The following is a 57,671-nucleotide window of genomic DNA, read 5'->3' on the forward strand; positions in this document are numbered from 1 at the left end:
GTTGAACTTTGATAATCTGCACTTGATACTTGCTTAAGTGCTGATGCTTGTTTGTCAATATCTAAAGCATTGTATCTATCAACTAAACTTTGCAAGTCATTTATCAATGTTGATATCTCTATTCCTGAATGCTTTGTGTAATTCTTTACAGAGCTTAAATTATTTATTAGCATTGTAATAAATGTTACATCTTTAAGTGGATTTTCTCCTGTTGCTTCATTTACCATGTTTACTGAGTTCTGGAATACTACTCTTGTTGCTACTATCTCGTCAAATACTAACTTCAATTGGTCTAAAGTGTATCCTTCAGTTGGTCTATTACCTACAAGGTCTACACTTACTGATCTGTCTCTTCCTGGTACCAATTTGCCGTAGTCAGTATTTTCTTCAATTGATAATCCTAATACTCTTGCGTTCTTTTCTATTGCTGTCTTCATTTCATCTGCTGTTTTAGCTTCGTTCACTGCTTTAAGAGCTGCTTCCACTTCTTCTTTTGAGGCATTAGCTTTTACTGTCACTTTACAAGTCGCAATTTTGTTCCCGTCTACTGTTGTTACTGTAATTATTACTGTACCTGATGCCTTTGCTGTTACTTTGCCATTAGCATCTATTGTTGCTATATCAGTATTACTTGTTGACCAAGTTACATTTTTATTGGTTGCATTAGATGGCTCAACTTTAGCATAAAGTTGTATAGAATCATATTTGTCCAATACCAATATGATAGTTGTACTTTTATCTACAACACCAGCTGGATCACATATACTTACTCCTGTTACATTCACTGTTGGTGTTGGCTTTGGTTCTTCTGGTGTTGGGTCTGGACTTGGTATATATCCTCCACCGCCAGTGGAAGTTCCTCCTGTTGAGATACTACCTGATGAACTACTGTCTGTTGAAGGTTTAGTTTCAACTTTTGTTTCTGTACCTTTTTTCACTACCTCGTTATTTACTTTTACTTCTTCTGTGGCTACTAACTTTTCAATTTTCCCTTCTGATTTTATTTCTACATCTTTAGAATTTACTTCTATTTTTCCTATTTCTGCTCCCTTTTCAACTTCAATGTCTGCTTTTCCTACTGCTTGTATATTTTCAACTTTTGCTCCTTCTTTTACGACTAGCTTTGTATCTTTATTCAATACCAAATTTGGAATGCTTACATTGCCTTCCAATACTACTCTGATTCCACCTGAAGTCTTATCAACTACAACTTGACCAAGTTTGGAATTCTTTATTTTGATACTATTTTCTCCTCCGCCCTTGATAACTGTTTCTCCATTCACTGCTACATTATCTAAAGTAACATCTCCATCTCCAATTCCTTCTGTTAAATAAAGATTTCCTTTAATATTAAGTGTTTTTAGTACTACATCAGGAGTATTTATCAATACATTCCCTGAATAATTTTTGTTGTATTCACCTGAAACATTTATGATTTCTCCACTTGTATTAACTATTATCTTAGATGCTTCTCCTTTAGTTATTGGACTTTGAGGTCTAAAAGTATTGTCTGAATATCCACATAAAATTTCTCTGTCCTTCAGTATACTTACATAACCTTTTACATCATTACTTATGGACTCTGCATCTGCAAAATCATTGGCAGATGATGATTGTTTGTCATCTAGTCCAAAAGCAATTCCTATGATTTTAGCTACTTCTTCACGGGTAATTTTTTCATTTGGTCCTAATTTACTACCTTCAGTAGCAGTTATATATCCTGCACTTATTCCCTTTGCTACTTCATCATAATACCACGATTTTTCTTTCACATCAGAAAAATTAACTGCAGACTTTTCTGTGTATTTCATCAATTTGTTGATTATTGTGAAAAACTCTGCTCGTGTAATATTGTTGTTTGCCCTAAATGTGCCATCTGAATATCCCTCTAGTATACCCTTTTCTGCTAAATATACTACATACTCTTTCGACCAATGGTTCTCTACATCTAGACCACCAGCAAATGAAACAATGCTACCTGTAAAAATCATAGAAAATACAATTAGCATTGAGAGTATTTTTTTTACTGATTTCTTAACCATAAAAAAACCTCCTTTATTTTTATACTATCTGTAGCTCATATTAAAACTACAAATAAAAAAGCCACAATTATATAAGGAATTATTATTTCCTTAAATAATTGTGGCTTGTTTCCAGCTGCAAAAACTGCTTCCTTCCACCTGCCAACTATTCATTTTTTGACGCCTCCTAGCATACTTCAGTAGCCTCATTCAGCATAAAAACACAACATAAACTATTATTAGCTACATTACAATCCAAATAAAACGTTTTCACATCCCGCCCCACACTAGTTTCGATCATGTCTACAAGAAAATCTCCATACTCATCGGATATCTTTTTTCTTATGATTTGAACATAGCATTGCCCAATTTCATCTTTAGCCAAATTTTTTTCTAGAGTTGTAAGAAAATCTTCACAGTACACTAAAACTACATCTTCCATTATATAACCTTTCACAACACCAGGTCCCCTGCTAAAATACTTTGACATAAAAGACTTAAAAGAATCTTCAATATGCCGTTTAGCATTGATATTATCAACACAAACAGGCCTTTTCATAAGTTTTTCATTCCCCCCTTCCCTATACTCTTTCATTATAACTCAATATGTTGTTTATGGCTATACCATTAATAGTATGAATATGAATATTGCAATAAGTTAAATTGACTATTTTCTCTAGGGCTAAAAGCCTATCAGCTACTTTGAAACATTCTATATATTTTTTTAAATCCTTCTTTATTACAAACATGTTTAAATATTTTTAACACTTGTAACAAATACAAAAGATAACTTTCTTGTGTTTCGTTGCTTTTGATGTATTATAAAACGAGCAGATAGCTATACTCTATCTGTTCGTTTTTGACTTTTGCGACAGCGAGACTACTGTCCCTTTTGTCGCATAGTTATTTCCCTTCAATTATAGTCTTTTCAACATTGTATTCTGTATCCATTATGACTATATCTGCATCTTTCCCAATTGCAAGACTTCCTTTGGATTTTTCCAATTCCAATAGCTTAGCTGGATTTAAGGATAACATCTTTACTGCTTGAGGAAAATCCTGATTAGTGTTTTCAACTATGTTTTTCAAGGCTATGTTTAAAGTAAGCACACTTCCAGCCAATGACCCACCGTCTTTCAACCTCGCTGCCCCATCTTTAACTATTACTTCTTGCCCACCTAATTCATAGAGTCCTTCCATCATACATCCAGCTCTCATAGAATCAGTGATAAGTACCACTTTGTCATTGCCTTTAACTTTTAGGAGTACATTGAAAGCACCTGGATGAACGTGAATACAATCTGCAATCAACTCACATGTAATGTCGCTATTCATAACAGCACCTACTACTCCTGGCGATCTATGGTTTAGTGAAGTCATAGCATTGAAAGTATGAGTAGCATGGGTTATTCCTTTATTTATAGCCTCTATTGCTTGCTCATAACTAGCACTAGTATGCCCCATGGACAATACTACATCTGAATTTGACTTTATTTTTTCTATAAATTTATAGTTTTCATCTTCTTCTGGTGCTAAAGTAATAATCTTTATAATGTCTAAATAATTTTTAACTAATTCATAATCTGGTTTCATGATATATTTTGGATTTTGTGCTCCCATTTTTTCTTTGCTGATGAAAGGTCCTTCCATGTGAATACCCAATATTTTTGCTCCAGACATCCCTTTTTTCATTCCCTCTTTTACATTATCAAAGGCCTTTAAAATGTCCTCTTTCCCCATAGTCATAGTAGTCGCTAAGAATCCTGTAACTCCTTTTGCAGCTATTGTCTTACTTATGGTTTCTAATGCTTCAATACTTCCATCCATTACATCTTTTCCACCTGCTCCATGTATATGAATATCTATAAATCCTGGCAGTACATAATTTCCCTTTGCATCTATTTTTTCTTCATATTCATACTTACCTAGTTCTTTTTCATCTATTATATCTACTATTTTTTCATCAAATACAATAGCTTTGTTCTCAAGTATTTCATTTTCTGTCATAATCTTGCCATTAAAAATTACCTTCATTTTCTCCACCTACCTTAAATATATTTATCCTCTTTTGGAAATAAATAATCATTTATGTCATAAAAATCTTCCCATTTTAGATATTCTATATCATTTTCTATACAATACTCTTCTAAATAATCTTTTGCAAATAGGCAATCTGCTTCTTTAGCCACATGTACATCTGTGTGTCCATCTCCTATAAATATGACTTTGTCATATTCTTTTTTAAATTTTCTATATAATTGTACTTTTGAATCTGTGTTTTCTTTTATATTTTCTTCTTCGTAAAACTTTACTTTTATTTCATCACCATTGAAAATAAGTCTATTTGCATAAATGGGTATCCCTTCTATTCCATTTTCATTAAAAAATGCTTCTATTCCATTTATAAAACCACCACTTACTACGGCTATAGGTATATTAGCTTTTTTTAAATTTTCATAAAAAGTTTTAAATCCTCTTTGGAGTACCACATCATTTTTTATATAATTCAAATATGTTTCTTCTGTGATTTTTAGATGATTGAATTCATGAATAGCTAAAGTTTTTAAGTCAATTTGTCCACTATAGTACTGCCTTCTCAATTTATTTATATAGTTTTTGTCTCCAAATGTATCAAACAGCACTGTATTTGTGTCAAAAGTAGTTATTGTTCCATCAAAATCGCATAATATTTTTGTACTCAATTTTTTGCCTCCTAAAATGACTAATTATATATCAAAATATACAAATTCCTAATCACTTTATTTTAACATAATTTTTAAAAAACATCACCAATATACCATTTTTAATAACTTTGACATATTGGTGATGTTTGTTATATTTTCATCTTTTCTACCCTTATTTCATCCATGAGTTTTTTTACATTATTCATACTAATTTTCCCAGTCTCTGCCTCCATTGCATTAGCAGTACCGCAAGCAGCTGCAATTCTTAATACAGTTTCAAAATCATATTCTCTAAGTATTGACACAGCAAATCCAGCTACCATTGAATCCCCTGAACCAACTGGGTTTACAGTCTTTATATTTGGAACCTTCACCTTATAAGCATAGTTCTCAAAAAAAGCCATTGCTCCTTCACTTCCAAGTGAAATCACTATTATCTCTACATTCTTATTTAGCAAATTTTTAGCTGCTTGAATTGCATCATTCTCATTAGTAATAGTAAATCCCATAATATTTTCAAGTTCTTCTTTATTTGGCTTTATCAAAAAAGGAGCTGCTTCAATTCCTAGCTTTAAAGCTTCTCCACTTGTATCAAGAATAAATTTTTTACCCTGCTTTTTAGCAATTTTTATTAATTCTCTATAAGTATTAGCTGCTAATCCTTTAGGTAAACTTCCAGAAGCACTTATTACTTCACAGTTTTTTATTTTATTTTTATATAGTTCATAAAAAGCTAAATTTTCACTTTCAGATACATATGGTCCATTTTCTAAAATTTCTGTTTGACTTCCATCATCCGATAATATAGAAAGGCAGCTCCTCGTTTCCCCATCAATAGCGATAAAGTCGTGTTTTATATTTCTACTGTCTAACTCATCTTCAATATATTCCCCACCTTTACCTCCCAGAAATCCTATAGCCATTACTGGTTCATCAAAAGATTTAATAACTTTAGTCACATTTAATCCTTTTCCCCCAGGAGTGTATTGCACTTCTTTAGCCCTAAATATTTTACCTTTTTCAAAACCATCAACTAAATATCTCCTGTCAATAGAAGGGTTTAAGGTTATAGTTAAAATCAATTCTAATCCCCTCCTTTCATATTAGAGTATTTATGCTTTATTCTTACTTCCGCAGATTTCAATTTTATTCATAACCACTTGTTTTATCGCGTTCTTACCAGGAGTTAAATATTTTCGTGGATCATTAGCCATTGGATTCTCTAAAAAGTATTCCTTTATACTATCAGCAAATGGTATTTTTAACTCAGTAGCTATATTAACTTTACAAATACCTAATTCTATAGCCTTTCTTGTGTCTTCTGGAGACACTCCCGAAGCTCCATGGAGTACCAATGGTATATCAATTATCTTTCTAATATTTGCAAGCCTTTCAAAGTCCAATTTAGGCTTTAGTTTATATAAGCCATGAGCAGTACCAATAGCTATTGCAAGAGAATCTATATTAGTTTTCTTTACAAAATCTAATGCCATGTCAGGAACAGTCAATAGTGCCTTCGCGGCATCAACATTTCTTTCATCTTCTTGTCCGCCCACTGTGCCTAATTCTGCTTCTACAGTTACACCCTGCTTATGAGCAAACTCTACTACATCTCTTGTTACTTTTATATTATCCTCATATTGTTTCAGTGAAGCATCTATCATAACAGATTTAAACCCAGCTCCTATACATTCTTCTAAAAAATTTATATCGGAGCAATGGTCTAAATGCAAAGCAACTGGAATATTATGCTTTTTTGCACCTACCCTTGCCATTGCAACCAAATAATCCATTCCCGCATAATCTACAGTGCCTGGAGTTGCTGCAATTATTACAGGAGATTTCATTTCACATGCACCTTCCAACACAGCTTGCATGGTTTCTAAATTGTGTATATTAAAAGCTGGAACTGCATATCTGTTCTTTTTTGCATCTAATAATATTTCTTTTGTTGAAATAATATCCATATCATCTAACTCTCCTTATCAAACATCAATTTATTCTTTATTATTTCTACAATTTCATCTACTTTGTCAGAAGAAATTATTCTATCTATTACATCATTATCTTGTAAAAGAATCATAGCTTCAGATAGTACTTTCAAATGAGACTCATTATCTGAGGCGCCTAATACAAATACTAATTTAACAGGATCCTTGTCATCAACATTGAAAATTACACCTTCCTTAAAAACAGCAAGACTCATGCACATAGATTTGACACCATCTTCTGGTCTACCATGAAACAATGCAATTCCAGGTGCTATAACAATATATGGGCCATATTTTTCTACAGACTCTATCATAGCATCAACATATTTGCCCTCAATCTTATCTGTATCTATTAATGGCTGTCCTGCAATTTTCCCAGCTTCTTTCCAATCTTTAGCTTCAGAACAAATTTTAATAGTTTCTTCATTTAACAAATCCAATAACAATAATATCACTCCTTGGTTAATTTCATAATTTCATAAATATAATCTGGTTTTATAGTCCAATTGATATAATATTACAATTATCATTTAGGCCCTTGTTCAATCTTAAATCAAACAAGGGTCTAAAGTTAAATATTAATTCTAAAATACTATAAAGTTGCAGCTTTTTCTTTGTTTTTTTGATAACGTAACTCTAAATAACTAACTAATATATATACTGAAATAATAACTAGTATTCCAATGGTCGGATTCTTCAACAACAACATCAATACCATTATATCTATACAATCATGACCTACTCCAACAACACCTATTGCAGAAAAATCAAATATTGTATAGAGAAAACCTGACAAAAAGATTAATAAAAAGCCATATGTTAAACCAGAAATCACTGAACCTCTTCGGCCCCCAGTAGAATTACCCATTATACCTGCAACTCCACCTGTAAAAAATGCACCAATTATTGACACTAAAGGAGTAACTTTAAATACAGCTGAACTTACAAACATACCAATTATCATTCCTACAATTGCTGTAACAAATCCTATCATCAATGAATTAGGAGCAAATCCAAATAATGCCGGAACATCTAATGCAGGTATAGCACCAGGAACAAGCCTATCAGCAATACCTTTAAAAGCAGGAACCAATTCCCCTAAAAACATACGTACACCTTGTAAAAGTATAAGTACACCAGCTGCAAACCCCATTGCTTTTAATAATCCGAAAACAATAAAATTTTGATTGCCAGCATACTCTGAAACTACCTTTGGACCAGCTGCAATTACAACTATTAGGTAAAAAATTGTCATAACTAGTGAAACTGACACAGATGTATCTTTGAAAAAGTCTAATGATTCAGGTAATTTTATATCTTCAGCAGATTTTGATTTATCACCCAACAATTTACCCACTTGTGCAGATGCAGTTGTACCTAATGTAGTTAAATGTCCCATTGCTATACTATTAGTTCCAGTTATATTCCTAACCATAGGTTGAGCAATAGCAGGCAATAAAGTAAGAATTATTCCTTGCAAAAGAGAACCAAGTATTATAATCATAGGTTCGCTAAATTTTGCAACGTATAAGCTATAAGAAAGTGCTACCGACGAAATCCACATCATATGTCCAGTTAAAAAGATATATTTTAGAGGTGTAATCCTTGCTAATAATACATTTACTAAAAATCCAATAGCCATAATTAATGCACTAGTAGAAGCTATTATAGGGACAGATGTTTGCATAGCACCTACCACTGCTTCAGATGAGGTTGCAAATCCAGATAAATTGAAAACCTTAGTAAACAAATCAACAAATGGTAAAATTTCCGAAACAATCAAACCTGCTCCAGCTGATAATACCAACATTCCTAATGCTGTTTTTAAAGATCCAGCAAATACTTGTCCAGCTGATTTTTTTTGAAGCATCAGTCCAATCATTGCTATAATTCCAAGTATCATAGCTGGTGTACCTAGAATATCTAGTATTAAACTCAACATTTTATTTTCCCCTCCATATTATTTATTTTTTTCAAAATAAGCTGATAGCTTATCCTTAACTTCTTTTTCATCAACAATATTATCAATAAATATAACATTGTCCTGTCCTTCAAAATTCTTTTTAAATCCACTTGTAGTTACAATTAAATCTGCATTTCTTCCTTTTACTGTTCCCATGTCCCAATGTTCAATATTGCATTTAATCCCCAATTCCTTCATTACATTATCGACTGTTATTTTTAATATTAAACTAGAACCTACACCTAAACCACATACTGTTACTATGTGTAGCATTTTACTTCCCCCTCTACATTTATTATTCTATTTAAATCAAGTTAATAGATTATCTTGGACCTCCTTTCCCCAAATAATATCAAGTATCTTTTAAATATATTGAATTTTTATAAGCAACTTATTTTATCTTTATATTTATTTATATACTCGTTATTTATTGCATCTCCTTTGTCAAGGTTGGAACTCACATATACTGGTGGAATATAACCTTCTTTTACACAGTTCTCAACAGTTTGAGCAACAATGGCTTCCATGACAGTCATACCGAGAACTGTAGAAGTTCCGCAAAACATGTGATCCATCCCATCAATTGATAGACAGGCATCTCCACTAACACATTTAATATCGATTACAACATCAGATACATCTTTTAACAGCTTTCCAGAACTATGTCGAGATGTTACACTATTGGTAAATTGCAACGAAGTTAATGCTATTACTTTCATTCCTTTTTCTTTTGCTGCCAATGCCATATCAACAACGCCTGCATTTCTCCCAGATATTGACACTATAATCATAGTATCTTTTTCATCTACATTTTCCAAATTTAAATAAGTAGGTGTAAAACCCTCAACCCTTTCTTGTATTGTACTTAATTTTGCTTTCGGATATAAAGCCATATGGGGAATAAGCAATGGATTCACTTGCACCAACCCTCCAGCTCTATAAAAAACTTCCATTGAAAACATTTGAGAATGACCACAACCAAAAACATGTATTAATCGATCGTTCATGATAGATTTGGAGCAGTACTCAGCTGCTTTCTCAATATTCTCCTTTTCCTCTTCAAATTGTGTCTCTAATTGTTCTTTAACAGTTGAATAATATTCTAGATATTTCATAACCATCCTCCTCATATAATAGTTTAAAATCAAGTTGCAACTTTCCTAAATAAATTATTTAAATCATATGTTTATTTATATTTATATATATTTACTCCTTTAACCACCCTATTGACTAATCCACTTGGATTTGGATTATCAGGTTCCACATTATTCTTTACTGAAGATAGCAAAGCAAAGATTTGAGCATATAACACATAAAGTAAAGATAAAAATACTTCACAATGAATATTATTAGCATTTTCACTCAAAAACATCTGATAATCTGATACTTCTTCAACACTGCTGCAAAATTCCTTTGAAATTGCTACAACTTTATGTTTTCCTGTATCTCTATAGATTTCGTTTAATAAATCTAAATCATACTTTTTAGAATATTCATCTTCAGAAACATATATAAATATTAATGTATTGTCATTAACTATAGATTTAGGGCCATGTCTAAAACCTAATACCGTTTCTTTATGAGAAATAATTTTACCTCGAGTCAGTTCTAAAATTTTTAATGCACTTTCCTTTGAAAGTCCATAGAAACTTCCCGAGCCTAAATATACAACTCTCTCAAAATCACAATCCAATAATTTTTTAAGTTCTTCATGACCATGTTCTAAGATATTTCTACCAATATCAATCATTTCAATTGCTTCTTTTTTATTATTTTCAAAGTTTGATATATCAAAAACAAGTGATGCTGCAAGAGCCATACACGAAAAACTGCTAGTCATAGCAAACCCTTTATCGTTTGACTTATCTGGCATTAAAAGCAACAATACGTTTTCCTTGTTTTTGGATATTTTCGCCAATTCCCCTTCAGCATTACATGTTATGAATATATGGCTAATATCATCTATTAAATCATTTGCTAAATTATAAGTTGCAACACTTTCAGGACTATTCCCAGATCGAGCAAAGGATACCATTATAGTTGGAATATCTTTTTTCAAGTATAGTTGAGGATTAACAACTATATCCGTTGTAGAAATAGCCTCATAAATAAATTTCTCTCCTCTATTTAAATAAGGAACTATTATATCTCCTATATAAGCTGAAGTGCCAGCTCCAGTAAAAATAACTCTGATTTTTTCTTTCTTTATTCTGTCTTTCATAAAACTATCTATTATGTTCTTGTTAGACTCAATTATCTTCAAAGTTTCTAACCACAACTCTGGTTGTTGATATATTTCTGTAGCAGTATTGAGCCCATTTAATTTTTCCCACATTTCCTTATCAAATCCAAACATTAATATCACACTCCATTTCATTATATCTCATAATGTCGTCATCCTGTCATTACCAGTTTGCCGAAAAATTACTTTTTTAATACTACATGATACTTGAATCTATCTCCCCTTGCAATTCCCTTAGTATACTCAATTATAGTTCCATTTTCATAAGTTATTCTTTCTATCAACATACTAGGCAATTTTTTAGAATAATTCAGTAATTTGGCCTCATCTTCTCTAGTTAATACAGGTTGAAAATTTTCTTCGGCACAAGTAAACTTAACATCATACTTTTTTGTAAACACATCATACATGGCATGTTTTTCCAGTTCGCTTCTCGATAAATTAGGGAATCTATGGCAAGGTACATGACTGGTTTCTACCATCATAGGTTGATTGTCAGCAAGTCTCAATCTTGTAAATATATATATTTTATCTCCAACATTTAAGTCCATTTTTCGTGCTAATTCCTCATTGCACTCTCCTATTTTAAAATCTAAAACTTTTGAACTAGGAGTTTTGCCACTTTTTTTCATTTCCTCTGTGAAACTATAAAATTTTAACAAATCTTGCTTGAACCTTTCCCGAGAAACAAAAGTACCCTTTCCATGTACTCTATATATATATCCTTCTTTTTCTAGTTCTTGTATGGCTTGCCTTACAGTAGATCTACTTATATCATACCTTTCACATAGTTCTCTTTCTGATGGCAACTGATCATCTTCATGTAAATTTCCTTCCTCTATCATAGCTATAACTATGTCCATTAGTTGACAATATAATGGGATTCTACTCGTTTTATCTATTCCTCTCATTTTCTCACCTTTATATTATATTGTTTAATTGGTCCGTACCACATATTATAATATACTATCTCATAAGAATTGTCAATAATTTAAGAATAAAAAATATGGGACATTTTGTTTGCCACCTTTTTGCAAAAAAATGAACAGATAGCTATGCTCTATCTGTTCGTTTTTGATTTTTGCGACAGTGAGACTGCTGTCCCTGCTGTAGCAAAAAGGATTCGACTTCTTTTTGGGATGGGATGGAGTTTTGAGCTCCAATTTTTGTGGTTGCTAAGGCTGCTGCTCCGCTAGCAAATTCAATCATTTTTTCTAAGCTATGATCTATTTTTACAGCTATGGCTCCATTGAAGGTATCTCCTGCTGCTGTAGGATCTGAACTATCTACTGTGAAACTTTCGAAGTACCTTTTCTCATTTTTATCTACATATAGACAACCTTTTGAACCCAAAGTGATAATGACCTTGTCAACACCTTTTCTTAAAAGTATTTCTGAACCTTTTTCTATATCCTTGGTCCCTGTGAGAGTTTCAAGTTCTGTCTCATTGGGAGTGATTATATGGATATATTTAAATATTTCCTCTGGTATTTGTCTTGCTGGTGCTGGATTTAATATTACTCTTTTGTTATATTTTTTTGCAAGGACTATAGTTTCTACAACTGTATCCATAGGTATTTCCAACTGAATCAATACCACTTCTGATTCTTTAATTTTTTCTTCGAATTTCTTTATATGCTCTTTAGAAAGTTTTTGATTTGCTCCAGGATATACTATGATAGAATTTTCTTTGGAATCGCTTATATTGATAGAGGCCATTCCTGTGTTTCCTTCTACTTCAACTATTCCATCCGAACTAATTTCATTTTCTAAAAGATTTTCTTTCATTTCTTTTCCTATGGAATCATTCCCAACAGCGCCAATGAAAAACACATCTCCTCCCAATTTTCGGGCAGCTACTGCTTGATTGGCACCTTTTCCTCCAGGAACTAGGAGCAAATCCTTTGCCATGATAGTTTCTCCCTCTTTGGGAAGTTCTTTAACCAAAAAATTATAATCTACATTGATGCTTCCTACAACTACTATCTTCATCAAAACACCCCATCAATTCAAAATTCTATTACATTTAACAGTCCATTCTACAATTTCATCAATACTCAGTTCTTCGAGTCCTCTGACATAGGTTTTAATATCTTTGCCTATAGGGTTTATCCACTTTCCCCCAATTCCATTTTTGCCATTGAGTACTCCTACTATATTTCCTATTTGAGCAGTATTGCAATCTACATCCAATCCTGCCCTTGCCCCAATGAGCATGGTTTTGTCAAAATTTCCTTCTCCAAACCACAAAGCAACTACTTCAATAGCCGCATTGGGATAAGCATGAGTTAAATTATACTCTTTGAATTCTTCCAAACAAATTTCCAAAACTTTTTCCCAATCGTCATACTTCTTGCACTGAGATAGGGCAAAATTAACTACATAATAATATTGACTATCCTCTGGAAGAATAGCTATGGCTTTTTCCAATATGTTCTTTATATCATCCTCTACAAAAGCTAAAGATGTAAGTATGCTATTGAATACCTCTCCTATAATTCCATTGTTGTGATGAGATACTTCTCCATCTATCCAAGCAAGTTTTGCAGCAGTATATACATCTCCTGGAGCTACCATTCCACATACAGCTCCCCTCATTTGGGCACCTATCCATTCCCTATAGGGATTGTTTGAAAATCCACTTTCGGGAGGGTAAATTCCAAGCATCAAATTCTTCATGGCAATATCTTCAGCAGACCAGCCAAAAGGTATCATAGCTACCCAATTTTCTGCTATAGCTTTAGAATTTATTCCTTTTCCTTCATCAAGAAGCGTCTTTAAAAAGACCAATTCATAAGTAATATCATCATTGTAAGTACAAGGTGGCTTTAAGTAAAAATCCACATATCCAAAGGCTTCTTTGATGGCCTTTCCAGAATAACCTTCCAAGGCAGTCCCAAAAGCTCCACCACAAATTTGACCTAGCCATCCATATAAAACTTTTTCCCTAAAATCCAAACTATCTATATCTACCATCTTTTTTTCAGGGAAATTTGCACTTTTTTCAAATTCATCCCAACTATTATATATTTTATATGACCAATAATCCGATTTCGCATCTTTTTCTCCATGGGACAATTCATAAAAAATCTTTGAGCTTATCTTGAAAAGTTCCATTATATCATCTCTGTCATAGGCCTTATATCCTTCTTGAAGCAATTTTTCAGCCTTTTCTACATTCATACCCATATTTTCTACTGATTGTACTGCTCCAGCTATAAGGCTTGAAGGGGCACCAGAACCAGGAGCCACACTTCTCCAGATAATTTTCAATTTGTTGAAATCATGATTTTGCATATCATCCATAGTCCAAGTGCTTTCACTGTCATCTACAAGTTTTGCATTGGCACTTTCATACACATCTTTTGCAATTTCCCAAGCTTTCATGAAATGTCTCCTTTCCCCACTCTTTTATCAAGAACCTTTAAACTTTCAAATATCATATTTGAAAAAACTTCTCTATTTGCATCAAACATTACATAAGCATTTTTTTCTTCTTCTTTAGCTTTTATATCTACTACTGTCATTCCTCTTGTCAATTCTCCTTTGGTTTCTACATCTACCTTGCAATGTTTTAAAGTGAATATTTCTGGATTTAGCAAATAAGCTACAGAAGAAACATCATACAAAGGACTTCCTTCAAATCCAAATCTCTTGCTAGCTATAGAATAAAACTCCAATAGCTCTCTAACTAAATTTGATACCTTTCCTTCATCTTTAAGTTTCTCTATTTCATAATCAAATATTTGAATTTCCCTTGCAATATCTAGTCCACTCATAACTATAGGCACGCCAGAATTAAAGACCATCTTTGCTGCTTCTGGATCTACATATATATTAAATTCCGCACAAGAAGTCACATTTCCGCCTTCATAGGCTCCACCCATCAAAGAAATCATCTCTATTTTTTCCTTTAGTTCAGGATAAGTTAGAAGAAATAACCCAATATTTGTGAGAGGCCCCAAGGCAACTAATGTCACAGGTTCATCTGAACTTGATACCACTTCTCTCATAAACTCTATGGCATTTTTATCTATAGGCTTAATTTTAGGCTCCATCAATTCTGGACCATCCATTCCTGATGAGCCATGAGATTCTGCCCCTGTAAAAAGTGAATTAAAAACAGGTTTAGTAGCCCCCACAGCTACAGGAATATCTTCTCCTATAAATTCCAATATCTTTAAAGCATTGTTAGTCACTTTATCTACTGTTTGATTTCCTGCTACAGTAGTGATTCCCTTTATATTTAGCTTTTCCTTGTTTCCCAATGCTAGCAATATAGCTATTGCATCGTCATGTCCTGGATCGCAGTCAATTAAAATATTTCTCATAGCTAATCCCTCACTTTTTTATTCTTTCTATTTTCTTCTGATGCATATACTATAAGTCCCACAACTGTTGCTACATAAGGTATTATTTGAACAAATTCAGCTGGTATGCTATAAGAACTCAAAATATTTGAAAGGGCATCTGCCACTCCAAACAACAAAGATGTGAAAAATGTTCCCATAGTAGTTCCTCTGCCCATAGCTTCTGCTGCCAAGGCAATCCATCCTCTACCTGCTGTCATGTTTCTAGAAAACCATGAAACATATCCCATAGACATATATGCTCCACCAAGACTTGCAAACACTCCACTCAAAAGAAGTGCTATAGTTCTAGTTTTGTTGACACTTATACCTACTGAATCTGCTGCATCAGGATTTTCTCCAACAGCTTTGATTCTAAGTCCAAGAGAAGTCTTTTTAAACATTATATAAACCAATATTACACAAAGAATTGATATATATGTCAAAACATTGTGTCCAGACAAAATCTCTCCCACTACAGGTATATCTTTGATGATTGGTATATTTATTGATGGCAAAACTTTGCTTGGAAGAGAAGCACTAGTACCTTTGTCATGAGTAAGTAGGTACAATATAAATATTGAGCCTCCATCTGCAAACAAGTTTACAGCTATACCTCCAAGTATAATATGGGTTTTAAAATACAATGTGAAATATGCAAGTATCCCAGTGATGATAAGCCCTGTAATTATGGCAAAAAGAAGTCCTAACCATGCACTGCCTGTAAATGCACTCCCTATAACTCCCGTCAATGCTGCCATGAGCATTATACCTTCCAATCCAATATTGGCAATACCAGCTCTATCTGAAACCAATGCTCCCAATGCAGCAAATAGTATTGGAGTAGTTACACGCAAAATTGCGTATCCAAACTCTGGTGAAAAAATAGCTTTTAGCAAATTAAACATATTTTTTGGCCTCCTTTAAAATCATCTTTTGTTTTAAAGGCTTCAAAAATCTTTCTGCAGAAATAAGCAATATTATAATTGCTTGTATTATAGCAACCATTTCTGAAGGCACATCTGTCATTCTGGCCATCATATCTGCTCCTGTACGAATATAGGCAAGGAAAAGAGCTGCTCCTACTACTCCTATGGGATTGTTCCTCGCAAGCATAGCCACAAGAGTCCCATCAAATCCATATCCAGGCAAAGACTGCCACTGAAATCTATTGTACATCCCCAATATTTCAGTACCTCCACCGATACCTGCCAACACTCCTGCTATGACATGAGAATAGATAATTACCTTAAAGCTGTCTATTCCTGAATAATCTGCAAAATTTCTATTAAGTCCTGTCATTCTCAAGGCATATCCCCATTTGGTCTTATACAAAAAGTAATAAGTAAATATTACTGCAAATATGACTAATATAATTCCTGAATGTATTCTTGTTCCTGGTATTAGAACACTAAGTTTAGCTGTTGGTTTGAATTTATATGAAACTGTTGCAAGGGCAAAAGGATCCCTCAAAAAATAATTCACTATATAAAGTCCAATACCAAAAAGTATATTGTTGAACATCAAAGAAGTCACCAATTCACTTGCATTCCATTTAGCCTTTAAATATCCAGGAACAAAGTTGATTAGCCCTCCAACTACTCCAGCTATGAGTATGGCTACAAAAGGATGAATACCCTTAGGCAAAGTAAAAAACACTCCCACAATAGCAGCCATTACTCCACTGAAATAAAATATTCCTTCAGCTCCCAAATTAAATAGATTGGCCTGAAACACTACAGAAGCAGCTAATCCTGCAAAAATTAGAGGAATAGCCATTTCAATTACATTTCCAATATGTCTGAAAGATTGGAGTGGTCCAAATATAAAGCTATATATAGTATCAATAGGCTCATCACTTATAAAAAGGATGATGACAAAGCCCAAGATCAATGCTATAAAAACTGCAACAATACTTCTCAATATTTCAAATGCCGTTTCCTTATTCATGAGTAGCCCTCCTTATCCTTTCTTCTTCATGGCGTTTTACTCCCAACATATAAAGTCCCAGTTCTTCTTCTGTAATTGAAGATACATCTTCAAAGTAAGCAACTATCTCCCCTTCATACATTACGAGTAAACTATCGCTCAATTCCATTACTTCATTTAAATCTGCAGAAACTAGAAGGACACCAGTACCTTGGTTTCTAAGTTCAACCAATTTCTCCTTTATAAACTTAGCAGCTCCTATATCCACACCTCTAGTAGGCTGGTCTGCTATTAAAAAGACAGGATTTGTAAAGCATTCCCTTGCTACTACTACCTTCTGCATATTACCCCCAGAAAGCATCCTTATCTTTTGCAAATTTCCTGAACACTTTATATCAAATTCTTCTATCAATTTATCAGATAGAGAATCAATTTTTTTGTTATCCATAAACAATTTGTTGTTAAAACTTTTGTTGTCATATTGACTGGATATTATATTGTCCTTGATAGAGCCATCCACTGCTGTACCAGTAGTCATTCTATCTTCTGGAATATAGCAAAGACCCAGATCTCTGATTTCCTTTATTGACATATTTTCTATATCTTTTCCATTTAATTTTACAGAATTTTGACTTTCTCTCTTGCCTGCAATTATTTCAACGAGTTCACGTTGCCCATTTCCTTCTACACCTGCAATTCCCAATATTTCGCCAGCTCGTACTGAAAAACTTACATTCTTTAAGACTTTCTTTCCAATTTCATTAGTATAGTTTAAATCTTGAACTTTAAGTACCGAGGAATCAAAAGAATGATCTTTTTTGTCATAGCTAGAGGATACCTGATACCCTACCATGAGCTTTGATATTTCTTCTTCTGTCACATCACTTGTCTTATAAGTTCCAACGGTTTTCCCTTTTTTCATAATAGTTATACGCTCACTTATTTCTTTAACTTCTTTAAGCTTATGGGAAATAAATACTATAGTATGTCCTTGATCTTTTAAATATTTCAATTGCTCAAACAATTCTTTCGTCTCTTGAGGAGTCAAAACAGCTGTTGGCTCGTCCAATATAAGTATTTCTGCCCCTCTATATAACGCCTTAAGTATTTCTACCTTTTGCTTCATACCTACAGATAAATTGTCAACCTTTTCATAAGGTTCAACCATCAAATTATATTTTTCAGAAAGGGCTTTGGTGATATTCACTGCTTCATCAAAATCTATAAACACACGCTTCTTTGGCTCCATCCCTAATACTATGTTTTCAGCAATAGAAAAAGAAGATACAAGCATAAAATGCTGATGGACCATTCCAATTCCATACTTGATTGCATCATTTGAAGATGACATCTGAATTTCACTTCCATTTAGCAAAATCTGCCCCTTTGTTGGCTTTTCCATGCCAAATAGTATCTTCATAAGAGTGGATTTTCCTGCTCCATTTTCTCCTACAAGAGCATGTATTTCTCCTTTTCTCAATGAAAAATTTATATCTTCATTGGCAATTACACCATTGTCATATACCTTTGTGATACCTTTCATCTCTAACAAATCAGTCATAGATACCATCCTCACATCTATTATTATTTGAAAAAAATGGATTACCTCTGCATATAGAGAGGAAATCCATTTTTATTTAATTCTTTTGGATTTTATTATTGGGGTTTTACAGATTCCCTTATTTCATTTATTTCCTCTGTACTCAATCCAAAGGCTGTATTGACTTCAATTTCTCCTTTTGAAAGTTTCTCTTCTATTTCTTCAATTTGTTTTTTCATATCGTCTGTCATTAATTTTTCATAGAATTCATTTTTAGCTAGTCCAATACCATCTTCTTTTAGACCAAGTACTTCATAAGTTCCAAAAGGCAAAGTATCTTCTTGATATTTCTTAACTGCTCTCAAAATAGCTGAATCTATGTTTTTAACAGCTGATGTTATAATATGTTCTGCTTTTTCTGTATCTGTATCCTTGAAAAGCATAGCTTGATCTGAATCTACTCCTATAGCATATTTGCCTTTTTCCTTTGCAGCATCCAATTGTCCCAATCCACTTTGACCTGCTACGTTAAATCCAACATCTACACCAGAATTGTATTGAGCCATAGCCATTTCTTTTCCTTTAGCTGGGTTAACAAAATCTCCCACATAAGATACAGCAACCTTTACATCTGGATTCACATATTGTGCTCCTTGAATATAACCTACAAGGAAGTCATTGATACCAGGGTTGTCCATACCTCCCAAAAATCCAATTACATTATCTTCATTTGCAAGTTCCATATCAGATTTTGTCACTAAACCAGCAACTGCACCTGCCAAGAAAGATACTTCATTTGTTTTATAAAACATAGAATATACATTTTCAGGTGTTTCATCTACTGAAGTATCAAAGTTGATATATTTTTTATCTGGATATTCCTTTGCTATATCATTCAATGATTCTGATATTTCCCAAGTTCCACTGATTATCAAATCCCAATCTTGTTCTGATACATCAATTAGAGTTGGTTCCCATTTTGTCTTGTCAGTTCCCATTTCAATTACTTTTGTTTCTGCTCCCAATTCTTCTTTTACCAATTCCATTCCATGATTTGCAGCATCAAAAAATGATTTATCTCCAAGGTTCCCGGGGATAAGTAAAACTACCTTTAAATCACTACTCTTTTCTTCTTGTTTTTCTACATCTTTGCCAGAATCATTTTTTTCATTATTTGAACAACCTGTTACAAATACTGCAAATACTAAAACAAATGCTAAAAGTAAACTCATAAATCTTTTCATTTTATTTATTCCTCCTATTAAGTATTATTTAGACTCTCATTTTACCTGTTGAGCCTCTTTCAACTAACTTTATGTCGAGCTCATAAGTATCTTTTGAATTGAGTTTTCCCATTGTGGCATCTATAATAGTTTGAGATGCAAGAGAACCCAATTCATAAATTGGTTGGGCAATAGTAGTAAGTCCAGGTTCAACTATATCCCCAATTTGAACTCCATCAAATCCACAAACAGAAACGTCTCTTGGGACCTCCTTTCCCATAGCCTTTAGTTCCTTCATAGCACCAATAGCCATTAAATCATTGGCAGCAAATACTCCATCTATATTGGGATGTGTGTTCAAAAGAGATCTCATGGCTTGTCTACCTCCATCAATGGTGAAATCTCCATGTGAAATTAAGCTTGGATTATATAAGCCGTGACTCTTTAGTGTATCTTCAAACCCCTTCAATCTTTCCATAGATGTAACAAACTCACCAGGGCCAGATATATGTGCTATTTCTCTACAACCCAATTGAATCAAATGATTTGTAGCAATACAAGCCCCATCATAATTCTTACACTTTATGACAGTACATCCTCCAATAGTTGCAGCTCTATCCATAACTACCATTGGTATTTCCTTTTTTATTAAAGTATCTATATCTTCTTCGGTTAAAGTACTTGAAGCAAAAATAAATCCATCTATATACTTGTTGCTCATCGACTTTATGTAATCTTTTTCTCTCGTATTTTTGTTGTAAAAATTCCCAATAAATAAACTAAATCCATTTTTTTGTGCTACATCCTCTACTGCTCTAGCCAATTCTGAAAAAAAGGGATTTGATATATCTGGAACAACTAGTGCTATAGACATCATTTTCTTTCCTGCCAATACCCTGGCTGCGCTACTTGGCTTATACTTTAATTCTTCTATTGCATTTAAAACTTTTGCTCTAGTCTCTTCACTCACATAGTCACTACTATTCATGACCCTAGAAACTGTTGCAACAGAAACATTAGCCAAATTAGCCACATCTTTTATAGTAGACACATGAACACCCCCGTTTTATGTAAGCGGTTACACATTTGCTTATGTAAACGGTTACATAACTATGCTAATATTCTACTTCTTCATCTCTCCATTGTCAAGTCCAAAAGGTGGCAAGGAGACATTTTGTTTGCCACCTTTGGGGATGTAGATAAAGAAGAAAAAAGTCCACCTCATGGATATTTCTACCTGTAAGGCGGACTTTGCGACAGCGAGAACCGTCCCTGCTGTATCAGAATACTGGGCCTAATGTGTTCCAAGGATCTAATATTATTGGTTCTTGTTCGTAAGCTCTCAATATTTCTTCAGATACATATTTTTTATTGATAGCCACTCTTAAAACATATTCATCAAACCACTCATCACTCATTATATAGAAGCCTTTGTTTCCTGCTGCTTCTCCCCAGCTATTTTGAACTTTCCATCTATTTGGCTTGCCATTTACAAGATTGACTCCAGTAAAAGTCATTACATGGGATGAGCCGCTAGCTCTGTACATAAGTCTTTCTTCTTTATTCATATCAAATTTAGTATTTAAAACAGTTTCATAATTAAACAAATTCATGTCCATTATTCCAAATTCTCTATGAGACATCTTTCCTACATCACAGCCGAAGGAAACCTGCTCTCCGCCCTTGATTTGAGCTATAGCCAATTCTTTTAAAGTATTTATATCAACATTTAGATACTTAATTGGCTCATCATCTACTACATTGCCATGATATTTTATAGAATAGGTTTTCCCAAAAGGTTTATCTTCTGCTGGATAATTCACAAGTACTATATAGTCCTTTGGTTTTACTGTGGAATATTTATTGTAAAAGTCCAATGGAGTTATATCTTTTTCTCTGTGAAAATCTCCATTTACATCCCTATATTCAAAATCAAAAGTCTTTGGTGGTTCTCCAAGAAAATGACATAAAATATTGTAAATGTCTATTAGCATTTCTTCTTTTTTATCTCTTATAATTTCAATAGATTTGTTTTCTCTGTACATTTTTCTCAATACTTTGGCATATTCTCTCATCTTTTCATTCAATATTTGATTTAATACTTTTGAATCTTCTGAAGTTTTTGAATCTGGCATTGCATATTTAGGAACTACTCCATACTTTTCTATAAGTTTCGCAAATAATCCCCATCTTCCTCCTTCTTCTACGGGAGAATTTAAAAGTCCAATTACTTCATGATCATCTATATCCTTGTCAATAGTAGATATTATGTTTTCTAAAAATAAATTTGACTTTTCTAGCTTGTCCCAGAAAAATGTATAATTTTGAGAAAGCTCAAAGTTTTTATCTTTCATCTGTAAGCTTTCAGAAATACCATGTCTCACACAGTTCAAAGCAGCAAACATCCAGCATCTTCCTGTTTTCTTTTGATTTGTCACATCTCCTACATCTATTTCTTCTGAAAAATGATAATGCATATCTGCAACAGCTTCATGATTTAGTGCCACATCAACAAGACCATTTCTTATGACAGCATCTGAATATACCTTGTTATTTAAATCTGAATTATAATACCTTGAACATCTTTCAATAAGTTCATTTGTTACTGCTTTTTCATTCATAAAATATGCCTCCTATGTTTATTGATATTATTCATATGTTCCTGTCTTTAACAATTTTCCATCAACCATCATCAACTGACCTTTGGCAATCACAGTTTTTATTTCAAGATTGTCATCTACAATTAGAAAATCTGCATCTGAACCTTCCATTATTGTACCTTTTTGTGGATAAAGATTAAGTGCCCTTGATACATTGCTTGTGAAAAACTTCAAGGATTTTTCCATATCAAGCCCTAGTTCCAACACCATTGTTCCAAATTCTTCATAGAGACTACTTACTTGAGATACTCCTATTTTAGTCATATTGCCCTTATCATCATATCGAGACCAGCTTCCATATCCATCAGAGCTAATAGTTATGTTTTCTAATGGAACTCCTTCTAGTTCTGCTCTTTGAATAACTTTTCCTGGAGACAATTCTTTATTTGATCCACAGGTCAAATCAATTATACCACCGTTTTTAGCATACTCAAAAGATTCCATCAATAGCTCTTCTCTACGGTTCACATGAGTAGGCCTTATGGTTCTAATTGGTATATCTGTCTCCATGAGAACTTCATTTACCATACCAAGCCCTTTTTCTCCATCCCCCATATGAGCTACTACTATACCTGCTTTTCCGCTGAGCATTCCAGCAACCCTCGCATCTGAAGCAAGTCTTGCAAGTTCAGCTTTAGTCAAACTAGATGATCTGTGATCTGATAAAGCTATCTTAACTCCAATTATCTCTTCTACAAACACAATATCTTTTTTCACTGAATTCGTCAAAGTTGGCGAAGGAAGTTCATAGGCCCCAGTAAGTGCATAAGCGGAAATTCCTTCTTCTTTCAAAGCCTTAGCTTTTGCCACAAGGTTTTCTACGCTTCTTGTTGTAGCATCAGTCCCCAAAAGTCCTACTACAGTTGTGATTCCACTTTCTATAAGCTTGGACAAAGTAATTTCAGGTACCCTTGTTCTAAAACTGCCTTCACCTCCACCTCCGACAATATGTACATGATTGTCTATAAATCCAGGAATTAATTTTTTCCCTGCTCCATCTATTGTTTGAATTTTTTCAGAGAAAATTTCTATATTATCTTCTATCAAAACTATTTTTTCGCCGCAAACCAAAACATCTTTTCTCCCCATATATTCTGGATTATAAACTTCTATATTTTTTATAATTATCACAAATATCCCCCCATTCTTTTTGAATTCCTTCTATCTATATTATACACATGGTGGCAAGGGGACGTTTTGTTTGCCACCTAATTTGACCCATAATTCACGCTCGTGCAACGGGACTATTTTCGTCCAGCCAAACGAAACGTCCCCTTGGCGGACTTGCGACAGCGAGAACCGTCCCTACTGTCGCATTATATTGTCATATTTAATCATGGCTAGGGATGACAAGTTTACATTGTGTACATCTGCCTTGGTACATACTGCATTTTGGGGATGGAGTATAGGAACATTGGGAGCATCCTCAGATATTATCCTTTGAATCTCCATATATATCTCATCCCTTTTCTTAGGATTTGCCATCTGAGTTGCCTTTTCAACTAATTCCACCACTTGCTCATTTTCGTAAGCACTTAGATTGGTCTGATTTCCCGGCATAAACAAAGGCTTTATAAAAGATGATGGATCTAAAGTATCAGCATACCAGCCTGAAAAGTACATATCATAGCCTTCTTGTAATTCATGGGCCCTTGAAAGTTCTTCTCTTGAAACCTTTTTATATTTACAAGTAATTCCTACAGCCTTTAAGTCCTCTTCTACTAGTTTCAACATAGGATGGGGATTTTCTCCTGAAAGAAAAACTAAAGGTCGAGTCAAATCTATCCCTTCTTCCCTTATTATCCTTTTTGCCTTTTCTGGACTGTATTCATAACCCTCCACATGGTCATAAGGTATTATACCAGGAGGTACTATGCATTTAGCTGTTGTTGCAAGACCACCAAATATCTCGTCTATTATTCGCTTCTTGTTTATAGCATAGTTTATAGCTTGCCTCATCCTCTTTTGGGTATATGGTGAACTGGTATTTTTTAATTTAAACCCTACATAAAAAGTACCCACCAAATCTACAAAACTCATATTCTTACCTAGTTCATGAGACCTAATGGTTTCGTACTCTTTTTTGTTCTGTATAATATAGAAGTCATACTTTCCATTTATGAAATTGTCCAAAGAATCTTTGTCTCCAACTTTTACCTCCACTTCATCACAATAGGGCTTTCCCCCTAGATAATTGTCATGGGCTACTAAATGATACTCATCATCATTATAACTATCCAATACATAAGGACCACATCCTACAAAATTCCCTTTTTTAAGCTCCTCAGCATCCATCACTGAACAACAACCATGGGACAATAGTAATAAAAAACCAGCAAAAGGGCTCTCCAATTTGATGGATAATCTATACTGATCTAATACTTTAATCCCCTTAACTTCACTCTCCATTCCTTCCATGAATTTTTTTGCTCCTTCTATATAATCAATAAACCAAGTGTTTGGTGAACTTAATTTAGGTGAAAGTAGTCGCTCTAATGAGTATTTCACATCATAAGCTGTAACCTTTTTCCCATTATGAAAGGTGGCATCATTTCGCAGATTAAATATCCAAGTAAGATTATCATCCTCTACATGCCAGTTCTTAGCTATAGAGGGAAGTACATCTCCTGTATCACTTATAGTTAATAGGCCTGTGTGTATATTGTTTAGAAATCTCAAGGTTTCCATTACATTGGTCATAGCTGGGTCTAAGGTCTGTAAAGGTGATGAAAGGGCTAGATTTATAATTGTAGGCTCCTTTTCTCCAACAACTTCTTGTTGTTCTAATAGTTTTTTAGTCATTCCATCTAAAAGTTTGGTCACTTGATTTAACTCTTTCAATGTAGCCATTGTAAATTGTGTATTCATCATGGCACTTTCCACCATAGACATGGCCTTTTCTGAAGATTGCTGCATCTCATCAGTGGAAAGAACTATGGATTCAAGACTACTAGTCTGTGTAGAAATAGCTTCTGTTATCTCATTTATTAAATGAATCATACCCTTGATAGCTTCTTCAATCTCTTGGAAAGCTTTGCGGGATTCTTGGGCTACTGATGAACCTTCTCGAACTTTAATACTGCTGTCATCAACAGCTCTAATAGTGGTATTTACATTCTCTTGAATATTTTTAATAATATCCGATATATGGTCTGCCGATTCAGCACTTCTATCGGCTAGTTTTTTCACTTCAGTGGCTACAACTGCAAAACCTCTGCCCGCATCTCCTGCTCTAGCTGCTTCTATATTGGCATTTAGGGCTAATAAGTTAGTTTGTTTGGCAATACCCCTTATAATATTTAATACGTCCTCTATCTGACCAATACTTGTCTTTAGACTATCTATCTCATTTAACACATTGGACATGGATTGGTTTATTTCATCCATAGATTCAATAGTATTGTTAACAGCTTTACTTCCTTCTTCTACAATATCTAAAGTAGCACTTGCCGTCCTATAAGAATCGCTAGAACTGGCATGAAGCTCCTCTGCCATAGCAGAATAATGCCCTATTTCATCTACTACCGAATATATATGTCTTACCTGTTCTTCTACTCTATTGGCTATAGAGTCTATAGCATTAATCAAGTTTTCAGTCTGATTTGCAGAATCCTCTATTCTTCCCCCTAAATTGTGCAATAAATTTTCTTCATTTTGTTTGATTAAATTGAGTTGAAGTTCTACTGCAGAATCCTCCTCAGATGATGCAGCAACATATGTAGTCTCCTCAAGCTTGTCCCCCTTGGCATTTGATTTTCTCTTAAATATGTCAAACATTTTATCTCCTCCTAAATACCTAATACAAAATCATATTTATCTACAGTATAATTCAAAAATATGGTTTATTCAATAATTTTGTTCAATTATTTTAACCTTTCAGATAACTCTTCATGCGACAGCGGGGACGGTTCTCGCTGTCGCATCTTTACATATATTCGCTCCCCCATTGACACATAGCTTCTAAAATGGGCACAAGGGTTTTCCCTTTTTCAGTTAGCCAATATTCAACTTTAGGTGGTACTTGATTGTATTGCTCCCTATGAATTAAGCCTTGGGACTCTAAATCTTTTAATTGCTGACTTAACATCTTGTGAGTTATTCCATTAATGTTTCTTTTTATTTCTCCGTATCGCTTTACCTCACCTTGGGCTAAACACCATAATATAAGTGATTTCCATTTTCCCCCAATCACCTCTAAAGTATATTCCACTGGGCATCTGTATTTGCTAGTAGTATCATTGTCTATTATCATAATAATCACCTTGCTTTCTTTTTGGTTAGTATATTACTAATAAGTACATACTTGTATTGTTTATTATATGTTGTACAATTATAGTGTAATGTAAAAATATGATATTGTAAAGTTAATTCAAAAATTAGGAGGCTTTTAGTATGAAAAAGAAAAACATAGGTGCTGTATTTGCACTATATCCAACTCCAGATACTATAATAGGGACTGAAGTTGACGGCAAAGTAAATTGGGTAAATATCGCCCATATAGGCATAGTTGGAATGGACAAAGTGATGTTAAGTATGCACAAGTCACATTACTCTAATAAGGGAATAAAACAAAATAAAACTGCATCAGTAAATTTAGTCAATAAAGATATGCTAATTAAAGCTGATTATGTGGGAATCGTTTCTGGGCACAAAGTAGACAAATCTGATGTATTCGAGTATTATTATGGAAATCTAAAAGCTGCACCTTTAATTAAAGATTCCCCTATTTCTATGGAATGTGAACTTGTAGACAACTACGAAACAGAAGATGAAGATAATTTTATATTAAAGGTAGTAAATACTTATGTAAATGAAGATGTACTAGATGAAAATGGCAATATAGCTTATGAAAAGGCAAAGCCTGTACTATTTGAAATGCCAACAAAATCTTATCTAGAAACAGGAAACAAAGTGGGAAATTGCTGGAGTGATGGGAAAAAATTTAAATAATAAAACATTATTTTGCGACAGCGAGAACCTCCGCTGTCGCAATTAATTAGACCAAGCTTTCAATTTTTATATCTGTATCTCTTGACAAATCAATTATTTCTTCACCTATTTTTATGATGGGATTTATCAAATCATAAGGTGGAACATAAACTATTTCTCCAATCCTTCCATCACTCAATTTTACTTTTTCTCCTATGTAACAATTCACAATATTTTTAAAGAAAGTCATTGCAACACTTAAATCATAAGTTTCCATTCCACTTGCCTCAAATATCTTTATAGCCTCAAAAGGAGAAACTTTTTGTCTATATGGTCTATTTGAAGTAAGGGCTTCATAAAAATCAGCTACTGCTACAATTCTAGCATCCTTGCCAATTCTATTTCCCCTCAATCCATATGGATATCCACTCCCATCTTTTCTCTCATGATGAGACAATATTGCATCCTTTATATTTGTTCCTATATTCTCATCATCCTTAACCATTTCATAACCAAATACTGGATGTTTTTCTAATAGCTCTACTTCTTCTTTTGTCAAAACTCCCCTTTTATTTAGTACTTCAACAGGAATTCTATACTTCCCTATATCATGTAATATTCCAGCCATAGCAAATTCTTTCATCTTTTCATCATCACATCCTAGCCATTTACCTATCAATGCTGTATAAATACCTACATTGATACAATGATGATAAGTATAATCATCAAAAACCTTTAATCTGTTTATATATCTGACAGCACTATTTCCATAACTTACTTCATGAAATAAAGATAGCGATATTTTCTCAATAGCATCAAAATCCAACTCTTCTCCTTTAGATAAATCTACAATTACCTTTTTAACTAAATATACATTTGAATCATATTCTTCTTTGAAACTTCTTATATGAGATTCATATCCGCCCAGTTCATTATCCACATTGTCAAATTCATATATAACAATAGTTTCAATATTGAAATAATTTAGCTTGTCCATTATATAATTTGTCAAAAAAGTATTTTTGGAAACTATAAGCACCCCATCATCACTAAAAACATCTTCTGCAATAATTGCATTTTCCCTACACATTTTTACATCAACATGTTTTTTTGCCATACCGATCACCTATTCCCTATATAGTATTTTCCTTACTTAAATACAAGTAAAATATACAATATTGATAAAATTATGTCAACATTTCCCTGCATAAAAGTACTTTAGTCCTATATGTCTATATTCTTTAGCTTAAATTTATAATAATCTCTAATGAGCTCATCTAAATACCTGCTCAATTCAATGACCTCTGGAGCACTTAAATTATATTCATTTTTATTTATCAAATCATAAAGCCTATATTTAACTTCCTCAATTTCTTCTATGAGATTTATCAATTCTCCCTTCCTTCTCAAAATTCCTACCTCTTTTCTATACTTAATTTCCAAGTTTATCTATGATCCCATATCAATCATTTTCCCGTTTCCCCATATATTTCTTATGTAACTATATATCTATTGTATTATAGTGTCAATATTGTAAGTCTTTAACTTTTTGAAACAATTAGAGATAAAATCTTATATAAAAGCTGCCTCATAGATAAAGATACCTTTTTTACCTATGAGGCAGCTTTCTCTCCCCTAAGTTTATAAATTGTTTATTGGTCTATATTTATCCGTCCATTCTCTCTCCAAAGCATCAACAAATTCCTTTGAATTTGTTGCAAACCAACCTACTCTAGTTACCGATTTTGATTTTTCACTTGAAATTGCATTTTGTATTTCGTTCCTTAATTCTCCTATTCCAGCCTTTCCTATATATTTCACATCCATGTCAGAATCAATAAAAACATACACTCCTCCTATATTTGGAGTTTTCTTTTCAGCATTTTCTAAATTGTACCACCTCCCTTTATCTGCTATTCTTCCATCTCTTTCATCAATTGGATTCCACTTCATTTAACCTGCCCCCTTGTTATATTCCAAATATATCAATATCTTCTACCCCTTCTCCCCTATTTTCGCATATTAGAAATAATATATATTATATTTCTACAATTATCTATAATTTCCTTCATAAAATTTTAGACATATTTTTGCATTTTTCTTGTTTTTGTCGAAGTTCATATAATAATGTAGATTCATCTAAATCTATCATGTCATAAGTAATGAATTCGCCTTTCTTTACATTTCTAGTCACCACAGTTCTATCATTTATCAACCCTATAGGGACTAAGTTTTCACTTTTGGCTATTTCATATTTTTCTAAACTTCCATAAACCGTATATCCTCCTATGCCGTCCAATGTATCTCCAGCTTTTAAATCTTTTTTTGCTACTGTGATAGTATCCGCTACCGCACCGCAAATAGGAGCTATTGTAGACTCATTGTTCACACATGCATTATAAATAGTAAAGGGGGTTTCTAAACTAGTGAGATGATATGGTCTATAAAGAAGATAGTTTGGACCTGAACCCATTTTCAAATATTCCAATTGACTATGTATTTCTTCTAAATCTGTTGTAAATAAAAGATACACTCCAGGAGCAATTCCCCTCACATAATCGACTATATAAAAACTTTCAAGAACTCCTCCATCTTTTTTTAGTCTTAAATGATCTTTTAAATCATTTATATTGCTCTCTATACCATGACATCCTCTAATATCAGGAACAAATCCAGTTGCATTGCCCATACAATTAAGTTCTATCATAGTATTGGTTCCATCAATAAATCCAGCTAACATATTAGGTTTTAATTCCTTTTTTATAGCTTCTTTATACACTGTATCAGGATTTGCGGAAAAATCCACAGGATTGTTCTTTCCTTTTCCCATAGCTAAAACCTCAAATCCCAAGCCAACTGCAAAATCATAAAGTTCTATAGCTGCTCCAGGCTCATCCCCTGCAGTTCCTGTATATACTACTCCTTCCTCTTTTGCATATCTATATAATATAGGTCCCACAACTGAATCAGCCTCTACATTTAGCATTATGATATGCTTATGATTTTTTATTGCTGCCATTGCAATCTCTGCCCCAGCCTCTGGAACTCCTGTAGCATCTACCACTGCTTGTATTTCATTAGCCTTTACTGCAACATCTATGTATTCAGATACAACATACTTTCCTTTCTCAATAAAAGCATTCGTTTCACTTACAGAATTTGATACGGCTATATCTTCTTTTCTTATTCCTGCCAATTCAAGAGCATATATTGCCTTTTCTACATTTCTATTCACTACTATAGATGGAATCATTCCTTTGATTCTACTCATCTGATTGACCAATCCTCTGCCCATCTTTCCAGCCCCTATTATGGCTACTTTTATCGACTCATTTTGTTCTGACAACTCTTTTAATACTCTATTCATTCTTAGCATATTCTCATCCTTTCGATATTTGGAATACAAAAGTCTATCTTTAATCACAATTTAATATATAGTCTTTATAAATTTTAACATATTCTAATACATTATATAACATTTTTTCATCAATAAGTTTAATATATATTTAAAAACCGCCCCACAAGTATTTCTACCTATGAGGCGGGTTTTACAAAGCAGGAACAATTAAATCAATATAATAATTCATATAATCAGGATACTTAGGGTTCTCTAGAGTAAGGTGAAGTTTACAGCAATAAGATTGCTGTCCCTTGTGTAGCAAATAGCTATTAAATTATTTAATAGCTATATATGGGTTTTGAGATTTTATTGTCCATAATTCATCTGATATTCTCTCAAAATAAATTCCTCTCATTCTGGTTAGTTTATCAAATAGCCCTTCATTCTTGAATTTAACTCCCAACCTTATTTCATAATCAAAAGAACAAACATAATATCTACCATTGACCTTTTTTATTAAAATCTTATCGACGCTTTCAAGTTTAGGACTCACCAACCTCAACCTAATATTTCTTATTGTATTTATCTTATTATTCTGGTTCTCTCTATTAAATGCATTTAACCAACTAATTGTTTCCTCTGAATATCCGCTTAATTTTTCTTCTATATTACTAGATATCTCAAGTAAAAACAATTTCATATCTGGTATACTAATATCAATGTCTATATTATTCTTGTTGGAAATTTCCAAGGCTACCTCTCTAGAACGTATCCCTGCCAAATATATTTTAGTACTAGTTATATCAGGTAAACCTACTTCAGAAAATAAAGCTACATTTTCAACAACCTTAGATTCTTCATTAAACCCCATTTGCTGCATTTTCTTAACTATTGAACTGACTATCCACGGAAAATGAGCTCTATAATATTCATCAATTAGCTTTAAAGCCATACTGTCAAATTTACTAATTTTGTTTATAGGTATTCCATTAAACCATAATTCTCTAACTCCATCTACATTGACATCTTTATCCTTTTCTATTATAGTATTGATATTTTTAGTAGGAAATTTACAAATAGTTTCATCTAAATATTTTATTAAATCTAGTAAAAACTCAGTACTTTGATTAGAACTCATATATTCAACAACCTTTTGAACAATTTCATCTAATATTTCAGAAATTGCTATACTCACCCTTAATGATATACTTGTATTTACATGTTTAGACCAATTATTTGAATCTCCTGCTATTTTAATAATGCCCTCGTTCCTTGATTTCAACATTTGCTACTTTGCCTTTATCAAAATATCCACGACATTTTTCAATCTGTTCATTTACATTCCATTCATCTTTACTTCTATCTATGGCATAAAGTATCTTACCTTCTGTATCAACAAAGGATCTTCCAGCTCTACCTGCTATATTCCAAAAATCCTTATTCTCAATTGTAATATTTTTATCAAGATAAACATTAGAAATAATTACTGTTGAAACCCCAATATTGACTCCTTGGGCTAATGTTGATGTTGCAATAATTATCTTAGGACAATCATTACTCATTAATCGTTCCATATACATTTTTACATCCGTTGGCAATTTAGAATAATGGCAAACAATCCCTTGCATTATGAATTTAAAAATTTCTGAATTTTCTCCATATGCCTCTTTGCAAGCTAACTTAACTAACTCTAAAGTATTTATATCTTTCCACTGATGTGAAATATTTTTTCCCTTCATTATTTTACTTATTTCTCTTGCTTGTGATAAAACCATGTTAGTTTTACCAACATAAATTAATACTGAACCATTTGAAAGCAATTTTACAGCTGTAGCAGCTATAGCCTGCTTTTTATCCTCCGGAAAATATTTATCTTTAATTAATCTTCCACTTTTTGTTATTCTGTGCTTTCTAATTACCTTAGGCTCTATGAACTTATTATTAAATGATTTATATTTACCTAGCCATATCAAATTAACAGCATTATTTGATAATTCCAAAATTCCTAACCTTTGAGATGATGGCCTCCAGTTTGAATAAGCAACTTGACTTTCTTCGCCTGTAATCCATTTAGAAAAATCCGATAAATTTGGTAAAACGGCCGATAAAAATATCATTTTCCCGTTATTATCTTTGAGTGTAATCTTTAACTCTTCAATAAACAACTCATTGATTATGTATCTATATTGATTGCCTATTAAATGACCTTCATCAACAATAACTAATTTTAGCTTTCCTAAAATAGTATCATTAGACCTAATAATTGATTTTGCTTTTTCTGGTGTTGCAATTATAACATGGGAATCTTCTATTAATTTCCTATCTGCTTGGGTATACTGTGAATTTCCATATAAATTTGATAGTTTATATCCAATCATCCCCAATGTATTGGAAAGAGAGTTTTCAACTTCATGCGCTAAAGATCTAAACGGCGCTATATAAAAACATATAGAATCAGGATTTTCAATTAGACTTTTCAATATCGCTAATTCAGCAATTTTAGTTTTCCCAGAATTTGTAGGTATACTAATTATAGCACCTTTATCAGATTTGATTTGCTCCAGACAATCAATTTGAGACTTAAAAAGCTCTGTTACAGGTCTTGATTTATATATATTTGCATTAACATAATCTCTTACAATACTGTAATTATCTTTATCTATTGTGGAATCAATAGCTCCCCATAAAGAATAATCTTTATAATTATAGTTAATTATTTGTAGAAGTCTAAAAATCCACCACATATGTGGTTCTTCATTTATACTAGAAAGTACAATTAAATCTTCAATTATTTCTTCTGACATTTTCAAATAATCTTCATTTCCATTATATATATACATTATTATATTTAAAAAATAATTTGACATAAGATATATATAAACATCAGTATCTTTCTCAACATCTTGCTTTTTAAATTTATCAAACAATATATCATCAATAAAAATTTGCAATTTTGAAAATTGTTTTGTTAAAAACAATTTAATAAGATTTGCAATTATTGTATCCGTTTCAATTCTATTAAGAATCACATAAGCTTTAGAGTATTGAGAAGAAGCATAATAAGCTAAAGAGCAAATAATACTATAATAATCTTTATATGGAAACTTACAATCTTTGAAACAATAAATATGTTCTAAGATTGTTGCAGCTTTTTCTAAAGCATTACATGCTTTAATTTTTTCATCATTGAAAAAGAAATTATAACCGCAAGTTAAATAGTTAATAGCTATACTCGTACATCTTTCATCTAAGTTCAAAGTATATTTCGGAAAATTTTCAAATTTTTCTTTTACACAATACAAAATATATCTTGAATCTGCTTGAGCTATAAAATTTTGAATAATTTGGTTTTTTTCATAATCATCAAACAACTGACTTAAATCCTTAATATACATAAGAAAGCTCCCCTTCAAGCCCTTTTTTAGCTAAATTAAAAGTTGAATTTAAAAAACCTATAGGATCATCAATATTCATAGTAATTATCAAAAAATTCTTATTTTTAGAACTCATATGCCTCTCTACAGCCCTATGAGCAGATGAATCAGATACTATAAGCCCAATATTTTTAATATCTATGCTCCCATAAGGTATACAAGCTTCAACTTCTGATACCTTTTCAGCTAGCTCATAATTATGTTCATCATACAGACGATCAGCTATAAAACTCAACGAAGTGGGCAGCATAATTTCTACCCCAAATTTATTTGAAATATCATCAACAACTTTCTTATCTGCCTTTGACCTAAACTTGCTTTCTCCTACTAATACCCTATTATTATCTACAAGTAATACATCATCTCCTTTCATTGATTGATCAACGTTCGGATTGTATCGTAGTCTATATATAAGGATATCTATGTTTGAAGTTGCACTCAAATATTCAGATAAAACAACCTCACCTAAATTACCTTTTCGAGTTTTATCTGATGTTGGGAAAATGTTCAAACTATCTGCATACTTTTTAAACTCGTACTTTTCTAACATTTCCTTCTTTTTTTCAACTGATACTTCTTTCTTTCTGACAAATGATACTTAATCAACCATTTAGCTATCTCTTTTACATAGTCATCTCTTTTACAGTCAATTTCCATTAATGACCTATGAACTTTACCATTAGAACAAGGCATGTCCCTACAAACAAGGCAAGTAGCAAAAACACTATCTTCAGTCGGATGCTTTCCTATCATCTTATCTTGAACTGTAAAAGTATCACTATAACCCTCCAAATTATTTCACCCTTTCTCTGTTTTCTTGAAAAATCTTGTTTGGTACAAAAATAAAATCTTTCTTTTATATTTCTATACATTTCTACATATTATTTTTTATATCCTCCAATAAAATCAATATATTTTTCTACATTTTTCGACTTCAAGCTCATTAATCTTCATTATAATCTTAACACCATAAATAAACTAAACCGTACCCTCTGGGCACGGTTTAAAAAGCATGTCTATACAAGCAAAATCATCTTCATTTTTATGTGTTTTTAAGTTTAATTTAATCATCGCACTGATTCTTAAAGTAAATTTTGATGTTTTGCCTCCCTAAGTTTATGCTACTTTACTCTCCTAAGTATTATTTCTTCATGTTTAGACACTTCTTCCTGAATTCTATCTAGCTTATCAGAATTTTGTTTATAACCATCAAATAAGACATCTAATTTAGGCATAATCTCGTGTTCAATTTTAGTATTCGTTTTTTTAGCTTCATTCTCTACGCCGTCTATCCTTGAATTGACTTGCTTAAAGCCTCCTTGCATTTCATTCTCTACGCCATCCATCCTTGAATTAACTTGCTTAAAACCTCCCTGCATTTCATTCTCTACGCCGTCTATCCTTAAATTAACTTGCTTAAAGCCTCCTTGCATTTCATTCTCTACGCCGTCTATTCTTGAATTAACTTGCTTAAAGCCTCCTTGCATTTCATTATACATCTTTGTCATAAATTCAAATAATTGGTCGTTTGTAATGTTTATATCCTTCCCATCATCCATCCCAATATACACCTCCGCACTTAAACTAAATATATTATATCATTTATTTATCATCCTATTCAATACAATTAATTTTGTGGCCAGCCAAACGAAACGTCCCCATGGCGGTATGAGTATTAAAATTTAACTTCAGAAACTATTTCTTGCAATTTGTCTGATACTTCTTTGTTCTTTTTCATTATGTCGTTTATATTGTTTATTGCTTCTACTACATTCATATTCTTTTCAGCTATACTGGTTGTAGCTTTTGCTGACTCTTCTACTGTTACAGATATATCTTTTATGGAATTTGCTATTTGATTTATGGTTGCTGTAAGTTCTTCCGTTGTTGCAGATAAATTTGAAATAATGCTGTTTAGTGATGAACCATCATCTTTGTACTGATCTACAGCCTCTACCATCATTTCATAATCTCCCATTACATCCTTTTCTAGAAAAGCTACCAATTCATTTGTATTGTCTACCAATTTTTTTACTGCTCCAGTTATGCTTTGAGTTACATTTTGTATTTCTCCTGCTGTTTGATTTGAGTTTTCTGCCAGTTTCCTTATTTCATCTGCTACTACAGCAAATCCCTTTCCAGTATCTCCTGCTCTTGCTGCTTCTATGGCTGCATTTAAAGCTAGTAGACTTGTTTGTTCTGATATTTCCAATATGGCGTTGGATAATATATCTATTTGTTCTACTTCCTTTGCTGATTTTATGGCCTCTTCTATTTCTTTTCTTGTGTTTTCATATATGTTCATGGTATTGTCTTTAGCTGTAATAAATTGATTGTTCAACCCTTCTGCTTTTGTGCTTATGTCCCTTGATGTAGAAGCTCCTTCTTCTACTTCTTCTGCAAAATCTGATATAGCTTTATCTATTTCAACAGAGGATTCATTTATAGCTATAGTTGAAGCTGATGTTTCTTCCATCCCTGCTGAAAGTTCTTCTGTTGTTGCTGATGTTTCTTCTGCTTGACTAAGTAAAAAATTCAATTTTTCTATAGTTTTTTCATATACTTCATGATTTTTTTCTATAGAATCTTGTAGATCTTTCATGAACACCTTTTGTTTTTCAATTATACTTTGGAAAGATCTATACATTTGACCTATTTCATCTTTTCTCTTTAAATCCTTTTCATCTATTGTAGCAAGGAAATTTAAATTCCCTATGTCTTCAGCAATATTTGCTGTATGCACTATTGGTTTTGCAATGGAATTTGACATATATAATGATATTAGTAAAGATACCACCAATACAATTATAGTTGCTATCAAAGTATATAAATTTGCCTTTTGGATGGCTCCCATGGTGTGCTGTGCAGAAACTCCAACTCCTACCTTCCAGTTAGATTCTGCTACATCTCCAAAAAAGAAAAATCTATCAACTCCATCATAGTCTTTTATTCCTCTATTTTTTAAGCTTAAATTTTTCCCTTCCATTATATTCTTAAGCTTTCCATTCAATATATCAGCAATATTTACATATCCATCTTTTTTGGGCTTGAATTCTTCATTTGTATGAGTGATAATATTTCCACTACTATCAATTAAAAATGCATGAGAACCTTTTCCTACATCTACAACTGAAATCATATCTACTAAATAGTTAATTTTAATATCGCTTCCTATGACACCCTTTCTCCCATCTAGAGTACTAAAGGCCTTTGAAATTGTAATGACCACTCCTTTAGTCATAGCATCCATATAAGGCTCTGATATATAGAAATCATCAGTCTCCGTAGCCCCTATATACCAATCTCTAGAAGTTGGATCAAATGTATCGCCTGGAATCCAACCGCTACCAGATATAAATGATTTATCCGAAAAAGCTATATAATACTCATTTCCAGGATTTCTTTCCCCTGCTTTCTTTAAATAATTGTAAACAAATTTATATTCAAAATTGTTGTTTACAATCATATCTTCAATGACTTCATGTATTGAATCTTTTTGCAGAGCCATCCATTTATCTATATCTTTAGCTATTCCTGTAGCCTCTAATTGAACTTTATTATTTACCTCAGCTTCTAATTTTTTTATGGACACCATATAGTTGATTGTAGATACAGACAATATACTAACAATACATACCAAAACAGTGAACAATACAACTTTAGTTTTTAATTTCATCTCTATTCTCCTCTCTTTTAATAATTTCATCTAATAGCATATATTTTTTTGAAAATTCAATTTTTATCACTATACATATTTCTACATATTTCATTAAAATCCTCTATATTTTTTCATAATTTTTCTTTTTATGTATAAAAACCCGTCCCACAAGTATTTCTACCTATGAGGCGGGTTTTGGTCTTCTTATTGTCTATTTGTTTAAATAAAAGGCCTTATAACCTTTATATGCCATATAAACATCCACTTTGCTGACAGCTTCATAAGGTGCATGCATACTAAGTACCGGAACACCACAATCTATCACTTCAATACCATAAGCTGCTATCATATATGCAATTGTTCCATTGTCTTCTTGATCTACTTTCCCCAACTCACCAATTTGCCACTTAACATTGTTGTCATCAAACAGTCTTCTTACAAGCTCAAAGTATTCAGAATTTGCATCATTTCCACGGTTTTTTCCTTCACTACCTGTTTCTTTAACCAATGCTACTCCTCTTCCCGCATGAGCTGTATTTCGCTTGTCAAATACATCTGGAAAATTGGGATCATAAGAAGAAACAACATCAGCAGATAATGCCAAAGTATTTGACAAAGTTCTAGCCACAGCTAATGGGCTACAATCTTCTCCCAATAGGGATAATATCTCTATTACCGAATATTCAAAAAATTTTGATTGCATACCTGTATTCCCTATACTGCCAACCTCTTCTTTATCCACAAATATTGCCATACATGTCCTGTCTGGATTTTCTACTTCCAATATAGCATTCAAACAAGCATAAGAACATACTTTATCATCTTGAGCATAGGCTACAATTAGTCCTTTATCCAATCCTAAATCCCTTGCTTTTCCTACTGGCACTGCTTCCAATTCAGCAGTTATGAAATCTTCCTCTTTTATTCCATACTTCTCATTTAATATATTCAATATATTGTATTTAATCCTATCATCAATATTTTCATTATCAAAGGGAATACTTCCAACTACAATATTTAATCCTTCACCTTGGATAGCTTCTTTAAGTTTCTTCTCGTATTGGTCCTTAGCTAAATGAGGCAACAAATCTGTTATAAAAAATACCGGCTCCTTTTCATCTTCACCTATTGCTACTTCTACTTTAGAACCATCTCTCTTAATCACTATACCATGTAATGAAAGAGGAATAGTCACCCACTGATATTTCTTAAGTCCACCATAATAATGAGTCTTAAGCAATGCCAATTCTGAATCCTCATACAATGGATTTGCTTTAATATCTAATCTTGGAGAATCTATATGAGCTCCAATGAAATTCATTCCATTTAAAATGCTCTCTTTTCCTATTACAAATAAAGCTACACCCTTGTTTCTATTGTTTGAATATAGCTTCATGCCAGGAATTAGTTTTTCATTGTTTTCAATCAATTCACTTATTGGTTTGAAACCATTTTCTTCTGCTCTTCTAATTATTTCCCTAGTAGCTTCTCTTTCTGTCTTGCTATTATTTAAAAATTCTTTATAATCTTCAGCCATTTCAAATACTTCATTTTTCTCTCTACTTGAAATATTTTTCCATGCACTATCAAACTCAAATGCCAATTCGTTTCTTTTCATTTTGTTATCCTCCTTATGCTTTTGCTTTGTTGTTTTTGTCCTCATAAAATAGGGCTAAATTGGGATCTAATTCTCCTATCTCAAGATACCTTGCTTTATAATCTTTAAGCAATATAAAAAATGTTGGTGACAATACAAGTATTACAGCTACATTTATAAATGTAGGAATAGCTGAAACCAAGTCCGCAAATAGCCAAACTTTTTCACCTGGTAATCCCCTTGTCACAGCTAAAGTTGGAAAAACTAATTCAGGTATTGGATATACCCATTTATAAATTTTGAGAATTCTATCTTTGGCTTTTGAATTGTTCCCCAACAAATGTCGAAGAAGCACTTCATAGTATGAATACCAGCCTGTACTACTAGTAAGCCCAAGTAAAAATATGGACAAAGCAACAATTACTCTACCAAACCACCCTATCTCATGCTCAAATACTGTCAAAGCCAATGTTGCACCATCAAGACCTGATGACCATTCCCCAGTTATTATTACAATCAATCCCGTTATAGTACATACTACCAATGTATCCATAAATACTTCAAAAGCTCCCCATAATCCTTGTTTCACTGGATGATCCGTTCTTGCTGTAGAATGAATCATTGGAGATGTACCCCATCCAGCCTCATTGCTATATACAGATCTAGCTAAACCTAGTTGCAATGCTTGAGCAACTGTTGCTCCTGCAAATCCTCCCATAGCAGCTGAACCCGTAAATGCACTTTCAACTATAAGCTTCAATGCATGTGGAAGAGCAGTGATATTCTTAAATATAATCACTATTCCACCAACCAAATAAAACATAAGCATGAAAGGTACTATTTTGGTCGCTATCTTTCCCAATTGTGGTATACCTCCACTGATCATGATATAAACGCATACTATATATATTACCGCTACAATCATCATGTTTATTCCAAAAGTATTTCCTATAGCTTCTGATACTGTGTAATTTTGAAGTGTTATGAAAAATGTTGAAAATATTCCTGCACCAAATACAATTGCAAGAGGTTTCCAACCTTTAAATCCTTTTTCTTCCCCCAAACCCTTTTCCATATAATATGTTGGTCCTCCAAATGGCAAGCCTTTTTCGTCTTTTTCTCTATAATATACGCCCAAAGTTACTTCGACCATTTTTAAAACCATTCCCAAGAGAGCTGCTATCCACATCCAAAATATTGCCCCTGGTCCCCCAACTGCTATAGCTGTTGCTACCCCTCCAATATTTGAAACTCCTACTGTCCCACCAACAGCAATGCAAATAGCTTCAAAGGGTTTAAGTATTCCTTCACCAGAATCACCTTTATCTTTCATTTTTCCAAAGGTATTTTTCATTATATGGTGAAAATGTCTAAACTGAAAAAACCCAGATCTTGCAGTAAAATAAAATCCCGCACCAAGCATCAAAATTATCAATGGTGGTCCCCACAAAAAATCATTTAGTTTTTCAAAAAATACCATTATTCATGCCTCCTTTAATTTTAACTGCTAAAGTATAATTTCTAAAAAAGTAGTTAATAATCATAAAAGTATTTCCCTCGCCTCCTTATCCAACAAATAATTGGTTTAATATCATAATATACAACGTTTAGTTGTTTGTCAAGACAATATCCGACTTTTTGTTGTATTTAAATTTTCTCACAACTTTCTATTGTATAATCAAGTTACAAAAAACTTTATTGGATGCTTATTTAATGCAGTTTGGAGGTGATATCCTGATAAGTGAAAGACTAAAGGAATTAAGAGAAGAAAAAAATTTACTACAAAAAGATTTAGCTAAACACTTAAACATTTCAACTAGTGCTTATGGATATTATGAACAAGGTAAAAGAAATCCCGATACTGAAACAATAGAAAAACTAGCTGATTTTTTTAATGTTTCAACCGACTACCTTCTTGGCCGAACTAATTATAAAAAAAATCCCAATATATCTGAACACTTAAACTATAATGAAATAGAAAAAAGCATTGCAGAAAAGCTATTAAATGAGGGAATTATAACACAAGATGAGCCTATTCCTAAAGAAATATTTGAAAAAATTTTAAAATACGGTATGGAAGCTGCTATAGAGATATTAAAATTAGAAAAGGAACTAAAAAAATAAATACTATTTTAAAAGTCAGATAGTTATATAACTATCTGACTTTTATTATCTATATACATTTACCTTCTTGTACAAATCATAGGATTCTTAGAGTTAAAACCAATTGAAACTTGTAGGTATTTCTACCTATGAGGCGGATTTTACTATTTCTTCTTAGTTTCTTTTGCTTTCTTTTCTAATAGTTTTTCCATTTCATCTACCAATTCTCCAAAGTACTCCAATATACTATCAACTGGTTCTGACGAATTCATATCTACTCCTGCCTTCTTAAGAATCTCTACTGGATAATCGGAACCACCAGCTGCTAGGAATTCAAGGTAATTGTCAACTGCTCCTTCTTTGCCTTCTAATATATTGTTTACAAGTGCATAAGAAGCCGACATAGAAGTTGCATATTTATATACATAGAAATTCATATAAAAATGAGGTATTCTTGACCAACCATATTTTGAATTTTCGTCAACAGTAAAAGCTTTTCCATAGTATTTCTTTATAAGGGATAGCCATAAGTTGTTCAAAACATCAGCTGACAATGGTTCTCCTTTTTCAGCCATATCATGAACTGTTTGTTCAAACTCTGAAAACATAACTTGAGTATAAATAGTTCCCATGATATTGTCTATTTGTTTATTCAACAAATACAATTTTTCATCATCATTTTTAGCATTCTTAATCATATAATCCATAACTAAAAGTTCATTAGCTGTAGAAGCTACTTCTGCTGTGAATATTGGATAACTTGACATATAATATGGTTGAGTTTTGTTTGAATACACTGTATTTAAAGCATGTCCCATTTCATGAGCCAATGTCAAAGCTGAATCCAAATCATTCGTATAATTCATAAGAATATATGGATGAGTATCATTAGCACCCCATTGATATCCACCAGTATATTTGTTATCATCTGCGTATACATCAACCCATCTTGAATTTACACCGTTCTTAAAATCAGCTACATATTCATCTCCAAGTGGAGCCAATGCCTTTGTAATGATTTTTACTGCTTCATCATAAGGAATTTCCATCTTATAATCTTTAACTAGTGGAAGGGAATCATCGTATCCATGCAATTCTTTTAGTCCCAATGCTTTCTTTTTCACTTCATAATATTTATGAAGATACCCCAAATTGCCATCAACTGATTTAACAAGATTGTCATAAATAGATCTTGGTATAAACTCTTCAGCCAATGCAGCATCTATTGAAGAATCATAGCCTCTAGCATTGGAAAAGAATATATTTTTCTTCACTTCTGCACTATATGTGGCTGCCAATGTATTGTTTACTTTTCCGTTAGCATTTGTACGAGCTAAATAAGCCTTTTTTCTAAGATCCCTATCTCCTTCTTCCAATATCTTGTAATAATTTGCATTGTCTAATTTTATCTCTTTGCCATCTTTATCTTTTATAGTTGGATATTCATAATCAGCAAGAGTCACCTTGTCAAATATATCTTTTGGTGAGCCTGCCATATCACTTGCTGCTGACAGTATAGCTTCTTCTTTATCTGACAATATATGTTCTTTTTGTTTTAAAAGTTGTTCAAGATAAAGCTTATAATCTTTAAGCTTTGGATCATTCATAAGACCCTTCAATTTTTCTTCAGATAAACTAAGTATCTCTGGTCTCTCAAAGGAAACAGCTGCTACATATTTGCTGTAAGCTGTTTCAGCTATAGAAGCCATTTCTTGAGAATTGCTATCTGCTTGATTTAAATCTTGAGAAAGGTTTGCATAAATATATCCTTTCATTAAAAGTCTACTAGCTTCCTCATCTAGTTTAAAGTATGCAAGCAAATTGTCTGCTGTATTTAATTTCCCTTTATATTGTTCAAATTTTGGAATTATTTCGTTTGTAAGTTTCTTCATATCAGCTTCAAAATCATTTCTTGTCTTGTAGATTTCAGTTAAATCCCATTTGTACTTATCTTTTGCTTCTGCACGAGTTGGAAGTTTTGCATCAGCAAAAACCATAGATTGGCTAAACAACATCACCAATACTAATAACAATGATACTAATGATTTTTTGTTAAATCTTTTCATGTCATGGGGATAAACCCCCCACCTCCTTTATTTATTTTTTTAAAATTATACAGTATACATTCTACATTTTTCATAATTATCCTTCTAATTTTATTGTTTATTTTAAATATTTCGAAAATTACATTGAAATTAGAAAAACAAAACCCCGCCTCACAGGTATATCTACCTACGAAACGGAGTTTTGCGACAGGGAGAACCGTCCCTCCTGTAGCAAATTTAAAAGTATACACTCTGTATTGTAACTTTACCTTTATCAACAATATGTCTATTATCAAAATATATATCAGCATTATGTGAAACCAAGTCAAAATGACCACTTGCGTCATGCTGACCTCCCAACGCAAAATTACGTCCTAGACCTATATGAAATGTTCCATATGCTGATTCATCTTCAATATAGCAGTCACCTTTACATCTTGATTTAGAATTTAACCCTATTCCAAATTCTGCACCGTAATACATACGTGCATCATCGAATGATTCAAGATAATCTTTTAAAATTTTACCACTTTTTGAATTCTCAATATTAACAATTTTGCCATCTTCAAAAGTTATTTTAAATGGAGTTTCTACCTTACCAATATATCCATAAGAACCATCAAGGACCAAAGTGCCATTAGTAGCAGTTTCAACTATTGGAATATAAACTTCTATACTCGAAGATGAAAAACCTCCGCCATCTTCAACATTACCATTAAAGAAACCCGGCTTTCTTCCTTTCATGCTCAAATGAAGATCTGTTCCTAGTTCCGTACTTACATAAATTTTACTTGAACCTCTGATATTCTGCATAAGCAGGTTCGCTTTAATCTTGCTTATTTCTGTATTTTCTGTCATGAAGTCAAATGCTAGCATAGATACCCCGTTATTAGTAGACAAAGGTAAAGACACGTATTTTTTCCCTAATTCAATTGCACGTTTGGCCGCAAGAGTTGTAACAAGAGAATACTCAGTCGCACCTATTATTGCATCATATGGGTCAAATATTCTATCATTTTTATCAAAATAAATTCCTACTTTTTTACCACTTTTTTCTACAAGCATTATATCTACCGAAACACCAATTTTTTTTGCATAAATTTTTAAAACCTTAGCTTCATCTAAATGTCTTTCACTTGTAACTATCAAGAGATTTTCTTCAGGTTTCAAAAGAAGCCAGTCATTTATAACTATTTTTGCACCTCTTGCAGTCAATTCACTCAAGATATCACCTCTCTATAAGATTAATTCAGGAGAAACAAAATCTGTTTCCCCTGAATTAATCCAAAATCTATTACATTCCAAACATTAACATATAAGCAATCTGGAATATAATAAGTGCAAATGCAGGCACAATTTGCTTCTTGATAACACCCCACTTGTCATTCATTTCTAGAATAGCAACTGGAACGATGTTAAAGTTTGCTGCCATTGGAGTACATAGAGTACCACAATAACCACAAGTTAATGCAAGCATTCCACAGAGAACAGGATCAGCCCCTAATGCAAATACAAAAGGTCCACCTATGCCAACTGTCATAACAGTAATAGCAGCAAAAGCATTACCCATAATCATAGTAAAGAACATCATACCTATAGCATATACGATAATACCTACTGCCAAATTTCCTTCAGGTATAATCTTCCCAACTAGAGCTGAAATAGCATCACCAACACCTGCAACAGTAAATATACTACCTAATACTCCAAGCAAACATGGAAGCAAACAAATAGGTCCAATTATAGAAAGAAATCTTTCTGAATCATCAAAATAAGTTTTAACTGTATTTTTACTATTAAATATAGTAAGCAAAATTATACCTATTATAACACCGACACCCATACCAACAAGTGAACTAACATTAGGAATAAATGCAAAAATCAAAGCAAATACACCTATACCAAGAGCTGGTATGAATATTTTCATTCCTATTTTATTGAAATCAGCAACTTGTTCTTCTGGAGTAGCTACATTAGAATGTCCTGGCTTAACCTTCTTCAATATAGCAGGAAGCATCATCACAAGAACTATAATGCCATTAATAACATTACCATTTGGCAAATTCCCTATAAATCTTCCAAATGCCATAAGAACACCAAATAGAAACCAGAAACTAAAAGTACCCACTCGTGAAGGATTTTCTTTATCTTTTAAATTTTTAAATGCAGCATATAAACAGATAACACCGCAAATCATATATAATATTTCAAGTAACTTTTCTCCTAAAGTTACATCTGCACTTGTAAAAAATGACATATAATTACCTCCTTCTATTTATTCTCTACATTAATTTCACCATAGTATTTTTTCATATATCGCTTATCCAAAATATTATAATATATTATTGTAAATAATACCGCAAAAATAGCAACTGGAATTTCAGCAGCTGCAAGCTGAGGAAGTTCAACATTATAACCTAAACTTTCCATAGCACCTTTTACTAACAGTCCACCTGAACCACCTATGAAAAGTACCTGAGTAAAGAACCATACGATATTTTCAACACCTGCTGCCATACCTTTTACATGATCCATGTGTTCTTCATTTGCTTTATAACCTTTAGTTTCAATTGTTGCTTGGCACATAGGCATAAGTACTGGTCTTGTAAATCCTGCAACTCCACCAAGCCCAACATTGAAAGCTCCTAAAATACCTCTTAAAACACTATATACACCAAGTACGTGAGCTGGAGTAGCGCCTTTAAACTTTCCTATAAGCTTCGCAGCGGCATGTTTTAAACCATTTCTCTCCAAAGTTCCTGTAAGCAATAATACAATCAAGAATACATTCATGTATCTTGAACCAACAAATGTTGCTCCGAAAACATCTAAGAATTCAACTATTCCCATTCTTCCAGTTATAGCAGTAACGATTGCTGCCACTGCAATAATCAAAATTGAATCAAGTTTTAATGCAAAACCAACAATTACAACTAAAACACCTAATAACACTAAATAATTCATATTATTTCTTCCCTCCCATTTATTTAGACAGAATATCTGTCTTAAAATATTTATACTATAATTAACTAGACAAATATTGGTCTTTGTCTTGTTAATTTAAGTACCAGTTTATCACCCAAATCATTATATTCATATCTATATGATTTTTTAACACCTGTCATAACATTTAGAATTCTCATATTGTGATAAAAGTGTGCATCTGTACACATCTTTAGATAATCTCCCTGTGCTGTTTCATCAGCTACTTCACTCGTAAAATAAGCTGTATTTATCCACGGATGTCTCCATGAAACATAACTAGCATCAGCACTATGATTCTTGTAAATCCAGTAGAAAATCATATCATTGTAATAATCTGCTGGGAAAAGCTTAGGCATCCAGTTATGTGCATATTTCTCAAATCTTTCAGCCCATTCAAGATTAAGCTCTTTAAGTTCTTTGTGTAATCCAATTTCATGAGAAACTTCATCCTGTAGTTTATTACAAAGAATAATATTATCTTTAAATTCATCTTCTTTAGGGGGCCAGAAATATCCGTACAGAATAGATCTAGGCAGCCAAAATCCTTTATATGAAGGAGATGTATATCCTGAATACTCTTGCTCCCACTCATGCGAAGGTACACCGTGGTTATCTACAATCAAATCAGGAAGAATTCGTTTGTAAATTCTACCAAAAGCATATGCTTCAGTATGAATAGAATCCTTGTTAAATATTTCACGGAAAAATTCCTTACTCAATCCATCAAAACGTGCTACATGTAGCTTCCAATTAGGATTGATTTTCATAAGCTCATAATGAAGTGCAGTACCATCTACATTTTCTACCGGTATAATTGTAATATTTAGATTATCTGCTATCTTCCTGCTTTCAGGATTACATACAAGTTCTTTTATAATTCTAAATGAAGCATTTGTTGAAGATACCTCATTTGCATGATGTCTACAGTTTATAAGTTCAGAAGGATTATATGTCAAAGACTTAACTTCTGATACAAAACCCGTTTCACCTTCAGGGATTATATCTACCGCATATATCAGTCTTCCATTATAACTTTTCCCTGCAATATAGACCTTTAAACACGATACTTTTTTTAGTTCATTAATTATTTTAATATAATCATCATACCCTATAACAGAGCCCTCTTTAAAATCAATGCTGTTAATTATTTGGATGTCTCTATTTATGTTTACTTCTGTCCTTTCCTCAGTCTGCTTAGTGCAGCTAATACCGTATTCCTTCATGCTCATTGAAGAAATATATGATGTCTGCTCAGCTGCTTCAAGAATTCCTTTACTCATTAAAGCAAAATATTCCTTAAGCATATTCTCATCGCAGTTTTCAGTTTTAATATTGTAATTCAATTCATCATCTTCATCAAAGCTGATTTCATCAACATACATTTCAGGATTTTCAGCTTTATATGTGAAAAGTTTACCATTCTTTAACACACCTGCATGTTCAGCTTCTGTGCCATAAAGAGTAACAATAAGCTTGGGCTTGCCTTCTGATTCTCTTAAATCAGGTAAAATCAATCCTGGAGCTTCAAAAGGTGCTCCAGATACATTAAAACCAAAATTTTTGTAATAGTCAGTAGCAACAAAATACATATCTTCGTGAAGTGCATCAAGTGACGATATCACGTCTTCACGAGTACCTGTCCTAAAATTGGGTTCAGAAAGTTCAGCCTTTATTTCTAATTTTGAGAAAAAAGGTTCATTATCGCTTGTAACTTTACCATTATATTTGTCCAAAACATATTTTTTACTTTCGGGAAGAATTTCATTTTGGAATATTTCCCATACTTTATCTGTATCTGTTCTGATTTGTCTATTTATTATTTCAGTGTCTCCACAGTAAGCTTTTAAATATCCCGTGGCAGGATGAACTTTCCCTAGCCCAGGCATTTCTGATATATAAGGTCTTTCATAGGTTTCAACTTTATATTTTTCATTAAGCAGCATATTGCCTGATTCATCAAAAGCTATTAAATCGTAAGTTATATCTTCAAAACCTTCATAAGCTTCAAATTTTATATTATCTTTTGAAATACCAAGCTCACGGGCTGCTATTTCATCAACAGGATATAACTCTTGAAGAAATCTTATAGGAAGATCATACCACTTGTTTTCATCAAAACTCCCAAAATTAGAATATGATGGTGTTGCACCATCTTCTTCAGCCCATTCTGTCTGACCTTTAGGAAGGAAGGGTTTAAATCTGACCTTGATTTCTGATACATCTTTTCCTTTTAGTTTTGGAACTATGACGTCTGAAATCCATGAATATCCTTGCTTGTACGCACAGATTATTTCTATATCTACATCAAAGCCCAAATCAGAAAGCATTTTTGTTATTTCAGTTTTAAGTTTATCCCTTACATCATTATTTTCACTTACTGCAGCTATTATTTTTACTCTAGATCCATTTTTAAGCTTAGGAACAAGTTCATCTTTAACTACTTCCTTAAGTTCATCTACTTCCCATTTTATGTCATATTCCTTCGAATATATCTTTTTATTGCCTTTGAAATTAATAAACTTTGCATTTTTGAACTCATCTTTATATTTATCATATCTTACATCTAAGTTAGGTTCAGCATAAACAGTAATCTCATCATCAGGTGAATTCATAAAAGTTTTGGCATAGCTAAGCTGACCATCCAAGTTTCTCAGCTTAAAAGAATTGAAAAAATCTTCTTTGTAATTTGTCCATGTATATCCGCATCCCATTTCAGGAAGCTCACGACATAATTTAGAAACAAATTTTTCTAGCCTTAAGCCTTCTCCGTACACATGAATAATCTTTGCTTGTCCATCAGTAAATTTAATCGAAGGTTCTCCTGTTCCTTCAAATACTATTCTACTACCTTTATAATCCTCATCAGCAATCAAACTTCCACTAAATGATGTTACTGACATTCCGTATCTAAACGCCATATTACATGCTGCAGCTAGAACCGATTTATCATTAAGATTTTTCATATCAAATCTGACATTCATACTGTCTGCAAGTAAATCGTTATTCTCATCACTTAATACAAACCCCTTATCAAAAAGACTTTCAAGACCTTTTTTACTGTTGTCATTAAGCTCTTCCAGATAAACAGCTGAATCTGATGATGCAGTATAATTTTCTGGTGTATTAATTTGAGGTACATTTATTAAATCTTCCAAGTTAACGTTTCCCATATTTATTCCTTTTACTGACGATACAACAGGAAATTTCGAAGATGTTGAGTAAAATCCGGAAACAAATGATATTTTAAGTGATTTTTCTATATATTCATTATCTACACTATCTAATACTTTAAATATCTTATTATTATGGAATCTCATAATTTCCTCCTAATAGTTTAATTTGTTATACTGAATAATAATGAGTTTCGTACCAAGGTACAATTATTTAAACATAATGATACTATTTTCACATATATATGTCAAGTTAAAAAACTTTTAATGTAAATGGAGAAGCCATAGAATTAGCAGTAGTATTCTTCCAGCAAATTATATGTTATACTATAATAAAGAAAAAATCACGGGGGATAAAAATATGTCAATAAATACAAAAATGACAAAAGTTCGTAAAAGACTCCTTGATACAGCATTGGAACTTTTTTTAGATCAAGGATATGAAAACACAACCGTTAACGAAATAATCAAAAAATCAAAAACCTCTAAAGGCTCTTTCTATCATCACTTCAGAGGTAAAGAAGAATTGTTGTTTTGTGTAGCATATAAATTCGATGAAGTCTATAATGACTGGCTTAAGACTGAAGATAGTACAATTAGTGCATTACAAAGATTAAAGGATTTTAACCTATTTGTCTGTAATAACCTTGAGAATTCTCCATATAAAGTGTTTTACTCCGATTTATATGGTATGCAAGTAAGAACTCAATTTGAAAGACATATCTTAAATCCTGATAGATTATATTATAAACTCGTTGATCGTTTATTCAAAGAAGCTATTGAGAATGGAGAAATTTCTACCAATAATTCATACACTGAATTAGAAAAAACATATACAACGATTCAAAGAGGACTTACTTATGACTGGTGCTTAAACAAGTGGAGCTATTCGATAACTAACAAATCAGAGCAAATAATCAATGCTTATCTCGATTCTCTAAAATAAATTTCCCTTAAAAAAGAGAACTAACCTTTTACCTTGATTAGTTCTCTTTTTTAGGATTTAATGAATATATCTACTTCGGATACCAAATCCTAACTATATTAAATTTTTATATTCTCTTCTTCCATCAACTATTGCATAGATAATAACTGTTTTATCTTCTTCATTTACTTTATAAAATACAAGATGTTTTTCTACAATTACTACTCTGTATCCTTGCTTTTTTAAGATAGAATATCTAGGTATACTTCCTGAGTTGGGAAACTCTTGTAGATGATTAATAGCTGTTTCTATTTCCTCCAAATACCTAAGAGCAGTATCAATATTTTCTGAATCATCTGCTATATAGAATATTACATCTCTCAGTTGGTCTTCAGCCTTATCTGTTCTTAGAATCTTATACACTTTCATTCTTCCTCTTCACTAGAGATTCACGAAGATCATCAAAAGATTCTTGCATTGAACCAACTTTTCCACTTTGTACATCATCTTCTGCTTCCGCAAGAGTTCTGAGTAATTCTATCTCAGCTTTCATTTGCTTATAATCCTGCAATCCAAGAATGGCTGTATCACCTCGACCATTTACAGTAATAATAACCGCTTCTCTAGTTTCCCTACACTGCTTAGAAATTTCATTATATTTATTTCTCAAATCTGCTGATGGTCTAATATTTAATTCCATGATCCCACCTCTTTCTAATTTCATTGTATATTCATATTATATCATAATTTGTCTATATTATATATCCTTTTATTAATAATATATTCATAAAATTATTTAGGTTACGTAGCTTTCAAAAATGATACAAGGGACTCACTCGTAGTCCCTAATTTGAATAAATAGTTTTTCCAGACAATGTTGTCTTTATTCTGCTTTATATTAATTGTACCAATATTCGCCATTTTTTTATTTTTACCTCTTCTTTTATGAGATTAAAATGCAAAAAATAAACTCACCTTGCAGGTATTTCTACCTGCTGTAACCTTTTGCCCATTTACTTTTCTTTGGGTTCTGAGGCTTCCGTCATACATGATTTTCCAAGCCCTTCCATCTAGTGCAGTAATTTTGTAACTATCGTAATAATCGTTTTGCCTTTGAATGCTTCCTCTCAAATGGTCAGCTACAACTCTTGCTGCCTTTTCTCTTGTAATTCCTGTTAGTTCAGTCTCAATTCCAAAGTTGGTCTTTAAAAAATCTCTGTCTGCCATGGTTTTATCTCCTTTCAGTGTGTTTTCGTTGTGTATATATATCACTCTAAAAGGGATAAATAGCAAGTACTATTTTAAAGAAATACAGTATTTTTTAATCTATTTCTACATATTCCATGATTATTGATAAAGCCTCATCATAGCTTTTGGATTTTGTTATTTTATCTACCATTTCATCTGCTTTATCCTTCTTTCCTTTTCTAAAAGCACTGTTGCCACTTAAGTTTTGAATGAGTTCCTTTCTAATTTCCTTATACTCATCCCCAATCATTCCAAGTCTTGTTAGCCAAGTTCTAAAAGTGTATTTTTCATTGTCAGTAGGTTTCACTTTAGCTAAAGCTCTACTTGCTGATTCTCTTTCCGAATGCTTAAAGGTTATACTTTTTTCCTGAAAGTCAAATTCTATTCCAGGATGACCTCCCTCTTCAATTTTATTTAATGCTCTAAGCCCAGCTAGCAGTTCTTCAAATTCTACTTCTTCTCCAAGCGATGTCATAATCTTTCCCTCCCTATCTATAATGTAAGTTTCTTTAGGTGTTTCTATTTGATATTGAAAACTTGGTACTCCTAGGTACTTAGGCTTCACTCCAAAGTGCTCACCTAAGATTTTTACCATTTCCTTTCTATCCATTTCAATCCCTCCTGTATTTAGGTTACTTACATATATCACTCTAAATACAGGAAATAGCAAGGGTTATATCGTATCTTTATATGGTATCTTTTCTCCATCTCTTATAAGGAAAACTTCCTCATCAGAGCCAACATATTCGATATATCTTTTCACAATAACATCTGAATATTTTTCATCCAACTCTATAGCATAACAAATTCTTCCTGTCTGCTCACAGGCAATTAAAGTAGAACCACTGCCAGCAAAAGGCTCTAATACAATACAGTTACTCATGCTACTATTTTGAATTGGATAGGCTACTAAAGGTACTGGTTTCATAGTTGGATGAAGTTCTGATTTTGTGGGCCGTGATTGCTTGGCCCAAATGCAAACATTAGCAAATGGAACTTCTTTTATTCCTTCTTCCCTTGCTGCCATTACTCTGCCATGACCAGCTAGTATGTTATAATCTTTATCGATTAATATGGGATTTATAAATCCAAATTCTCTAAGGCTACTTCTCAATTTATTAATTTGGTCTTTGCTATGGGTTCTAGCATTATTTGCATAAGGTATTAGTTCATCTATGCCAATTAGTTTTAATTCTTCTGTTGTTTTCAATATTTCACTCACCTCTTTATTTTTTATTGATTTTTCTTTGTTTCTTTGTTATAATGTTTATAAAGATACAAAGATATAGGTGTTATATTTATGAATTTAGCATATACTATAAAAGAGGTTACAAATATGCCTACAATTGTTATGGAGCGTGATATTATGGATCGTAAAATAATCAGCGTTTCAAAGAAGCGTCAAATTACGATACCTTTACAATTCTATAAACATCTTGAACTTGGAAGCGAAGTTGAATGCTCACTTGAAGATGGTAAAATTGTTATTCAACCTCTTCATAGAGAACCTAGTGAGTTTTCCGTTGAAATACTAAAAGACCTAGTTTCTCAAGGATATTCGGGTGATAAACTAGTAAAGCAGTTTGAAACACAAAGCAAAAATATTAAAAAAGCTGTTAACAATATGCTTGAAGAAGCAGATGCCATTGCAGCTGGTGAAAAGAAAGCAGCAAACTTTGATGACATCTTTGGTTCAGAGGACTGATTATGTACGAAATATTATTCAGTCCTCAAGCTGAACGTTTTTTTAAAAAATTAAAGGAAAAGCCTTTAAAAAATGCATATAAAACAGCTTTACTAAAATTAAGTGAAAATCCTTATATCGGTCAACCAAAACGTGGTGATTTATCTGGTGTTTATGGTTTCGATGTAAAATATAAAGGTATCAATTATGAAATTGCCTATACCATAAGTGAGATTGATGGTAAAAAAATTATTGTGCTTCTTGCTGGAACTCGTGAAAACTTTTATGAACAACTAAAGCGATATATTAAATAGCTCTCAAAAGAGGGCTATTCATGGCAAGACTTGCACAGGGATTGAAGATTGTTAATGTCATAGAATAAGTCTTCGTTACCTTTATGAGGTTCTATATGGTCTACTGCTATTGTATTCTCTATCCATTTCCTTTTGATGTGCCTTGCAGTATTTCCCTTCTGTTAGCTCTGGACAGCCTGGGTACTTGCAGGGCTTCTTTGGTTTCCTTGGCATTCTCTTTCACCTCCAAAAATGGACATAGAAAAAGCCCTTAAAAAAACATCTCTAAGGGCTTTACACATCCTAATTTCTATTACCTATAGATAATTAATATTTTTATTCGTTTGACAGAGTTATTTTATATTTTATCAATATAGCTTATTGAAAAGATCAGTACTATAATCACTAATATCTGATATATTAAGCATGTTATGCTTTAGTTTAATAGCTTCGAAATACTTTCTTATCAGATCTTTTTCAATAATTCGGTCTGAACTTTCATCATCTCTTAAACCTACTCTAGTAATACTCCATGGCATTTCTGCATGAGTCATCTTTTCTAGCACCTTCCCACTATAACAACCGAAATTTCTAATTACGCTGTCTAAAATCTCCTTTTCTATCTTAGCCAATTCTATATCAGTGTAGTCACACTCATTTTCCTCGATAGGATTGTAGCCATAGTTTTTATATTTATAGTACACACTTCTATATACAGGCCCATGTACCCAAGCTTCACAATTATTATGGAATAGATATTCACCTGTAAAAGCTTTGAAAAAGCCCTGGGCATAGTATAATAGTTTTTGTAATGCCAAAGGTGTTATATCTGAACAACTTACCAAAAGGTATTTTACAACATGATCAATCTTATCCTCAGATTTAACAGTTATAAAATTCTCCTTTTCAATATCCACTAATGCCTCACTACAACGCTTATATGCAACATCTGTTATACTATCTTTATTTTCCTCTAGTAACTTCTTCATATCCTTCGGGTCATTAAGGATTGTTTTTAAAGTATCTGAATATTGTTTAGTAGGAATATCTCCATCCAAATATCTAGTAAGAGTACCTTCACCCCATCCTAATAGCAAGGATAAAGGTCTTTTACCAATATCATACTTATCTAATATAAGTTCCATTTCTGAAACAGAAATCAACCCCTCTTTTTCCCTAAAAGCATTATCTAGCATTTTAAGATTATAATCACGAATATCAGCTACAAATATTTCACTTCCACACTCACTACAAATTGCTACTTTCCCTATATACTCAATTTCTTTACCTTTGATGTTTTTTGTCATTTTCTTTTCTCTGATATAGTACTCTACCATATCATGACATTTTTCACAAAATCCTAACATCTAGGTTACCTCCTTTTTATTAATCACCATTATTAATCTTATTTTATATATTATCAAGCTATTTATTTAAACAAATATTCTATTGGTTTATTTCTTTTATGAAAAGATACAATGAACACAAAATCATCGCCATTCCTTATTTGAGTCATATTAATTTTAATATATATCAACATTTTCTAAAGTACCCCAATAATCTAATTCTTGGCACTTACAGAATATGTACAATTTTTCATGAGAAAATTCTTCATTATCATTATCAACCGCATAACAAAAATCATCATACTGAATACCTAATAGTATTTCTTTTTCTTTTTTTGTATCAATTTTATAATCTTCAATAAAGTCCATATTTTCTTGTCTATTTTCATTTTGTGCAATTGAATACTTACCATCTAATATGAATTTTCTAAATTTAGAAAGATAGGCTTTTATCTCATCTGGAGTAAGATCGGTATATTTCTTTGTTTCTTTTTTAGTATTAACCAAATCTTAATCTCTCCCTTCTTCTAGAAGAATACAATTATACATTAATTATACCAAAAACACAATATAAAAATGTATTTATTGATACAATATATTTAATTTATGTATTAAATATTTATGATTTTCTATCTTTTACATCTTATATATTACTACACTTTGATAGTGACATTCGTAGTAGCTTTTCCCCCAGATATATTTTCTAAATTTGAAGATAGAAAAAGACCAACTAATAATTAGCTGATCTTTTAAAAAATCTTATTGTAGTACATTAATTTTACCTGCATATATCTCCATTGATTAATGTTTTATTTATTCTGCTATGATTATAATCTTTGCGTCTTGTCCCCAAAATATTTGTGCTCCAAAAGTTTCACCTATGAATCTAAGAGGAACTAGGGTACTACCATTTTCTATTTTTGCTGGAACATCAAGTTGTACCTTTTCACCATTCACATATGCTTCCTTATCTCCAATTTTCAACTTTATTGAAACATCATCTCTAGTTATTGTTGCAGTACTGGTCTTTCCATCCCAATCAACTTTTGCTCCCATAGCCTCTGTTATGGCTCTAATAGGCACTAAAGTTCTGCCATTTTCTACTTTTGGTTTGGTTTTAGAAAAATTAATCTTCTTGTTGTTATAGTATGTCTTGATTCCATCTTCAAGTTTAACCTTATCAAAAGAATCATATTTAAATTCATGCTCTACTGTAGATTCAGTTAAGTCTAGACCTTTGTTAGGACTTTGAATTATAAAACTCCAATATTTACATTCCCCAGGATTCAATTTCATGTCAGCTAATTTAACTTCATCTGTAGGTTCATCAACAACTTCTGCATGTGCAACAAGTTCTCTATTCACATCATATACGTCGAAGGATAAACCCGTAACTCCAGATACTGGTGTATTACTTACATTGTAAAAATACCCTTCAACTACTAATTCTTCTTGACATGTACATATCCCCTTTCTAAGCTTGCTATACATATATATTGCATGCAAGTTAATTTATGTTAATTGTACCAATATTATATTCGCCATTTTTTCATTTTTCCCTCTTTTTTCATGAAATTAAAATAAAAAAAATAAACTCACCTTACAGGTATTTCTACCTGCAAGGTGAGTTTTGCGACAGGGAGAACCGTCCCTACTGTCGCTATCTTGCAGTCTTAGTAAAGGTTCCTTCCGCTCTACTATTGACTCTATAATATTCACCTTTATCATAGTTTCCTATATATATATGTCCTACTATATAATAGTCATCATAGTAACGGTCACGATAATCATAGTCATAGTAACGAATCATTTTATCGGATACTCTATCCAAAATCCCTGCTATCTGAGCCGAAGTAAGTTCATTAAATTGAGTTTCACTATCACTATAAAGATCAATCTCAAAAGAAATTCTTCGATTATCAACATCCAGTCTACTTAAACGAGCATCCCTTATTCCCTTTTCTTTGAATTCATCATATACTATACCATCTATATATTTATCATATTCATCATATCCATACCTATCTGCTGTCCTACCATCATAAGAAATATTTACTTTGCTATCTCTCTTTTTGCTAAATGTCATGGCATCTTTTTTATAGAATTCATCGTATATTGAGCCATAAATATCTACATTGGTGAATTCTTTAGATATGATATCTGTTATATCTTCTATCATATCTTTTTTGTTATTGTACCCCATTTTGTTCCAAGCACTCTCTTGTCTGCCGTCTCTTAAATCCATTCTTATATCTACATCTATTCTATTTGTACTTTCCTTTAATGTTATGTCAAAATCCACATCTTTATAA

Annotated in this window: 58 protein-coding genes (1 of these 58 running past the window's edge); 5 read left to right on the forward strand and 53 right to left on the reverse strand. The window is 32.4% G+C overall.

All coding sequences use genetic code 11. The annotated features are described in order from the left end of the window. The 25 genes from BUA21_RS04080 to BUA21_RS04195 form a co-directional block, all read right to left on the reverse strand. On the reverse strand, window positions 1-2,042 hold a 2,042-nt coding region (locus tag BUA21_RS04080), incomplete at its 3' end, for an S-layer homology domain-containing protein (protein WP_072743459.1). A gap of 166 nt (window positions 2,043-2,208) precedes the next feature. Further along, window positions 2,209-2,580 carry a Na-translocating system protein MpsC family protein gene (locus tag BUA21_RS04085; protein ID WP_072743460.1) on the reverse strand — a complete coding sequence of 124 codons (372 nt, stop codon included), beginning with the start codon at window positions 2,578-2,580 and terminating at the stop codon, window positions 2,209-2,211. 22 nt (window positions 2,581-2,602) lie between these two features. Further along, complete coding sequence (locus BUA21_RS14665) at window positions 2,603-2,770, reverse strand: hypothetical protein (RefSeq protein WP_159429087.1); 168 nt, start codon at window positions 2,768-2,770, stop codon at window positions 2,603-2,605. Window positions 2,771-2,924: 154 nt separating this feature from the next. After that, window positions 2,925-4,055, reverse strand: a complete 1,131-nt coding sequence (gene nagA, locus BUA21_RS04090; protein ID WP_072743461.1) for an N-acetylglucosamine-6-phosphate deacetylase — start codon at window positions 4,053-4,055, stop codon at window positions 2,925-2,927. 14 nt (window positions 4,056-4,069) lie between these two features. Then, complete coding sequence (locus tag BUA21_RS04095) at window positions 4,070-4,723, reverse strand: MtnX-like HAD-IB family phosphatase (RefSeq protein WP_072743462.1); 654 nt, start codon at window positions 4,721-4,723, stop codon at window positions 4,070-4,072. 131 nt (window positions 4,724-4,854) lie between these two features. Then, a complete protein-coding gene (gene pfkB / locus BUA21_RS04100; protein WP_072743463.1) occupies window positions 4,855-5,787 on the reverse strand; it encodes a 1-phosphofructokinase in 933 nt (310 codons plus the stop codon). A 30-nt stretch (window positions 5,788-5,817) separates the two neighbouring features. Then, window positions 5,818-6,672, reverse strand: coding sequence for a class II fructose-1,6-bisphosphate aldolase (fba, locus tag BUA21_RS04105; RefSeq protein WP_072743464.1), 855 nt, complete (start codon window positions 6,670-6,672; stop codon window positions 5,818-5,820). Between the two features lie 5 nt (window positions 6,673-6,677). Beyond that, complete coding sequence (locus BUA21_RS04110) at window positions 6,678-7,142, reverse strand: PTS sugar transporter subunit IIA (protein ID WP_072743465.1); 465 nt, start codon at window positions 7,140-7,142, stop codon at window positions 6,678-6,680. Between the two features lie 146 nt (window positions 7,143-7,288). Beyond that, complete coding sequence (locus tag BUA21_RS04115; RefSeq protein ID WP_072743466.1) at window positions 7,289-8,638, reverse strand: PTS ascorbate transporter subunit IIC; 1,350 nt, start codon at window positions 8,636-8,638, stop codon at window positions 7,289-7,291. 18 nt (window positions 8,639-8,656) lie between these two features. Then, window positions 8,657-8,932 carry a PTS sugar transporter subunit IIB gene (locus BUA21_RS04120; protein WP_072743467.1) on the reverse strand — a complete coding sequence of 92 codons (276 nt, stop codon included), beginning with the start codon at window positions 8,930-8,932 and terminating at the stop codon, window positions 8,657-8,659. A gap of 107 nt (window positions 8,933-9,039) precedes the next feature. Beyond that, window positions 9,040-9,774 carry a sugar isomerase domain-containing protein gene (locus BUA21_RS04125; protein WP_158281621.1) on the reverse strand — a complete coding sequence of 245 codons (735 nt, stop codon included), beginning with the start codon at window positions 9,772-9,774 and terminating at the stop codon, window positions 9,040-9,042. Between the two features lie 71 nt (window positions 9,775-9,845). Continuing rightward, window positions 9,846-11,015, reverse strand: a complete 1,170-nt coding sequence (locus tag BUA21_RS04130; protein WP_072743469.1) for an SIS domain-containing protein — start codon at window positions 11,013-11,015, stop codon at window positions 9,846-9,848. A gap of 68 nt (window positions 11,016-11,083) precedes the next feature. Continuing rightward, window positions 11,084-11,812: a GntR family transcriptional regulator gene (locus tag BUA21_RS04135; RefSeq protein ID WP_072743470.1), complete on the reverse strand. Its 729-nt coding sequence runs from the start codon at window positions 11,810-11,812 to the stop codon at window positions 11,084-11,086. Window positions 11,813-11,954: 142 nt separating this feature from the next. Continuing rightward, window positions 11,955-12,893 (reverse strand): ribokinase, encoded by a 939-nt coding sequence (gene rbsK, locus BUA21_RS04140; RefSeq protein ID WP_084604142.1) that lies wholly within the window; start codon window positions 12,891-12,893, stop codon window positions 11,955-11,957. Between the two features lie 12 nt (window positions 12,894-12,905). Then, window positions 12,906-14,288 carry an ADP-ribosylglycohydrolase family protein gene (locus BUA21_RS04145; RefSeq protein ID WP_072743472.1) on the reverse strand — a complete coding sequence of 461 codons (1,383 nt, stop codon included), beginning with the start codon at window positions 14,286-14,288 and terminating at the stop codon, window positions 12,906-12,908. Further along, window positions 14,285-15,232, reverse strand: a complete 948-nt coding sequence (locus BUA21_RS04150; protein WP_072743473.1) for a nucleoside hydrolase — start codon at window positions 15,230-15,232, stop codon at window positions 14,285-14,287. Before BUA21_RS04150 ends, BUA21_RS04145 begins: the two co-directional genes overlap by 4 nt. A 2-nt stretch (window positions 15,233-15,234) precedes the next feature. Continuing rightward, a complete protein-coding gene (locus BUA21_RS04155; protein WP_072743474.1) occupies window positions 15,235-16,158 on the reverse strand; it encodes an ABC transporter permease in 924 nt (307 codons plus the stop codon). After that, entirely contained in the window at window positions 16,151-17,200 is a 1,050-nt protein-coding gene (locus tag BUA21_RS04160) for an ABC transporter permease (protein ID WP_072743475.1), read from the reverse strand. The genes BUA21_RS04155 and BUA21_RS04160 overlap by 8 nt, the downstream gene beginning before the upstream one ends. Next, window positions 17,193-18,740: an ABC transporter ATP-binding protein gene (locus BUA21_RS04165; protein WP_143147127.1), complete on the reverse strand. Its 1,548-nt coding sequence runs from the start codon at window positions 18,738-18,740 to the stop codon at window positions 17,193-17,195. Before BUA21_RS04165 ends, BUA21_RS04160 begins: the two co-directional genes overlap by 8 nt. Window positions 18,741-18,835: 95 nt before the next feature. Beyond that, the gene (locus tag BUA21_RS04170) at window positions 18,836-19,963 is read right to left on the reverse strand and encodes a BMP family ABC transporter substrate-binding protein (protein WP_072743479.1); all 1,128 of its coding nucleotides are present in this window, start codon (window positions 19,961-19,963) and stop codon (window positions 18,836-18,838) included. A 28-nt stretch (window positions 19,964-19,991) separates the two neighbouring features. Next, complete coding sequence (locus BUA21_RS04175; RefSeq protein ID WP_072743481.1) at window positions 19,992-20,993, reverse strand: LacI family DNA-binding transcriptional regulator; 1,002 nt, start codon at window positions 20,991-20,993, stop codon at window positions 19,992-19,994. Between the two features lie 229 nt (window positions 20,994-21,222). Further along, on the reverse strand, window positions 21,223-22,563 hold the full coding sequence (locus BUA21_RS04180; RefSeq protein WP_072743483.1) for a C1 family peptidase: 1,341 nt from the start codon (window positions 22,561-22,563) through the stop codon (window positions 21,223-21,225). Between the two features lie 27 nt (window positions 22,564-22,590). Next, entirely contained in the window at window positions 22,591-23,733 is a 1,143-nt protein-coding gene (iadA, locus tag BUA21_RS04185) for a beta-aspartyl-peptidase (RefSeq protein ID WP_072743485.1), read from the reverse strand. A gap of 174 nt (window positions 23,734-23,907) precedes the next feature. Continuing rightward, a complete protein-coding gene (locus BUA21_RS04190; RefSeq protein WP_084604143.1) occupies window positions 23,908-26,379 on the reverse strand; it encodes an ABC transporter substrate-binding protein in 2,472 nt (823 codons plus the stop codon). A 148-nt stretch (window positions 26,380-26,527) separates the two neighbouring features. Continuing rightward, window positions 26,528-26,854: a winged helix-turn-helix transcriptional regulator gene (locus BUA21_RS04195; protein ID WP_199228940.1), complete on the reverse strand. Its 327-nt coding sequence runs from the start codon at window positions 26,852-26,854 to the stop codon at window positions 26,528-26,530. Between the two features lie 140 nt (window positions 26,855-26,994). On the opposite strand from BUA21_RS04195, the gene BUA21_RS04200 reads away from it, so the two are divergent. Further along, window positions 26,995-27,552 carry a flavin reductase family protein gene (locus BUA21_RS04200; RefSeq protein ID WP_072743487.1) on the forward strand — a complete coding sequence of 186 codons (558 nt, stop codon included), beginning with the start codon at window positions 26,995-26,997 and terminating at the stop codon, window positions 27,550-27,552. A 46-nt stretch (window positions 27,553-27,598) separates the two neighbouring features. Here the strand turns inward: BUA21_RS04200 and BUA21_RS04205 are convergent, their stop codons facing one another. From BUA21_RS04205 to BUA21_RS04255, 12 genes are all read right to left on the reverse strand, one after another. After that, a complete protein-coding gene (locus BUA21_RS04205; protein WP_072743489.1) occupies window positions 27,599-28,648 on the reverse strand; it encodes an HD-GYP domain-containing protein in 1,050 nt (349 codons plus the stop codon). 107 nt (window positions 28,649-28,755) lie between these two features. Continuing rightward, on the reverse strand, window positions 28,756-28,941 hold the full coding sequence (locus BUA21_RS04210; RefSeq protein ID WP_072743490.1) for an aspartyl-phosphate phosphatase Spo0E family protein: 186 nt from the start codon (window positions 28,939-28,941) through the stop codon (window positions 28,756-28,758). A gap of 231 nt (window positions 28,942-29,172) precedes the next feature. Continuing rightward, window positions 29,173-29,484 (reverse strand): DUF7508 domain-containing protein, encoded by a 312-nt coding sequence (locus tag BUA21_RS04215; protein ID WP_072743491.1) that lies wholly within the window; start codon window positions 29,482-29,484, stop codon window positions 29,173-29,175. Window positions 29,485-29,599: 115 nt separating this feature from the next. Further along, window positions 29,600-30,898 carry an NAD(P)H-dependent oxidoreductase gene (locus BUA21_RS04220; protein ID WP_234973673.1) on the reverse strand — a complete coding sequence of 433 codons (1,299 nt, stop codon included), beginning with the start codon at window positions 30,896-30,898 and terminating at the stop codon, window positions 29,600-29,602. 307 nt (window positions 30,899-31,205) lie between these two features. Next, window positions 31,206-32,156 (reverse strand): hypothetical protein, encoded by a 951-nt coding sequence (locus BUA21_RS04225; protein ID WP_072743493.1) that lies wholly within the window; start codon window positions 32,154-32,156, stop codon window positions 31,206-31,208. Continuing rightward, complete coding sequence (locus BUA21_RS04230) at window positions 32,125-34,266, reverse strand: DEAD/DEAH box helicase (RefSeq protein WP_072743494.1); 2,142 nt, start codon at window positions 34,264-34,266, stop codon at window positions 32,125-32,127. Before BUA21_RS04230 ends, BUA21_RS04225 begins: the two co-directional genes overlap by 32 nt. After that, entirely contained in the window at window positions 34,256-34,855 is a 600-nt protein-coding gene (locus BUA21_RS04235; protein WP_200796505.1) for a Hachiman antiphage defense system protein HamA, read from the reverse strand. Before BUA21_RS04235 ends, BUA21_RS04230 begins: the two co-directional genes overlap by 11 nt. Beyond that, on the reverse strand, window positions 34,849-35,097 hold the full coding sequence (locus BUA21_RS14875; protein ID WP_200796506.1) for a hypothetical protein: 249 nt from the start codon (window positions 35,095-35,097) through the stop codon (window positions 34,849-34,851). The genes BUA21_RS04235 and BUA21_RS14875 overlap by 7 nt, the downstream gene beginning before the upstream one ends. A 329-nt stretch (window positions 35,098-35,426) precedes the next feature. Then, window positions 35,427-35,864 carry a hypothetical protein gene (locus tag BUA21_RS14880; RefSeq protein WP_200796507.1) on the reverse strand — a complete coding sequence of 146 codons (438 nt, stop codon included), beginning with the start codon at window positions 35,862-35,864 and terminating at the stop codon, window positions 35,427-35,429. 116 nt (window positions 35,865-35,980) lie between these two features. Beyond that, window positions 35,981-37,981 (reverse strand): methyl-accepting chemotaxis protein, encoded by a 2,001-nt coding sequence (locus BUA21_RS04245; RefSeq protein ID WP_072743495.1) that lies wholly within the window; start codon window positions 37,979-37,981, stop codon window positions 35,981-35,983. Window positions 37,982-38,174: 193 nt separating this feature from the next. Then, window positions 38,175-39,581: an aminopeptidase gene (locus tag BUA21_RS04250; RefSeq protein ID WP_072743496.1), complete on the reverse strand. Its 1,407-nt coding sequence runs from the start codon at window positions 39,579-39,581 to the stop codon at window positions 38,175-38,177. A 13-nt stretch (window positions 39,582-39,594) separates the two neighbouring features. Further along, the gene (locus BUA21_RS04255) at window positions 39,595-41,040 is read right to left on the reverse strand and encodes an alanine/glycine:cation symporter family protein (protein ID WP_072743497.1); all 1,446 of its coding nucleotides are present in this window, start codon (window positions 41,038-41,040) and stop codon (window positions 39,595-39,597) included. A gap of 233 nt (window positions 41,041-41,273) precedes the next feature. Here BUA21_RS04255 and BUA21_RS04260 point away from each other — a divergent pair, with 233 nt between their 5' ends. After that, window positions 41,274-41,684, forward strand: coding sequence for a helix-turn-helix domain-containing protein (locus tag BUA21_RS04260; RefSeq protein WP_200796508.1), 411 nt, complete (start codon window positions 41,274-41,276; stop codon window positions 41,682-41,684). 143 nt (window positions 41,685-41,827) lie between these two features. Here BUA21_RS04260 and pepF read toward each other — a convergent pair whose 3' ends face one another. The 5 genes from pepF to BUA21_RS04290 form a co-directional block, all read right to left on the reverse strand. Continuing rightward, window positions 41,828-43,729, reverse strand: coding sequence for an oligoendopeptidase F (gene pepF / locus BUA21_RS04265; RefSeq protein ID WP_084604146.1), 1,902 nt, complete (start codon window positions 43,727-43,729; stop codon window positions 41,828-41,830). A 216-nt stretch (window positions 43,730-43,945) separates the two neighbouring features. Then, window positions 43,946-44,932 (reverse strand): aminopeptidase, encoded by a 987-nt coding sequence (locus BUA21_RS04275; protein WP_072743499.1) that lies wholly within the window; start codon window positions 44,930-44,932, stop codon window positions 43,946-43,948. A gap of 70 nt (window positions 44,933-45,002) precedes the next feature. Beyond that, a complete protein-coding gene (locus BUA21_RS04280) occupies window positions 45,003-45,965 on the reverse strand; it encodes a DUF979 domain-containing protein (RefSeq protein WP_072743500.1) in 963 nt (320 codons plus the stop codon). A 14-nt stretch (window positions 45,966-45,979) separates the two neighbouring features. Continuing rightward, on the reverse strand, window positions 45,980-46,672 hold the full coding sequence (locus tag BUA21_RS04285; RefSeq protein ID WP_072743501.1) for a 5-oxoproline transporter, DUF969 family subunit: 693 nt from the start codon (window positions 46,670-46,672) through the stop codon (window positions 45,980-45,982). A gap of 65 nt (window positions 46,673-46,737) precedes the next feature. Continuing rightward, window positions 46,738-50,010: a M14 family metallopeptidase gene (locus BUA21_RS04290; protein WP_084604147.1), complete on the reverse strand. Its 3,273-nt coding sequence runs from the start codon at window positions 50,008-50,010 to the stop codon at window positions 46,738-46,740. A gap of 214 nt (window positions 50,011-50,224) precedes the next feature. Between BUA21_RS04290 and BUA21_RS04295 the strand changes: the two genes are divergently transcribed. After that, a complete protein-coding gene (locus BUA21_RS04295; protein WP_084604148.1) occupies window positions 50,225-50,809 on the forward strand; it encodes a TetR/AcrR family transcriptional regulator in 585 nt (194 codons plus the stop codon). 93 nt (window positions 50,810-50,902) lie between these two features. Here BUA21_RS04295 and BUA21_RS04300 read toward each other — a convergent pair whose 3' ends face one another. The 5 genes from BUA21_RS04300 to BUA21_RS14445 all read right to left on the reverse strand — a co-directional run bounded on the left by BUA21_RS04300 (window position 50,903) and on the right by BUA21_RS14445 (window position 53,246). Beyond that, on the reverse strand, window positions 50,903-51,211 hold the full coding sequence (locus tag BUA21_RS04300; RefSeq protein ID WP_200796509.1) for a type II toxin-antitoxin system RelE/ParE family toxin: 309 nt from the start codon (window positions 51,209-51,211) through the stop codon (window positions 50,903-50,905). After that, a complete protein-coding gene (locus tag BUA21_RS04305) occupies window positions 51,204-51,488 on the reverse strand; it encodes a type II toxin-antitoxin system Phd/YefM family antitoxin (protein WP_072743503.1) in 285 nt (94 codons plus the stop codon). The genes BUA21_RS04300 and BUA21_RS04305 overlap by 8 nt, the downstream gene beginning before the upstream one ends. Before the next feature lie 251 nt (window positions 51,489-51,739). Beyond that, on the reverse strand, window positions 51,740-52,015 hold the full coding sequence (locus tag BUA21_RS04310) for an amidoligase family protein (RefSeq protein WP_072743504.1): 276 nt from the start codon (window positions 52,013-52,015) through the stop codon (window positions 51,740-51,742). Window positions 52,016-52,109: 94 nt separating this feature from the next. Further along, window positions 52,110-52,646 carry a hypothetical protein gene (locus BUA21_RS04315; RefSeq protein ID WP_072743505.1) on the reverse strand — a complete coding sequence of 179 codons (537 nt, stop codon included), beginning with the start codon at window positions 52,644-52,646 and terminating at the stop codon, window positions 52,110-52,112. A gap of 63 nt (window positions 52,647-52,709) precedes the next feature. Next, window positions 52,710-53,246: a DNA methyltransferase gene (locus tag BUA21_RS14445; RefSeq protein ID WP_084604149.1), complete on the reverse strand. Its 537-nt coding sequence runs from the start codon at window positions 53,244-53,246 to the stop codon at window positions 52,710-52,712. 90 nt (window positions 53,247-53,336) lie between these two features. Here BUA21_RS14445 and BUA21_RS04330 point away from each other — a divergent pair, with 90 nt between their 5' ends. Both BUA21_RS04330 and BUA21_RS04335 read left to right on the forward strand, forming a co-directional pair. After that, window positions 53,337-53,741 carry an AbrB/MazE/SpoVT family DNA-binding domain-containing protein gene (locus BUA21_RS04330; protein WP_200796511.1) on the forward strand — a complete coding sequence of 135 codons (405 nt, stop codon included), beginning with the start codon at window positions 53,337-53,339 and terminating at the stop codon, window positions 53,739-53,741. A gap of 2 nt (window positions 53,742-53,743) precedes the next feature. Further along, complete coding sequence (locus tag BUA21_RS04335; RefSeq protein ID WP_072743506.1) at window positions 53,744-54,034, forward strand: type II toxin-antitoxin system RelE/ParE family toxin; 291 nt, start codon at window positions 53,744-53,746, stop codon at window positions 54,032-54,034. Between the two features lie 14 nt (window positions 54,035-54,048). Here BUA21_RS04335 and BUA21_RS15070 read toward each other — a convergent pair whose 3' ends face one another. From BUA21_RS15070 to BUA21_RS04360, 6 genes are all read right to left on the reverse strand, one after another. Further along, window positions 54,049-54,171: an HNH endonuclease gene (locus BUA21_RS15070; RefSeq protein WP_327198035.1), complete on the reverse strand. Its 123-nt coding sequence runs from the start codon at window positions 54,169-54,171 to the stop codon at window positions 54,049-54,051. Then, complete coding sequence (locus tag BUA21_RS15195) at window positions 54,116-54,247, reverse strand: hypothetical protein (RefSeq protein WP_268801886.1); 132 nt, start codon at window positions 54,245-54,247, stop codon at window positions 54,116-54,118. Before BUA21_RS15195 ends, BUA21_RS15070 begins: the two co-directional genes overlap by 56 nt. A 134-nt stretch (window positions 54,248-54,381) precedes the next feature. Further along, complete coding sequence (locus BUA21_RS04345; protein WP_072743507.1) at window positions 54,382-55,380, reverse strand: type II toxin-antitoxin system antitoxin SocA domain-containing protein; 999 nt, start codon at window positions 55,378-55,380, stop codon at window positions 54,382-54,384. Window positions 55,381-55,536: 156 nt separating this feature from the next. Beyond that, a complete protein-coding gene (locus tag BUA21_RS04350) occupies window positions 55,537-55,866 on the reverse strand; it encodes a hypothetical protein (protein WP_200796512.1) in 330 nt (109 codons plus the stop codon). 306 nt (window positions 55,867-56,172) lie between these two features. Next, window positions 56,173-56,850 (reverse strand): copper amine oxidase N-terminal domain-containing protein, encoded by a 678-nt coding sequence (locus BUA21_RS04355; RefSeq protein ID WP_072743508.1) that lies wholly within the window; start codon window positions 56,848-56,850, stop codon window positions 56,173-56,175. A gap of 169 nt (window positions 56,851-57,019) precedes the next feature. Continuing rightward, window positions 57,020-57,671 carry the 3' portion of a stalk domain-containing protein gene (locus BUA21_RS04360; protein WP_072743509.1) on the reverse strand. Its footprint extends 455 nt past the window's final position, so the window shows 652 of its 1,107 coding nt (coding positions 456-1,107); its start codon lies beyond the right edge, outside the window — the gene reads right to left on this strand; its stop codon occupies window positions 57,020-57,022.

Origin of the sequence: Sporanaerobacter acetigenes DSM 13106 (assembly GCF_900130025.1) — a bacterium.
In the GTDB taxonomy this organism is placed as follows: domain Bacteria; phylum Bacillota; class Clostridia; order Tissierellales; family Sporanaerobacteraceae; genus Sporanaerobacter; species Sporanaerobacter acetigenes.

Coding starts and splice junctions, on each gene's coding strand:
- BUA21_RS04190 (WP_084604143.1), bottom strand. CDS start 26,379: ATGTTTGACATATTTAAGAGAAAATCAAATGCCAAGGGGGACAAGCTT.
- BUA21_RS04285 (WP_072743501.1), bottom strand. CDS start 46,672: ATGAATTATTTAGTGTTATTAGGTGTTTTAGTTGTAATTGTTGGTTTT.
- BUA21_RS04310 (WP_072743504.1), bottom strand. CDS start 52,015: ATGGCAGACAGAGATTTTTTAAAGACCAACTTTGGAATTGAGACTGAA.
- BUA21_RS04120 (WP_072743467.1), bottom strand. CDS start 8,932: ATGCTACACATAGTAACAGTATGTGGTTTAGGTGTAGGTTCTAGTTTA.
- BUA21_RS04250 (WP_072743496.1), bottom strand. CDS start 39,581: ATGAAAAGAAACGAATTGGCATTTGAGTTTGATAGTGCATGGAAAAAT.
- BUA21_RS04160 (WP_072743475.1), bottom strand. CDS start 17,200: ATGAATAAGGAAACGGCATTTGAAATATTGAGAAGTATTGTTGCAGTT.
- BUA21_RS04115 (WP_072743466.1), bottom strand. CDS start 8,638: ATGTTGAGTTTAATACTAGATATTCTAGGTACACCAGCTATGATACTT.
- BUA21_RS04155 (WP_072743474.1), bottom strand. CDS start 16,158: ATGTTTAATTTGCTAAAAGCTATTTTTTCACCAGAGTTTGGATACGCA.
- BUA21_RS04225 (WP_072743493.1), bottom strand. CDS start 32,156: ATGTTGAAATCAAGGAACGAGGGCATTATTAAAATAGCAGGAGATTCA.
- BUA21_RS04305 (WP_072743503.1), bottom strand. CDS start 51,488: ATGGAATTAAATATTAGACCATCAGCAGATTTGAGAAATAAATATAAT.
- BUA21_RS14665 (WP_159429087.1), bottom strand. CDS start 2,770: ATGTTTGTAATAAAGAAGGATTTAAAAAAATATATAGAATGTTTCAAA.
- BUA21_RS04290 (WP_084604147.1), bottom strand. CDS start 50,010: ATGAGATTCCATAATAATAAGATATTTAAAGTATTAGATAGTGTAGAT.
- BUA21_RS04280 (WP_072743500.1), bottom strand. CDS start 45,965: ATGTCATTTTTTACAAGTGCAGATGTAACTTTAGGAGAAAAGTTACTT.
- BUA21_RS04330 (WP_200796511.1), top strand. CDS start 53,337: ATGAATTTAGCATATACTATAAAAGAGGTTACAAATATGCCTACAATT.
- BUA21_RS04130 (WP_072743469.1), bottom strand. CDS start 11,015: ATGTTTGGATTTGATAAGGAAATGTGGGAAAAATTAAATGGGCTCAAT.
- nagA (WP_072743461.1), bottom strand. CDS start 4,055: ATGAAGGTAATTTTTAATGGCAAGATTATGACAGAAAATGAAATACTT.
- BUA21_RS04345 (WP_072743507.1), bottom strand. CDS start 55,380: ATGTTAGGATTTTGTGAAAAATGTCATGATATGGTAGAGTACTATATC.
- BUA21_RS14880 (WP_200796507.1), bottom strand. CDS start 35,864: ATGGATGATGGGAAGGATATAAACATTACAAACGACCAATTATTTGAA.
- BUA21_RS04235 (WP_200796505.1), bottom strand. CDS start 34,855: ATGTTAGAAAAGTACGAGTTTAAAAAGTATGCAGATAGTTTGAACATT.
- BUA21_RS04245 (WP_072743495.1), bottom strand. CDS start 37,981: ATGAAATTAAAAACTAAAGTTGTATTGTTCACTGTTTTGGTATGTATT.
- BUA21_RS04180 (WP_072743483.1), bottom strand. CDS start 22,563: ATGAATGAAAAAGCAGTAACAAATGAACTTATTGAAAGATGTTCAAGG.
- BUA21_RS04260 (WP_200796508.1), top strand. CDS start 41,274: ATGCAGTTTGGAGGTGATATCCTGATAAGTGAAAGACTAAAGGAATTA.
- BUA21_RS04200 (WP_072743487.1), top strand. CDS start 26,995: ATGAAAAAGAAAAACATAGGTGCTGTATTTGCACTATATCCAACTCCA.
- BUA21_RS04135 (WP_072743470.1), bottom strand. CDS start 11,812: ATGAGAGGAATAGATAAAACGAGTAGAATCCCATTATATTGTCAACTA.
- BUA21_RS04295 (WP_084604148.1), top strand. CDS start 50,225: ATGTCAATAAATACAAAAATGACAAAAGTTCGTAAAAGACTCCTTGAT.
- BUA21_RS04165 (WP_143147127.1), bottom strand. CDS start 18,740: ATGACTGATTTGTTAGAGATGAAAGGTATCACAAAGGTATATGACAAT.
- BUA21_RS04195 (WP_199228940.1), bottom strand. CDS start 26,854: ATGATAATAGACAATGATACTACTAGCAAATACAGATGCCCAGTGGAA.
- BUA21_RS04315 (WP_072743505.1), bottom strand. CDS start 52,646: ATGGATAGAAAGGAAATGGTAAAAATCTTAGGTGAGCACTTTGGAGTG.
- fba (WP_072743464.1), bottom strand. CDS start 6,672: ATGGATATTATTTCAACAAAAGAAATATTATTAGATGCAAAAAAGAAC.
- BUA21_RS04150 (WP_072743473.1), bottom strand. CDS start 15,232: ATGAGAAATATTTTAATTGACTGCGATCCAGGACATGACGATGCAATA.
- pepF (WP_084604146.1), bottom strand. CDS start 43,729: ATGAAAAGATTTAACAAAAAATCATTAGTATCATTGTTATTAGTATTG.
- BUA21_RS04220 (WP_234973673.1), bottom strand. CDS start 30,898: ATGAATAGAGTATTAAAAGAGTTGTCAGAACAAAATGAGTCGATAAAA.
- BUA21_RS04215 (WP_072743491.1), bottom strand. CDS start 29,484: ATGAAGTGGAATCCAATTGATGAAAGAGATGGAAGAATAGCAGATAAA.
- BUA21_RS04205 (WP_072743489.1), bottom strand. CDS start 28,648: ATGGCAAAAAAACATGTTGATGTAAAAATGTGTAGGGAAAATGCAATT.
- BUA21_RS04255 (WP_072743497.1), bottom strand. CDS start 41,040: ATGGTATTTTTTGAAAAACTAAATGATTTTTTGTGGGGACCACCATTG.
- BUA21_RS04085 (WP_072743460.1), bottom strand. CDS start 2,580: ATGAAAAGGCCTGTTTGTGTTGATAATATCAATGCTAAACGGCATATT.
- BUA21_RS04230 (WP_072743494.1), bottom strand. CDS start 34,266: ATGTATATTAAGGATTTAAGTCAGTTGTTTGATGATTATGAAAAAAAC.
- BUA21_RS04145 (WP_072743472.1), bottom strand. CDS start 14,288: ATGAAAGCTTGGGAAATTGCAAAAGATGTGTATGAAAGTGCCAATGCA.
- BUA21_RS04335 (WP_072743506.1), top strand. CDS start 53,744: ATGTACGAAATATTATTCAGTCCTCAAGCTGAACGTTTTTTTAAAAAA.
- BUA21_RS04125 (WP_158281621.1), bottom strand. CDS start 9,774: ATGAAATATCTAGAATATTATTCAACTGTTAAAGAACAATTAGAGACA.
- BUA21_RS15195 (WP_268801886.1), bottom strand. CDS start 54,247: ATGCCAAGGAAACCAAAGAAGCCCTGCAAGTACCCAGGCTGTCCAGAG.
- rbsK (WP_084604142.1), bottom strand. CDS start 12,893: ATGAAGATAGTAGTTGTAGGAAGCATCAATGTAGATTATAATTTTTTG.
- BUA21_RS04170 (WP_072743479.1), bottom strand. CDS start 19,963: ATGAAAAGATTTATGAGTTTACTTTTAGCATTTGTTTTAGTATTTGCA.
- BUA21_RS04355 (WP_072743508.1), bottom strand. CDS start 56,850: ATGTATAGCAAGCTTAGAAAGGGGATATGTACATGTCAAGAAGAATTA.